Source organism: Weizmannia acidilactici (assembly GCF_008974225.1).
Lineage (GTDB): Bacteria > Bacillota > Bacilli > Bacillales > Bacillaceae_C > Weizmannia > Weizmannia acidilactici.
This window is the reverse complement of record NZ_BKZR01000001.1, coordinates 57,672-115,342: the sequence shown is the minus strand read 5'-3', so window position 1 is coordinate 115,342 and position 57,671 is coordinate 57,672. Positions and strand designations below refer to the sequence as shown.

Here is a 57,671-nt window from a genome sequence, read left to right as displayed (position 1 = left end):
TCCTCCTTTCAAATGGTTCAGCATTAGTTTGCGACCTGGCGCGGAGGCTATGCATGGAAATATCAGCCGCCCGAATTTTTATATATACCAGCCCCCGTTTACAGCAATCGTTTGCCCTGTAATGTAGGCAGCTTTATCGGAGAGAAGGAAGGAGATCGTTTGGGCGATTTCTGCCGGTTTGGCGAGGCGGCCGAGAGGAATTTCTTCCTCTACGCCGGCAATTTCTTCTTCCGAAAATAGCCTGAGCATATTCGTATCGACTGCGCCGGGTGCAACAGCATTGACGCGCACGCCGCTTCTTGCCGTTTCTTTGGCCAGCGCTTTGGCAAAAGCAATTTGCGCACCTTTCATTGCAGAATAGACGGATTCACACGCAGCCCCCGTCTGCCCCCATATCGAACTGACAAGGATGATGTGCGAAGTTTCATTCTGCATCAGTTTCGGAAGCAGCAATTTTGACAAAAGCAGCGGCGATTTCACGTGAATACGATATTGTTCATCAATTGCGTTTTCTTCCATATCCGTTAATAAACCGTATTGGGACGTGCCGCTCGCATATACAATCGCATCGAGGTGGAAAATATTATCCACTATCGTTTGCACGCCGCCGTCTACAGCAAGATCGGCGCAGATCGGAATCGCTTCAACACCCCGCGCGGCGCAAATGTCCAACAGTTCTTTTACCGCTTCCTGATTTTGATGGTAATGCAAATAAAGATTCCAGCCTTCTTCTGCAAGCATTTTTGCAACCGCTTTTCCAATTCCTCCGCTTGCACCGGTAATTAAAGCAAATTTCTTCATTCTTTATTTTCCCCCATTGAAAAACCCGGGCATTCCCCGGGTTTGTAGTTATTTCGGCAATACTTGGCAAACCGTAAACCGGTCTTCGCCAAAAAATTGTTCCGCCGTTTTCCGCAAATCGTTGAATTGGATTTGCTCAAGAACAGGAACAACATCAAATAAATTCATGCCGTTAAAAGCATATCTTGTAAATTGGTTTGCAATAAATTCAGGTGAGTTCAACTGTCGCAGAAACGCCCCGATTTTTTTCTTTTTCGTCCTTTCAAGCCCTTCTTCCGTCAGGACTTTTCCTTCTTTTGCCGCAAACATCACATCATGCAGCCGTTCCGCCAAAAGATCGGGATTTTCCGTATCTCCGCCGGCCATTGCAAATCCAAACCCCTGTTCCTGGGAATAATCAAAAGAAAAACTCGTGTCGATCAGGCCGTCGTTGTACAACCCGCTGTACGCTTCCGAACTGCGGCCAAACAGCATATCGAGCATTAAATTTACTGTAAGTTCGTTTTTTAGCATCTCAGTGCCGCTTTGGCTGGTGTGGAGCGCCTTCATCCCTACAAGGCATTTCGGGATTTGCACATTCATATGCATTTTCTGCTCTTTTTTGGCTGCTTCAATCGGCTCTTCCGGAAAACGCCTTTTAATTTCAGGCACTTTTTCATATTTTTTCTTCTCCTGGTTTTTTTTGAGAAAAGAAATCACTTCTTCAGGAGAAACATTTCCGACCGCTAACAGCAGCATATTGCTCGGGTGGTAGAATGTGCGGTAGCATTCATATAACTGTTCGGCCGTAATTTTTGCAATGGATTCGACCGTCCCCGCGATATCGATTTTCACCGGATGGTTTTTGTACAAATTTTCAATCACTCCGTAATAAAGCCGCCAATCCGGATTATCGTTGTACATCATAATTTCCTGCCCGATAATCCCTTTTTCTTTTTCAACCATCTGCTCTGTAAAATACGGGGTTTGCACCATATCAACTAAAGTTTCCAGATTTTTCATAACTTGATCGGTACTGGAAAATAAATAAGCGGTACGGTTAAAACTCGTGAATGCATTGGCTGAAGCACCCTGCCTGCTGAACTGCTGGAATACATCGCCATCTTCCTTTTCAAACATTTTATGCTCGAGAAAATGGGCAATCCCGTCCGGCACCCGCACAAACTCGTTTTTCCCCAACGGGACGAATTCGTTGTCAACAGAACCGTATTTTGTCGTAAACGTAACAAACGTTTTATTGAAACCCTGCTTAGGCAGGATATATACTTTCAAACCGTTGTCGAGCGTTTCAAAATAGAGTGTTTCATCGAGCTGGCTAAAACGTTGTGTATCCATTATTTCCCCTCCGATCCGGATAAGAAGTAAATTGTATCCAATTCGATCTTCGCCGCCACTTTTACAATTTCCCCTTTTTCAACCGCTTCAATTTCCCGGATCCAGTCATCTACGCCGATCTGTTTTTTGGCAATGACATTATGATACAAAATTTCAACGAGCCCGCGGGATGTATCTGTCGCCTCAAGCAGCTGATTACGGATGACGGCTTTAGTCTGTTCCATTTCCTGTACGCTGAAATCGCCGTTTTTCATTGCTTCCATTTGCTTTTCAATAATGGAAACCGCCTTTTCATAATTGACGGATTCAATCCCGCTCATGACCATCATTAACCCTTTATGGCTCTCGATCTGGCTGGACACATAATAACAAAGGCTAGCTTTTTCGCGGACGTTTAAGAAAAGCTTGGAATGGGAAAAACCGCCGAATATGCCGTTAAACATTTGCATCGCGAAATAATCCCTGTTGCCAAACACAATATTGGTGCGGTAGCCGATGTTCAGTTTCCCTTGGCGGATGTCCTGGGATTCTTTTATTTTCCGGACTTCAGCTACTTTTCTCAGCGTCCTTGCCGCAGCGGTTGTGGCTTCGCGGTCCGGGAAGATGAGCGCTTCGCAAAAAGCGGCTAGGCGGCCTTCATCGACATCGCCTGTTACAAATAAATCCATTTCATCTTCCTGTATCGCTCGTTGGTAATAAGCAAACAGCGACTCAGGCGTAATGGCGTCCACTTCATCAATAATGCCGTTAGCCTGCAGGGCAAACGGTTCGCCCTTGCACATTTCTTCAATGAGCCGCATGTTCGCATACCGCATTTTATCATCATAAACTGCCTGCAGCCTCTGTTTCAGCACCCGTTTCTCCTTTTCCACCACGGCCTGGTCAAACTGGCCGCCGTCCGCATTCGGATTCAGCAGCACTTCCGCCAGAAACTGGATGCCCTTTTGCAACAGCGGTTCAGCATTGTGCAGAAATTTTTCATTTGCGATTTCAACTGTGAAAGAGATAATATGATATTCGCCTTTTTTCGCCGTATCGACATAAAAACTCGCACCGTACAATTCGTCGAGATATGTTCTTAGCTTTGCTGTCGTATCATACCGCTTTGTGCTGCTCTGCAGGACATTCAGAAGCAGGGCGCGCAATGTTACCGTGTCCTTATCAAGCGGCGCTTTCATTTTCCATACAAGCGTATTCGTTTTGTATTTGTCCGTTTTAATCGTATGTAATGTGTACCCTTTCATTTTTCGAATCGTCTCTTTTGCAATGGCCATATTGATCCTCCTTCAGCAGGCAGCCTGTATTTAATCCGTGATAAAAGTATGCCCTTTTGCCAGCCATCTCTTACCCGCAAGTGGCATTAATTTTACTATACAGGTACCGTGCCCGTCCCGGCAAGCTTTTTCGCGTATAAAAAATCGGCAACCGTTACGGCAAAACTTTTGCCGCAACGGTTGCCGGTTTTGAAGCACTAACGCTCCCCCTTGATATACGGGACGCCGTCCGCTTTCGGAGCTTCGGCACGCCCGATAAATCCGGCCAACGCCAGGATTGTAAGCACATAAGGGGCAATAAGCAGGAAAACACTTGGTATTTCTTTCAAGTAAGGAATATTGGAAACGATAATGCTGAGACTCTGCGCAAAGCCGAAAAACAAAGCTGCACCCATCGCGCCAAGCGGATTCCATTTTCCAAAAATCATAGCAGCGAGCGCCATATAGCCCTGTCCGGAGATCGTGGATGAACTAAAATTTAATGTGATCGACTGCGCATATACCGCGCCGCCGATCCCGCCGAATACACCGGATAAAAAGACGGCCAGATAACGCATTTTGGTGACATTAATCCCCATCGTATCGGCGGCCATTGGATGTTCCCCGACTGAACGGAGGCGCAGGCCGAACGGCGTTTTGTAAATAATAAACCATACCGCAAAGGCGACGAGAATAGCGATATACGAAGGATAGGTGACACCTTGGAAAAACAGCTTGCCGATCAGCGGAATATGGTTCAGACCAGGAATGTCGACCTGGCGGAAATATTCTCGGATCGTATCCGTCTGACCCTTTCCGTATATTTTTTTAATCAGAAACATCGCCAGTCCGAGCGCCAAAAAATTAATGGCAACGCCGCTGACAGTCTGATCCGCACGAAAAGAAATGGATGCTACGGCATGGATAAGCGCGAATAAACCGCCGATGGCCATCGCAGCAAGCAACGCAAGCCACGGCGTCCATGCCCCGAATGTTTTTGCAAACGTCAAGTTAAACACAATCGAGATAAAGGCCCCCATAATCATTAAACCTTCCAAACCGATATTCACAACGCCGGAGCGTTCGGAAAAAACGCCCCCTAAAGCGGTGAAAATAAGTGGTGCCGCAGAGAGTAAAGATGCTGATATGATAATTTCCAATGCTGTTAAAAAATCCACTTATTTCGCCTCCTTTTTCAGCCGGGTCAGTATCCATTTGATCATATAGCCGGATGCAACAAAGAGAATGATCAGGGCAATGACAATATTAACGAGTTCATTCGGTACGCCTGCATCAATCGGCATATTCAGCGACCCCACCTTCAATGCGCCGAATAAAACGGCCGCAATCAAAACACCGAGTGCCGTATTTCCGCCGAGCAGCGCCACGGCAATTCCGTCAAAACCAATTCCTGAAAAAGATGATTGCAAAAAGGCAAAACCGTAATTGCCAAGCCCCTCCATTGCGCCTCCCAGACCGGCGAATGCTCCGGATATGACCATTGACAGGATGATGCTACGGCCGACATTCATACCGGCATATTCGGACGCGTTTGGGTTAAACCCGACAGATTTTAATTCAAAGCCAAGCGCTGTTTTCTCGATGATAAACCACATTACAACTACTGCCAGCAAAGCCAAATAGATGCCGTTATGTAGAGTGGAATAATCCGTGATTTTCTGGAAAAACGGTGATGCCAATGATGCCGAATGATGGATATGCGGCGTTGTATCCTGCTGTTTTGACAGCACATTCCGGATTAAATAATTGGAACTATACAGCGCAATATAGTTCATCATAATCGTAACGATGACTTCATGGACCCTGAGCCGCGCTTTTAAAAGCCCCGGGATGAAGCCCCATAAGGCGCCTGCGGCTGCAGCGGCAAGGATGGCAAGGGGCAGATGGATCGCTTTTGGCAGATCGAAAGCAATGCCTACCCAGACGGCGGCAATCCACCCTACAATCAGCTGGCCCTCGGCCCCGATATTAAACAGCCCGGTGCGGAAAGCAAACGCAATCGCCAAACCAGCAAAAATATACGGGGTTGCAAGCCTCAATGTTTCCCCGATGTAAAAGACCTGGCCGAAAGCGCCGTTCCAAAGCGCAATATAACCGTTCACAGGGTTATAGCCGCTGACAAGCATAATGAGAGCCCCGGCAAGAAGGCCGAGTATTACAGAAATAACAGGTATAAGAAGGTTCAGGGTTCGGTTAGACATTGGATTGTTCACCTACTTTTTCTTTTCTGTGCCCCGCCATCAGGAGCCCCAACTCCTGTTCTGTCGTTTTCTTCGGATCCACAATATCGATAAAGGCACCTTCATATATCACTGCAATCCGGTCACTAAGGTTCATGATTTCATCCAGTTCAAACGACACAAGCAATACGGCTTTTCCATGGTCCCTCTGCTCGACCAGCCGTTTATGAATAAACTCGATCGCCCCGACATCCAGCCCGCGAGTCGGCTGGGCCGCAATCAAAAGATCCGGGTCACGGTCAATTTCACGTCCGATGATAGCTTTCTGCTGGTTCCCGCCTGAAAGGGCCCGGACTTTTGTATATTCACTCGGTGTCCGTACATCAAATTCAGAAATAATGGACTTCGCTTTTTTGTAAATTTCTTTATAATTTAAAATCCCTTTATTTGATACCGGCATTTTGTAATACGTTTGCAGCACCATGTTTTCCCCGATTGTAAAGTCGAGGACAAGCCCGTATTTATGCCTGTCTTCAGGAATGTGGCCGACGCCGGCTTCTGTTACTTTCCGTGGCCGTAAATTTGTAATATCCTTGCCGTTCAGCCGGATCACGCCGCTTTCCGCTTTCTTCAGGCCTGTGATTGCTTCAATGAGCTCCGATTGCCCGTTTCCGTCGACACCCGCAATGCCGACAATTTCACCGGCTCTTACCTGCAGGTTTAAACCTTTTACAGCTTCAACGCCGCGCGAATCTTTCACATGCAAATTTTCAATCTCTAACACAGCTTGTTTCGGATGGCCTTCTGTTTTCTCTGTCGTAAAAATAACATCACGTCCGACCATTAAATGCGCCAGCTCCTGGGGATTCGTATCTTTTACATTTAATGTGGCAATTCCTTTCCCTTTGCGGATCACCGTGACGCGGTCGCATACTTCCATGATCTCTTTCAATTTATGGGTAATTAAAATAATGGATTTCCCTTCTTTGATCAACGTCTTCATGATCCCGATCAATTCACGGATTTCCTGCGGCGTCAACACGGCCGTCGGTTCATCAAAGATAATAATATCGGCGCCTCGGTACAGCGTTTTTAAAATTTCTACGCGTTGCTGCATGCCGACGGATATATCGGATATTTTTGCACGGGGATCCACTTTCAGCCCGTAACGGTCTGAAATTTCCCGCACTTGCTGTTCTGCTTTTTTGATGTCAATTACGCCTTTTTTTCTCGGTTCTTTACCGAGGATAATATTTTCGGTAACCGAAAACTTGTCAATGAGCATAAAATGCTGGTGCACCATCCCGATCCCAAGGTCATTGGCCACATTCGGGTCAGTGATTTCCACTTTTTTTCCGTTCACACGAATTTCGCCTTTTTCAGGCTGGTAAAGACCGAAAAGCACATTCATTAATGTCGACTTCCCGGCACCGTTTTCTCCAAGCAGTGCATGGATTTCTCCCTTTTTCAACTGGAGGGTGATGTCATCGTTCGCAACAATTCCGGGGAACTCTTTGCGAATATGAAGCATTTCTATTACGTAATCCACCCTTTATCACTCCTTATTTGGGTTGTACAAAGAATGGCAGCAAGGTTGCTGCGGCAAGGTAATTGTTGCGGGGGAATCAATCCTTGATATGCAGATAAAATGTGATTATTTTTAATTTTACTAAATTTTTTAATACAGGACCGGTTATTAAACCGGTCCCGTGGGCTTAGCAAAATTATTTTAATTTGGATGGAATGGTAACATCCCCATTAATGATTTTTTGTGTCCATTTTTTTACTGCGGCTTTCATTTCAGGCGTCAAATTGTCCTGTGTCGGCGCAATACCAACACCATCTTCTTTCAAACCGTAGACAATTGTTTTTCCGCCAGGGAATTTACCGTTTTTCGCCTTTGTCGATAAATCGATCACGGCTTTATCTACTCGTTTTACCATCGAGGTCAACGTTACATTGTAATCTTTGCCTTTCACTGTAACCTGGCCTTCGTCAGCCTGGTCACGGTCAACGCCGATGACCCAGACATTTTTGCTCGGATCGTCCTGCTTAATGTTTTTTGCTTCTGTGAATACGCCTTTGCCACTTCCGCCGGCTGCATGGTAAATGACATCGACGCCGGATTTATACATCGCGGAAGCAATCGATTGCCCTTTGCTGGCATCATCAAAAGAACCGACATACTGGATTTGCACGTCCGCTTTTGGATTGGCGGCTTTTACGCCGGCTTTGAAGCCCGCTGCAAACTTATTGATCAAGTCGCTGTCAGTACCGCCGATAAATCCGATCTTATTGGATTTTGTCGCCATGCCGGCCACAACCCCGACAAGGAAAGAGCCTTCTTCCTCTTTAAATGTAATGCTTGCAACATTTTTCTTGCCGGTGATAACACTGTCGATAATCGCAAAATTTGTATTTTTGCGCTGATCGGCAATTTTTTCAATCGCAGGCTGGAGTTTATAGCCAACCCCGTAAACAAGGTCAAAACCGTTACGGACCGCTGTGTTTAAGTTCGTCGTGTAATCCGCATCCGATTTGGATTGCAGATAGTCGTAACCGTTTTTCCCTTGCGTCATGTTGTTATCCTTGCCGAATTGCTGAAGGCCTTCCCATGCAGACTGGTTAAAAGAACGGTCGTCAATGCCGCCCGTGTCTGTTACCAGGGCAACGGTGAACTTGTCCTTATTTCCGCTGCCTGAATTGCCGCTGTTCGAACCGCACGCAGCGAGAAGCGTCCCTACTGCCAGTACGATAGCGAGAGCTAAACCAAATTTGCGCGTTTTCACTTGAGTCCCCCCCTGGGATAATTTTTTGCGGATAACTGCGTAAGCTTTTCTTCCCGTTATCCTACTTAACGAAATTAATATATCATTTTTTATTGGTGAAATAAACATAAATTTGTTTTTTTGTCGAAAAAAGTCACGCTGCCTTTTTATCATTCGGATAGCGTCCGGATAGGGAATAAAATGCATCACGAGCTTTGTTCTTCCGACGGTTTTGGGATTAAAACGGCACGTGGTTTGCTCCCTTCATACGGCCCGACTACACCTCTCGCTTCCATCGCATCGATCAGCCTTGCCGCCCTTGTATAGCCGATCCGGAAACGCCTTTGCAGCATAGAAACGGATGCGGTCTGCATTTCCGAGATTAAGAGGACGGCATCATCATACAGCTCATCTTCAAAATCATCCGGCTGATCCTGGTTCTCTTCCGGAATCATTTCTTCCTGGTACTGGGCTTTTTGTTGGGATATAACAAAATCAACGACCTCTTCAACTTCCTCGTCGGAAAGGAATGCGCCCTGCACGCGGATCGGCTTGGAAGCGCCCACCGGGAGGAAAAGCATATCGCCCCTTCCGAGCAGTTTTTCGGCACCGCCCATATCCAAAATCGTCCTCGAGTCAGTTGCTGATGAAACCGCAAAGGCAATCCTGGACGGAATATTGGCTTTGATGACGCCAGTAATGACGTCAACGGACGGCCGCTGGGTTGCAATAATGAGATGGATGCCGGCAGCCCGCGCCATTTGTGACAGTCTTGTGATCGAGTCTTCGACATCGCCTGATGCCACCATCATCAAGTCGGCCAGTTCGTCAATAATCACGACGATATATGGCAGAAGCGGCTGCTTGTCCCCGGTTTCGATATTGATTTTTTTCATATGGTCGTTGTACCCTTCAATATTGCGCGTTCCTGTATGCGAAAACAGCTCATACCTGCGCTCCATTTCATTGACGACTTTCTTCAGCGCCTGGGAAGCCCGTTTCGGGTTCGTGACAACAGGCGCCAGCAAATGCGGGACGCCGTTGTATACATTCAGCTCCACCATCTTCGGGTCAATCATCATCAGCTTTACTTCATGCGGTTTGGCACGCATTAAAATGCTGGTAATAATGCCGTTGATGCACACGCTTTTCCCGCTTCCTGTAGCGCCCGCAACAAGCAGGTGGGGCATTTTGTTCAATTCGGCCAAAACCGCCTGTCCCGTGATGTCGCGCCCTAAAGCAATTTGAAGTTTTAATGCCGGATTGTTTTCTTTTCCTTCTAGCACTTCCCTTAACGACACGACGGCAACTTCCCTGTTCGGCACTTCGATCCCGATCGCCGATTTCCCAGGGATCGGCGCTTCCATGCGGATATCTTTTGCAGCAAGGGCCAAAGCGATATCGTCGCTCAGGCTGACAATTTTGCTTACTTTTACACCCACATCTGGATGCACTTCGTATTTTGTAACGGCAGGACCCAAATGTACCTGTGTGACACGCGCTTTTACCCCGAAGCTTTGGAACGTTCGCTCAAGTTTTGCCGCGTTTGCATGGATGGCTTTATACTCGCTGCTTTGGTCCGCAGCCCGCGGCCTTTTTAATAACGTAATAGGCGGCAATTGGTAGTCTTCATTTTCATATTCCGTAAACTTTATAGGAGGGGAATGATCCTCATCCGTTTCTTCAATAGGCGCTTCATGAACCTGCTGATCCGGCTGCCCGGTTTCCCCTTCATATTGTTCCGTAAAACTTGAAATAATCGGCGGGGGGGTTTCTTCAATGACCGCAGCCTGCTGCCCGTTTCCTCCCTCTTGTATTTTGGAAGGGACAGAACCGCTTTGCTGCGCCTGCTCTTTCTGCCGCTTTTTCTCTTTCTTTTTCCTTTTTCCATCCTTCCAATTTGAAAATTCCTCTTTAGATTGTGCCCATTGTTTCCTGAAAAATGCATAGAGATTTTCCAGCGATTTTTCCAATAACGGGCTGAGCGGTTTGCCGGTCAAGAACATGAAGGCAATCATTACAAGCACAACACAGAGGATTTTTGTCCCGAGTGCATCGAATAAAAAATGCGATGCCGCGTATAAAACCGCGCCCGTCATGCCGCCGCCAAGCCGGGTGCCGAAGAGATTGCCGTGCACATCCCTCCCGAGCACAATTTGCCACCAAACTTGTTCATCTTTATGCCATATGCCGAGCGTATTCATGATCACACTGTTTCCGGATAATTCATGCGCATTGGCTAAAGCTTCGATGAGCCGCACGTGAAAATAAAGGAGGGTGCCGGCAAATAATAGATAAAACCCGGTTATGCGGACGCAGAAAAATTTCGGCCACTCCCTTTTAATCATCAAATAACCGGAAAGAACCATCAGGCCGCAAACGGCAATCCAGTACAGCTGGCCGAAAAAAAAGCGGAACAACAGGATGAAAGTGGTCCCTGTTTTGCCGATGTCATACAGCGTAAAAATGCCCAGCACGAAGATAATGAGACCGATTAACTCAAACTTTAAATCTATTTTTATTTGTTCAGCCGCTTTTTTCCTTCTGCGCCTCTTCTTTTTTGCCATTTCATCACCTTCAACAAGTCAAACGAAATTTTTCCGTAAAAAAATACCCGGATACCTATGGTAAGAAAGCAGCCAATGGCGGCTGCTTTTCTTGTACATATTATAGCATATCCCATATCAGTTTTGTTTTAAAACCCAGCATGCCGGACCACATTTCCAGGGGCCAATCCCGGCCGCAGGAAATCATACGGATTCGTGCTGAGGATTCTGACAATCCGGTACCCTTCATCCAGCTGCTCGGCCAAAACCGGAACGCCTTGGACATTTAACGTTTCAAAATGGCTAAAGCCCGCTTCTTCCGGAAACATGAGTTCATGTGGCATCATCGTATGGAGAATCATTGGATCAGCCCCTCTTTTTTGTTCCGCATTGTTTCAATGAGGCTGTTTAATTTTTCCAAAGCTTTGCCGATGCCGCCCACTTCATCAATCAGCCCGTACTTGACCGCCTCCTGGCCGACAATATTCGTTCCAATATCCCTTGTCAGGTTTCCTTTTGCAAACATTAAATCTTTAAAAACTTCTTCGTCCACTTTTGAATGACGCGTGACAAACTTAATGACCCTTTCCTGCATTTTATCCAAATATTCGAATGTTTGCGGAACACCGATGACAAGGCCGGTCAGCCGGATCGGGTGAATGGTCATCGTGGCGGTTTCCGCGATGAAAGAATACCGGCACGATACGGCGATCGGGACGCCGATCGAATGCCCACCGCCCAGCACGATGGATACAGTCGGTTTCGACATGGAAGCGAGCATTTCGGAAATCGCCAGCCCTGCTTCCACATCCCCACCAACTGTATTGAGGATCACCAAAAGCCCTTCAATTTTCGGGTTTTGTTCAATGGCTACAAGCTGGGGAATGATGTGTTCATATTTTGTCGTTTTATTTTGGGGCGGAAGCTGCAGATGCCCTTCAATCTGGCCGACAATGGTCAGGCAGTGGATATTAGAATCCTGCGGCAGCTGCGGAACATTTGTCTGGCCGAGCTGCTGGATTTTTTCAACAAGCGTGGAAGATTGGTTTTCTTCTTTCCGTTCTTCTTTATTCGGCAATTGCTCATCGCTCATTTTTTTAACCCCTTTAATTATTAATGTAAGGGCATAAACGCCTTTCCGCCTTATTATTTGCTTCTGAAGCATTTTCATTCAACAAAACAGCCCCGCATCGGTTTCTTGAAAGCGGGGCCGGCCCTTCAGACTTCCATAATAATCGGCAAAATCATCGGGCGCCTTTTCGTTTGTTCGTACAAAAATGAGCTGAGATGGTCGCGGATATCCTGTTTAATACTCGTCCAGTCAAACGAATCTTTGGATGTATTTTGTTCCACCACTTCTTTTACGAGGCTTGCCGAGTCGCTGATTAATTTCTCGGATTCGCGTACATATACAAACCCGCGCGAAATAATTTCAGGCCCGGCGGCAATTTTTTTATGTTTATTATCAAGTGTGACGACGACTATTAAAATGCCGTCCTGGGACAATAAGCGGCGATCGCGCAGCACAATATTGCCGACATCGCCGACGCCGATCCCGTCAATTAAAATATTGCCAGAAGCAACCCGCCCGCTGGCCGAAAATTTTCCGTGCTTATATTCCAGCACTTCACCATTGCTTGAAATCATGACTGATTCTTTCGGAATGCCGATTTGATGCGCCAGTTTTGCATGGGCGTACAAGCTTCTGTATTCCCCCTGGATCGGCACAAAAAATTTCGGCTTCATCAGATTCAGCATCAGTTTTAAATCTTCCTGGCAGCCGTGCCCTGTCACATGGATTTTCCGTTTGCTCGAGTAAACTTCGGCGCCGGCGCGGTACAGCATATCAATCGTTTTTGTCATAAATAGTTCCAATCCCGGGGAAGGTGTTGTCGCCAATAATACGGTATCCCCTTTTTGGATGTTAATCTGCTTATGGGCTTTCTTCGCCATTTTCTGCAGTACCAAAAACGGCTCGCCCTGGCTGCCCGTCGTCAATATCGCGAGCTCATCATCACGGTATTTCGAAATATCTTGCACAGGAATAATGAGGTCTTCTGTCTGCGTTTTTAAATATCCTAATTTTAAAGCAATTTTATATATTTTTTCTAAATAATTTCCTACAAAAGCGACTTTACGGCCCGTGATATGCGCCGCATCCAGGATTTGCTGAACCCTGATTAAGTTTGAAGCAAAGCTGGCTACAATGATTCTGCCTTTCGCTTCATAGAAAGCATTTGTAATTTCTTCAGCAACAGCCGACTCATGGGTGGTAAAACCTGGATGTTCCGCTTCAGTGCTGTCTGACAACAAAAGCAGCACACCCTCTTCGCCGATTTTCGCCATTTTCCCGATATCCGAACGGTAATGGCCGGTAACTTCCTGGTCAAATTTAAAATCGCCCGTGTAGACGATATTCCCTTCCGGTGTTGAAATACAAATCCCGACAGAATCCGGAATGCTGTGCGTAGTTTTGAAAAAGCGGATATCCGCCGAATCAAAATGCAAGACGCTGTCCGCATCGACTTCCGTAAATAGGATATTCTTTTTCAATCTGACTTCTTTTACTTTTTCTCTCGCAAGCGCGATGGTCAGCTTCGTTGCATAAACAGGCACATGCAGTTTCATCAGGATGTAAGGAAGGGCCCCGATGGCATCTTCGTGGCCGTGCGTCAAAAAAATGCCTTTGATGCGGTGCTTATTTTCAAGTAAATAGCTAAAATCCGGAATGACGATGTCAATGCCGAGCATTTCATCCTCCGGAAACATCAGGCCCGCATCGAGCACAAAAATATCATGGCCGATTTCCACCACATACAAATTCTTTCCGACTTCTCCAATTCCTCCTAAAGGAATAACCTTTATTGGATCATTTTTTCCTTTAAACAAATCACTATTCCTCCCATGTTGTCCAAAAAAATTGCAGAGCAGGAATCATCTTCTATTACCGATAGATTATAGGATTACCGGGCCTGTTTATTCGTCCGCGCCACTTTCGGCTCTATTTTACGGCATAAAAAAATAAGCGACTGGCTCTGCGCCATCTTCCGTTTCAAAAAAGCCCAATGGCCGTCCGTATAAAAGCTAGCACCGATTATTCAATTGTACCGTCCCAAAACCTATCCAAACGGGCGCTGTTGCCCAATCATAAAATACTGTCCGTTCCTTTCTCTTATGTATAGCTTAACCGAAAAGGGCATATTTGGTCAATGAACAGGAGAGGATATTTCAATCGACAAATTATTCACAAGCTCGACATTTGGCAGCGAAACATTTTTACATCATAGAACGATATCTAGGCATGAAATTCGCTTAGCACGATTTCCGCGGCATCCGCGAGCTCTCTCTCGTTAGTTATCCCGGCACGGGGAGGCTCGCCTGGCTTACTATTCCCGCTGGAGTCTCGCGAATGTCACGTTATCTCAATGCATAAAAAAAGGGACGCCCCCAGTCAATTACTGACTTTTGGGACAACCCTGTACTTCTACCGCCGGAGATCATCCAGCAGGCGGTGGATTTGCTCCCGCTCTTCTTTTGTCAACGGGACAAGCGGCAGGCGTACACCGCCAACATCCAGCCCTTTGATTTGCAGGGCTGTTTTTACCGGCACCGGATTCGGCGCCTTAAATAAGCCGCGCATCAGCGGAAGCAGCTTTTGATGCAATTGGGCGGCTTTTCGCACATTCCCGGCCAAAAAGGCCTGCACCATCTCCTGCATTTCCGGCCCAGCAACATGGGAAGCAACAGAAATGACCCCGGAACCGCCGATTGAAAGCACCGGAATTGTCAGGCCGTCATCCCCGCTGTACAAATCAAAATCATCCGGAGTGTGGGCAATGATTTGCGCCATCGCATCCAAATTCCCGCTCGCCTCTTTTACCGCAACGATATTTGGAATTTGGGAAAGCTCAATGATGGTTTCCGGTTCGATATTGACAACCGACCTGCCCGGGATATTGTAAATGACGACAGGAAGGCTTGTGGACTCGGCAATCGCTTTGAAATGCGCATACATACCGGCCTGATTCGGTTTATTGTAATACGGGCCCACAGCCATCACGGCGTCCACACCGCATTCTTCCGCCCTTTTTGTCAATTCGATCGAAGCATATGTGTTGTTGCTTCCTGTCCCCGCAATCACCGGTACACGGCCGCCTGCAGCTTTCACAACCTGCTTGAAAAGCGCAATTTTTTCTTCAGGGGACAATGTCGGAGATTCTCCCGTTGTCCCGGCAACGACAAGTGATTCTGTCCCGTTTTCAATCAAATAATTGACAAGCTGGGCTGCCTTCTGCAAATCCAGATTCCCCTTATGGTCAAAAGGCGTAACCATTGCGGTTGAAACTCTTCCGAAACGACTCATACTTACACTCCTTCATCCGGCTGCAATCGCCGCAGCCTTTGAAACTGTATCGGCAAGGAAACTTGCCAAAATTTTACGCTTGGATATTGTATGTTTCACTTTCCAAATTAAATGCATCATGAAGGGCGTTTACAGCAGCGACGAGATCTTTCTGCATCACGAGCACCCAAATCGTTGTATGGCTGTCGGCGGACTGCAAAATACGGATCCCTTTTTCGGACAGTGCCGAAACAATCTTATACGTTACGCCCGGCACTCCTGCGATACCTGCGCCGACAATCGACACCTTGGCACAGTTCCGCTCAATGATCGGCTTGTGCCCCAATTTTTTTAACACCGCTTCGGCACGATCTGCCACATCCTCCGAAATCGTATAAACGACGCTGTTTGGAGAAATATTGATAAAATCGACGCTGATATTTTCCGCCGCCATCGCTTTGAATACAACCGTCTGCAGGTCGTACTGGCCGTCTTTGGCAAAGACTTTCACCTGTGAGATATTTGATACGTGCGCAATCCCTGTAACCGTCCGCTCCCTTATATCAGTTCCGACTTTCTGGCGGTGGTTTAAAGATGTTACAAGCGTTCCGACATCATCAGAATAGGTGGAGCGGATGCGGATCGGTACTTTTGACTGCATCGCGATTTCAACAGCGCGCGGGTGGATCACTTTCGCCCCCTGATACGCCATATTGCAAACTTCGTTATAGGTAACAACCGGAAGTTTTCGCGCGTTTTCGGCAATGCGCGGATCGGCTGTCATAATGCCTTCCACATCGGTAAAGATATCAATCCACTCAGCATGGAGCGCCGCCCCAAGCGCAGCTGCGGATGTATCGCTGCCTCCGCGTCCGAGCGTTGTAACATCACCGTTTTTTGCCGCCCCCTGGAACCCGGCAACCACAACTACATCATGATCCTCCAATTCACGCAGCACACGGTCACACTTCATGTCAATGATCTTTGCATTTGTGTGCTCGGCGTTTGTGCGAAAGCCTGCTTGGGCACCGGTCAGGGCGCAGGCTTTTATGCCGTGCGCCTTTAACATATTGGTAAACACAAGGCTTGAGATAATTTCGCCGGTGGACAAAAGCAAATCCTGTTCGCGCCTGTTTAAAAGCGTTTCGGATGCGCCGACGAGAGACAGAAGCGTGTCTGTTGCATACGGCTCGCCTTTACGGCCCATCGCGGAAACAACAACGACCACTTTATAGCCTTCTTCAAGCGCCTTTTCCACATGGTGTTTGGCATGCATTCTTGCATCATGGTCCCGTACGGATGTACCGCCGAATTTTTGGACAATTAATTTCAATTATGAACACCTCTATCGTCAACTTAAGAATAAGAGCAACTATTCCAGCATATAGCGGGTGTGATTTACTTGGCAAATCGCCCGGTTTTATGGCCCCGTGCAGTTTACTGCTCTGCCGGCAAAGCGCAGAATCCTACCCCACACTCTTTAACAGGGAATGTCTTGCCTGCTTTTTATGGAATACCCGGCAAACTGGGCCTTATGCAAAAAACCCGGCATCATTCGGAAACTTTGCTTCCTCTTTATCTTATCACCTAAGCCGCAAAATGGTTAGCCTAACTTGCGTACAATTAAATGAGTCCAAGCTTGATGAGGCTTTCCGCAATTTGCACGGAATTCCAGGCGGCCCCTTTCAGCAGATTGTCCGAAACAACCCACATGTGGAATCCGTTGCTTTCATCCGGATCTTTGCGGATCCGCCCGACAAAAGTGTCATATTTGCCAACCGCATTGATCGCCATTGGATAAATTTGCTCTTCCGGTTTGTCTTCCAGCACAACACCCGGTGCCGGCTCCAGTACTTCCTGGATATGCTTTACCGTTACGCCTTCTTTTTCGGTTTCAAAATAAACAGATTCCGAATGGCCGGTAGCGACAGGAATGCGCACACATGTTGCGGATACTTTTAACTCCGGCATATGCATAATTTTTTTCGTTTCGTTGATCATTTTCATTTCTTCAAATGTAAAGCCGTTCTCCGTAAACACGTCAATTTGTGGAATGGCATTAAAAGCAATTTGGAAATGCTTTTTATCGCCTTTAACCGGCAGCACCTGCGGCTCATAATACCCGCCTTCGAGCAATGTTTTCGTCTGCTCATTCAGTTCCCTGACCGCGGCCGCCCCCGAGCCGGATACCGCCTGATAAGTGGAAACGATGACCCGTTTCAGGCCAAACTGTTTGCGGATCGGTTCCAGCGCCACGACCATCTGGATCGTTGAACAATTTGGGTTGGCAATGATGCCGTTATGTTTTTTAATATCTTCTTCGTTTACTTCCGGTACGACGAGTGGCACATCTTTTTCCATACGGAATGCACTCGTGTTATCTATGACAATGGCACCGCGCTTTACAGCTTCAGGCGCAAATTTTTTCGAGACGCTTCCCCCCGCGCTGAATAGGGCGATGTCCACTCCTTCAAAGCTTTCAGGCACCGCTTCCTGTACTGTAATTTCTTCACCTTTAAAGGCCATTTTTTTACCGGCGGAGCGTGAGGAAGATAAAAGCGTTAATTTTTTAATTGGAAAATTCCTGTTTTCCAATGTTTGGACCATTTGCTGGCCGACTGCACCGGTTGCACCGACAACTGCTACGTGATAACCTGCTGTATTCGCCATTCAGCATTCCCCTTCCAGATACAAAACCTAATTCATCTTTATAGCTTTTATTGTATCACATGTCTTGCTGTGCCGTGTTAATTTTTTTATTTTTCCGCTCAGTTTCCGTACATTGATCATTTCCCGTCGCGGAAGCGCTCGATAATGACGGGCTGGATTTGTTTGCCCTCAAGCGCCAGCGAAACGGTGTCAAGCAGGCTCGACATCCTCGCAACCATCGAGTTCGGCTTTTTGTCGGGGTCATCCTGGCCGTAAGGAATAAAATAGATGTTTTTCGTTGCCATCAGCCGCATCAAATTGACACCGTTTAATCCCAATGCATCATTTGTCGATATGCCGAGCACGACAGGCTTCAAATTTCTGAGCGCAGCTTTTGCGGCCATCAATACGGGCGAATCCGTCAAGGCATTGGCGAGTTTGCTCATTGTAAAACCGGTCAGCGGCGCAATGACCATACAGTCGAGCGGAATGCTTGGCCCGAGCGGCTCAGCCTCAACGATTGAATCAATTGCTTTACGGCCGGTTATCTTTTCGATTTTTTCCACCCATTCCGATCCCTTGCCGAATCTCGTGTCCGTTGTTTTGACTGTGTGCGTCACAACTGGAATGACTTCCGCCCCTGCCGCCACGAGTTTCTCTATTTCCGGGAAAACGGCCTGGTAAGTGCAGTGGGAACCGGTTAATCCAAACCCGATTCTTTTTCCTTTCAAACCCATCATAAAGACTCCTTTCTTTTTAATACATCTTCTTCAATCAGCTGCGCAAGGACATTTCCGAGAATCCGGCCGGCTGTTTTCGGCGCAACAATCCCCGGCAGGCTCGGCGCGAGCAATGCTTTAATACCGCGCTTTTCGGCATATCGGAAATCCGTGCCCCCCGGTTTTGAAGCAATATCAAGAATGAGCGTATGCGCCGGCATTTTTTGAATCACCGAAGCATTGACGATAAGGTGCGGAATCGTATTGATACAGATGTCGATATCTTTCACTTCCTGCTCCAGCTGTTTCAAATGGAACGGTTTAAGCCCCATTTCCGTAATCCTGGCCAAATTCTCGCTTTTTCTCGCACCGACTTTGACACGGGCCCCGAGGTGATGAAAAGCTCTCGCAATGCTCATGCCGACCCTTCCCAGACCAAGGACGGCGACATTGGAGCCGTGAATCGTGAATTCGGTATGCCGGATCGCCATCATGATTGTCCCTTCAACAGTAGGGATGGAGTTGTAAATCGCGACATCATCCCGCTCGAACAATTTGACGAGGCGGCGATCCGCTTTTTTGGCAAGCTGATTCAAATATTCATTGCTGATGCCGGTATATATCGTGAAATACGGTGGTGTTTCCACCAAAATATCTTCCGTCAAAACGACCTCTTCGTTCGAAAAAATTAATTCTATTTTCCCGTCGCCGGCAGTTCCAGTAATCGGTAAAATGATACAGTCCATTTCGGCAAAATTGATGTCTTTAAATTTCTCTTTTGTGACGCCGGAATATACAAAATCCAGCTGTTCAAAACCGATTAGTGAGATTCTCGCGTCCAGATCCGCCAGTTTACGGATCACTTCCAGTTGGCGCGCATCCCCGCCAATAATCGCAATTTGCAGTCCTGTCAACAACGGCTTCACCTTCTTTTGTGAATGATCATTGGGTGATTTCCCCATATCTTATGACACGGGCATGGTTTCTGTGAAAAAAGGCAAAGAAAAAAGCCGGGAAAACCCCGGCGCTTTTCTTTGCCTTTTAATAACTGTATTGGTTTTCAGGAACCTCCAAAATAATCATGTCCGCGCCGATTGTCCGGATCCGGTTCCACGGAACACGGATTTCGTACGCCTGTTTCCTAAAACGCCTTCCGACCGGAATAATCAGGGTCTCGACTTTCCCGGATTTTTCATCAATTTCCAGGTCGGTCTGCCCCAATACCCCGAGCCGCTCCGCTTTTTTAAAATCGACCATTTCCTTGCCGCTTAGTTCGCTGAGCCGCATATTTCCCCTTCTTTCTAGATGGACTGTTTCCATTTTATGTCCAACAGGGGAGGGATATGCCGGTTTTAAGAAAGGCGGCCCGGCAATTTTCCGTCCGGACTGATGAGTGACGCCGAATAGCGGTCCGAGAAAATTTGCCGCGCGCAGGCATTCACTTTTTCCACCGTCACGCGGTCAATCTGCTCAATCATTTCATCAAGCGAGCGGTGCTTTTTCAGGAGCAGTTCATTTTTCCCGTTGCGACTCATCCTGCTGTTTGTGCTTTCCAGGCTGAGCATCAGGCTCCCCTTTAACTGTTCTTTGCTGTTCTGCACTTCTTTTTCCGTTACTCCTTTTGTTTTCAGCGTCTTGAGCGTTTCCAGTACAGTGTCAAAAAGTTCGTCCAGCTGAGATGCGCCTGTTCCGCCGTAAATCGTTAAAATGCCGCTGTCTTTATAAGCAGTGTGGTAAGAGTATACGGAATATGCAAGCCCCCGCTGTTCGCGCACATTTTGGAAAAGCCTGGAGGACATGCTGCCGCCCAGAATATTATTCAATACGATCAAATCGTAAATATCTTCGCTGCCGATCGTCTTTCCTTCAAACCCTAAACATAAATGGGCCTGTTCCGTTTCCTTTTTGCGCGCAAGGTCATTCGTATGGAATACCGCCGCCTCGCCCCGGCGTTTCACATTTCCGCCCTCGTATGATCCGAAAAGCGCTTCGATGTCTTTGATAAACGACGGACCGACATTCCCGGCAACCGATATGACAACACGGTCAGGCGTGTACATATCATAAACGTATTGGTGGAGGTCATCGCTCGTAAACAATGCCAGCGTCTCTTCCGTCCCTAAAATCGGATAGCCAAGCGGGTGGTCCCCGTATACAGCCTTGCCGAGCAAATCATGGACAATATCATCCGGCGTATCTTCATACATTTTGATTTCTTCATTGACGACACTTTTTTCGCGTTCCATTTCCTTTTCCGAAAAGGTGGAGTGGAAGAACATATCCGCCAATAAATCGAGCGCAATCGGCGCATGCGTATCAAGTACTTTTGCATAATAGCAGGTATATTCTTTCGAGGTAAAAGCATTCACCTGGCCGCCGATCGAATCGAAGGCTTCTGCAATGTCCTTCGCGCTTCTTTTTTCTGTCCCTTTGAAAAACATATGCTCAAGGAAATGGGAAATCCCGTTGTTTTTTTCATTTTCATTTCTCGAGCCCGTGCCGATCCAAATGCCGATTGCAACCGAACGGACGGTTGGAATCTCTTCAAGCACAATCCTTAAGCCGTTTTTGCAAGTGTATTTCTGGATCATGTATGTGCCTCCCTGCTCATGCATTTCAGTCGCTGTCAAAATTTCCAGAACTGGAGCGGCGTTCATTTTCACCGCTTATAAATTTTCCATCTTCACTTTTAATGATTCTTTCTTCGTCAAGCACTTTTGAAACGGTGCTGATTTTTAAATTTTTCTTTTTTAACTGCAATATCATCGGTTCCAGCGCTTTTGCCGTTGAAGCGGTTGGATGCATTAAGATCAGCGAACCGCCGCGCGCTTCGGAAATAACGCGCTGGACAATCACATCGGGAGCCGGTTTTTGCCAATCGATCGTATCGACCGTCCACATGATCGTCCCCATATCCATAGACTTTGCGAGCTTCACGACTTCATCCCGGTAACTCCCGCTTGGCGGTGCAAACCATTTCACTTTTTCTCCTGTTATCGCTTCAATGACGCGGTTCGTCTGTTCCAACTGTTTTCTGACCTGGGCTGCCGATAAAGTTTTTAAATCGGGGTGGGTATAGGAATGGTTTCCGATTTCATGCCCCCCGCTTACAATCATATTGGCAAGATGCGGATTTTCTTTTGCCCATCTTCCCTCTAAGAAAAAAGTAGCATGGACATTGTACTTTTTTAAAGTTTTTAGCATATCCGGCAAATATTCGTTTCCCCAGGCAACATTGATCAAAAATGCGACCATCGGTTTGTCCGGGTTTCCCGTATAGACAGGGGCGGCGTCCAGGTCTTTTAAGTGGATGGCCGGGGGAATCTGCTTAAACACCAACTTACGTTCATCATAACGCCCGTCTTTCTTCATTTTTTCGTAAGATGCCCTTTTATCCACTTCTACTCCGTTGTAGCCGGGAATCGCCTTCCAAACCGGATCAATCCGCGCATTTTCAGGAGGGCGGGAATAACGTTTTGCGGCTTGTTCAATTTTTGCATATAACTGATTTTGCTGTGCCGTAATGGCAGGGCGTTCACGTATGTATTGGTCCGACAGCGGATTTTCCACAAGCAACAATGCTAGAATAGCAATCAAGGCAACTGCAATCAAGTGTTTTGCTTTATTCACGTTATTTTCCCCCTTCTTTTAAAAAATATGAAAAAAAAGGGAGACGTAGAACGGAGGCGCAGCACAAATAAAAAAAGCCAGGGTTCCCTGACTTTCATCGCGGTTTATGCTCTTTTTTCTCGCGCTGTTCTTTTAATACCGCTTTGCGGGATAAGTTGATGCGGCCGTGACTGTCAATTTCCGTCACTTTCACCAAAATTTCATCGCCGATTTTGACGACGTCTTCCACTCTGCGCACGCGTTCTTCCGCAAGTTCCGAAATATGGACAAGGCCGTCTTTCCCATTAAAAATTTCAACAAACGCACCAAATTTTTCGATCCGTTTCACTTTGCCAAGGTAAACCTGGCCGACAACCACTTCGCGGACGATGTCTTCGATGATTTTCTTCGCTTTGTTGTTTGCTTCTTCGTCCGTTGACGATATAAAGATCGTGCCATCCTGTTCAATATCGATTTTGACGCCTGTCTCGTCGATAATCTTATTGATTTGTTTGCCGCTCGGCCCAATGACATCCCTGATTTTATCCGGATTGATCGTCATCGTTAAAATTTTCGGTGCATAGATGGACAGATGGTCACGCGTTTCCGATATTGTCGACATCATATGATCGAGAATCTGCATCCTGCCTTTTCTGGCTTGCTGCAGCGCCTCTTCCAAAATTTTCCTTGACAATCCGTCGATTTTAATATCCATTTGTAGCGCAGTAACGCCTTTTGCGGTCCCGGCAACTTTAAAGTCCATGTCACCAAGATGGTCTTCCATACCCTGGATATCCGTTAGAATCGTATAATGCTCCCCATTTTTGACAAGCCCCATTGCAATCCCGGCAACAGGTGCTTTAATCGGAATCCCGGCATCCATCATTGCAAGGGTGGAAGCGCAGATGCTTGCCTGCGAAGTGGAACCGTTCGACTCCAAAACTTCAGAAACAAGCCGGATCGTGTACGGGAACTCTTTTTCATCCGGAATGACCGGTTCCAAGGCGCGTTCTCCCAATGCCCCGTGCCCGATTTCGCGACGTCCCGGCCCTCTCATCGGCCCGGTTTCTCCTACACTGAACGGCGGGAAATTGTAATGGTGCATAAAGCGCTTCGATTCTTCAATGCCAAGTCCATCCAAAATTTGCACATCACCTAAAGCGCCCAATGTACAAACACTTAAAGCCTGCGTCTGTCCGCGGGTAAACAGCCCCGAGCCGTGCGTGCGCGGCAAAACGCCCACTTCGGAGGAAAGCGGCCGGATTTCATCGATTTTGCGGCCGTCCGGGCGGATTTTATCGACAGTGATCAGCTTACGGACTTCCTCTTTTTCGATATCATGCAGAATCTGCTTAATCTGTTTTATCGTCTCTTCGTCGGCTTCCTCAGCCTCAAACTGCTCAAGCACCCGGTCATTGACCGCTTTGATCGCCTCTTCGCGGGCCTGCTTTTCATGCACCTGGATCGCTTTCACCATGTCTTCCCGGCACATGGAGCTGACCTTTTCCACCAGTTCCGGATCGAGTTCAAACAGTTCCACAGCCATTTTTTCTTTTCCGACTTCGGCAATAATTTTTTCTTGGAATTCAATCAGGCGTTTAATTTCTTCATGGCCGAACATGATCGCTTCCAACATCACTTCTTCCGGCACTTCCTTGGCGCCGGCTTCAACCATGTTGATGGCATCTTTTGTACCAGCAACGGTTAAATTGATGTCGCTTTTTTCCATCTGTTCAACCGTCGGATTAATGACGAACCGGCCGTCAACCCTTCCTACAATGACGCCGGCAATCGGGCCTTCAAACGGAATATCCGAGCAGCTCAGCGCAAGAGAGGAACCAAGCATAGCCGCCATTTCCGGCGTGCAATCTTGGTCGACGCTCATCACCATGCTGACGACCTGCACTTCATTACGGAAACCATCGGCGAACAGCGGGCGGATCGGCCTGTCAATCAAACGGCTTGAAAGGATCGCCTTTTCACTCGGGCGCCCTTCCCGTTTAATGAAACCGCCCGGGATTTTCCCGACAGCGTATAAGCGTTCCTCATAGTTTACCGTCAACGGAAAAAAATCTACATTTTTCGGTTCTTTTGAGGCGGTTGCCGTACTGAGGACAGCGGTTTCGCCATAGCGGACAAGTGCGGCGCCGTTCGCCTGTTTCGCGAGCTGGCCGATTTCCACAGTGAGCGGACGACCGGCCCAGTCTATCGTATATATGTGTTTGTCCTGTGCCATATAGAAAAAATTCTCCTTTCTTATTTCTTACTATTGTTTCACATTCAATCTAAAGATAAGCATGGGGTGATGATTCATATTAGAGAATCAAATCGTATTGCTATGTATGTACAGGCCGCACCAGGATGGGAAGGAGAAACCAGGCGGCGCTTCGGATACATCCGGCGGCGGAGAAAAGGGGAGATATAAACATTGCAAAAAAGCGGGAATGATCCCGCTTTTTTGCAACCTGCATTTTATTTATCGGCGCAAGCCTAACCGGTTAATCAATTCACGGTAACGCTGCACATCTTTATTGCGCAGATAAGTCAACAAATTACGCCGTCTCCCAACCATTTTCATCAAACCGCGGCGGGAATGATGGTCTTTTTTATGGACACGCAAATGATCGTTTAATTTGTTGATTTCTTCCGTCAATACAGCAATTTGCACTTCCGGAGAACCGGTATCGTTCTCGTGGATTTTAAATTGGTTGATGATTTCATTTTTACGTTCTTTTGAAATCGCCATACTGTTCACCTCCTCAACTTCAATCCCCTTGTGCCGAGCAGGCGTCGGTGGGTCGCACTGCCAAGCATAGGTTCCTGTTACTGTTACTGTAATAGAATACTACTTTTTAAACCAAAACACAAGTGGAAGTTCAATATTTTTCAAAGTAGCTTCTTGCGGCTTGCTCATCCCTTTTCATTTCCTCAATCAAATCCTCCACGCGGTCAAATTTCTTCTCTTCACGGATCCGTCGAAGCCACCTGACAATAACTTCTTCCCCGTAAATCGTCTCGGAAAAATCCAGCAAATACACTTCAGTCGTTTTTTCGTATTCGTCCGGATTTTTGAAAGTCGGGTTGTACCCGACGCTGCATAAGCCGTTATGCCAGACATCCCCGACCATCATTTGCACAATATAAACGCCGTTCGGGGGAAGCATATACGGATCGGACAATTGGATGTTTGCGGTCGGAAAGCCGAGCTGACGGCCCCTTTTTTCCCCGTGGACGACGACCCCCTTGATTTCATAATAGCGCCCAAGCAAGCGTTCCACGTCCCTGACTTTTCCTTCTCTTATTTTTGTCCGAATTAAAGTCGAGCTGACCTTTTCTTCCGAATTTTCAAGTACGACTTTCCCGACTGTTGTAATCGCGAAACGTCCGTTTGCGTATTCCGGCAGGTTTCCCATATTCCCTTTGCCAAACTTGCCGTATGTATAGTCAAAACCGGCCACAACATGTTTGGCCCCCAGCACGGCCAAATATTGATCGACAAATTGCTGCGGCAAAAGATTTGCAAAGCTGGAGGTAAACCGTACGATAAATAAATAGTCTATGCCGAGTGCCTCTATCAATTTGATTTTATCCCCGAGCGGTGTGATCAATTCGATTCCTTCTTTTTTTTTCCCAAGTACAACAGAAGGATGGGGCTCGAATGTCATTACCGCGCTTTTCCAGCCGTTCTGCTCCGCAATTTCCCTCGCTGTCCTGATCACTTTTTGGTGGCCAAGGTGGATACCGTCAAAATAGCCCAAAGCGATTGCAAGCGGGGGAAAATCGCCGGGGCGGAAGGAATGGGGATGATGAACCGTCAATACTTTCAATGTTTCTCACCTTTTCCCTTTTCAGTTTGGCTCTGTTAAATTTTTTGTACCCGCGAAATCCGGATTCACACAAGGGAATGCGGGAATATTAAAAATTTGAAAGATCATTTCTGATCACTTTTACCGGTTTGATAAAGCCGGGCCGCTTGGGATGGGGTTGATAAATTGCCATAATTTTATGGCGGTGAAATAATGCCATGATGCCGCCGCCATTTTGCCAATGTGCACCTTTTTCCAATACTGCGCCGTTTTTTACTTTCTCTGCTAATGTATCACTTATTTCCCATTTCGGCAAATGGTTCAGCCCCGCTTCCATCGGGAAAAGCAATTTTTCCGCCATACCGGCTTCTGCATACTTACCGACCTCTTCAAGTGTGAAGCACTGTTCCTTTGAAAAACTCCCCGCCATCGTTCTTGAAAGCTTCGACATATGGGCGGGATAGCCGAGCTTTTCGCCCATCATGACAGCAAGGGTACGGATATAAGTCCCTTTGCTGCAGGATGCGCGAAATCGGAAAGACACGAGCGGGCCTTCAAAGATTTCTCGCTGGTCCAATAATTCGAGGCTGTAAATTTCAACTTCCCTTGAAGGCCGCTCCACTTCGATCCCCTGCCTTGCATACTCATAAAGCCTTTTCCCGTTCACTTTTACCGCCGAAAACATTGGGGGCGTTTGCGTTATGCGGCCGGTTAGCGATGCGAAAACCGCCAAAATTTCTTCACGGGGGATCGGGCGGGTGATTTCTTTTCTTTCTACCGTCTCTCCGGATGCGTCTTCCGTCGTGGTTGAAAAACCGATTGTTGCTTCTCCTTCATACGTTTTGCCGGCATCTGTGAGAAATTCGGCAATTTTCGTTGCTCGTCCGATGCAGACCGGCAGCACCCCTTCCACATCCGGGTCGAGCGTGCCGGTGTGGCCTACTTTTTTTATTTTTAATCGTTTCCGGATTTTAAAAACGCAATCATGCGAAGTCATCCCTGCCGGTTTCCACAGCGGTAGAATCCCATCCATGATTTCACTTCCTTCCTGATACTTATCGCAGCTATGCAAGGGCTGCTTTTACCATGTGGCTCCTTAACTCCGTGATGGAAAAATATTCCCCAAACAAAGCTTAAAAAAAGGAAACCGATTGAACCCGTTTTCGGCTGCAATCAGTTTCCAACAATGGTCACTCTTCACTGTCATGAATCTTTTTAATCAATGTTTCAATGCGGTTGCCGTATTCAATGGATTCATCGATTTCAAAAAACAGTTCAGGCGTTTTGCGCAGCCGGATCCTGTTGCCCACTTCCGACCGGATAAATCCCTTTGCTTTTTCCAAGCCGGCAAGTGTTTCTTTCTTTTTCTCATCATCGCCCAAAACGGTGATGAACACTTTTGCCTGCTGCAGATCGCCTGTGACCTCCACATCGGTGACTGTCACAAAGCCGACGCGCGGGTCTTTTAATTTTCTGCCGATGATATCGCTCAGCTCTTTTTTCATTTGCTCGCCAACCCTGCTCGTACGAAGACTCATCACTCACACCTCATTTATAGCCATTCAAAATTCGTTTCAAGCCGCTCCCACTCCGGGCAAGAGTCGAGAAACTTGATCGCCCTCTGCAATTCTTTTTCTGCCTTGGCCTGGCTTGATGCGACCGTTACTACCTCAATCATGGTCCGCTGCCATACATCCTGGAAATCCATTTCACCAGCCGCGACATTGTATTTTTGCTTCAGACGTGTCAGCATCCTTTGCAAAACCGCCCGTTTTTCTTTCAGCGAATGGGCATCATGGATGTGAAATTCGCACCGGACGCTGCCAATCATGCCCTTTCTACTTCTTCCATGATAAAGGACTCGAGGACATCTCCTTCTTTGATGTCATTAAAGTTTTTAATGGTGATGCCGCATTCGTACCCCTGATTGACTTCTTTCACATCATCTTTAAACCGTTTCAGCGTATCGATTTCGCCTTCGTAAATGACGACGCCGTCGCGGATGACGCGGACGCCGCTGTCGCGGGTAATTTTCCCGTCGGTTACATAGCCGCCGGCAATTGTGCCGATTCTGGATACTTTAAACGTCTGCCGTACTTCGACCTGACCGATGATTTTTTCTTCGTATTCAGGATCGAGCATCCCTTTCATCGCCGATTCAATTTCTTCGATCGCCTTATAAATGATGCGGTGCAGGCGGATATCGACTTTTTCCGTTTCGGCCGCACGTTTTGCATTGGCATCCGGGCGGACGTTAAACCCGATAATAATCGCGTTGGACGCAGAGGCGAGCGCCACATCGGATTCAGTGATCGCACCGACCCCTGTATGGATGACTTTAATATTGACGCCCTCCACATCAATTTTTTGCAGGGCTGCGGTCAGCGCTTCAACAGAACCTTGCACATCCGCTTTTACGATGACATTTAATTCTTTCATTTCCCCTTGTTTCAATTGTTCAAACAAGGTGTCAAGGCTGATGCGGGCCGTTTCGTTGCGGTGCGCCTGGACAGCCTGCTGTTTTCTGGCTTCCCCAATTTGGCGCGCGGTTTTCTCGTCTTCGAATACGACAAAACGGTCGCCCGCTTCAGGGACATCATTCAAGCCGGTGATTTCGACCGGCGTGGACGGGCCGGCTTCTTTTACACGGCGTCCGAGGTCATTGACCATTGCGCGGACACGCCCGTAAGTATGGCCGACAACGATCGGATCGCCAACATGCAGCGTGCCATTTTGCACGAGCAATGTTGCAACAGGGCCGCGGCCTTTATCAAGGCGCGCTTCAATGACTGAGCCGAGCGCACGCCGGTTCGGGTTGGCTTTCAGTTCTTCCACTTCGCTGACAAGTAAAATCATTTCAAGCAGGTTATCGATTCCTTCCCCCGTTAAAGCGGAAATCGGGACATAAATCGTATCGCCGCCCCAATCTTCCGGAATCAGTCCGTATTCTGTCAATTCCTGCATGACCCGCTCCGGATTAGCCGTCGGTTTGTCAATTTTATTGACAGCAACAATAATTGGCACATCTGCTGCTTTTGCGTGGTTGATCGCTTCCACAGTCTGCGGCTTCACGCCGTCATCAGCCGCGACGACAAGAACCGTAATATCAGTTACCTGCGCCCCGCGCGCCCGCATCGTCGTAAATGCTTCATGACCGGGCGTATCCAAAAACGTAATTTTTTTACCATCAATTTTGACCTGGTACGCACCGATATGCTGTGTAATGCCGCCTGCTTCCCCTGCAGTGACCTTCGTGTGGCGGATGGAATCAAGTGTCGTTGTTTTCCCATGGTCGACATGGCCCATAATGGTGACAACCGGCGGGCGGACTTCAAGGTCTTCTTCACGGTCTTCCGTAAAATACGTTTCCAAATCCGTCTGGTCGATGACAACTTCTTCTTCGACTTTCACGCCGTATTCCGAGGCAATCAACTCGATTGCGTCTTTGTCGAGCTGCTGGTTGATCGTTGCCACAACGCCCAATAGGAACAATTTTTTAATAATTTCGGACGGCTCACGGTTCAGCTTTTTCGCCAGTTCCGCCACTGTCAGCGATTCGGTGAACGTAATTTTTTCAGGCAGTTCCTTTTTCTTTTGGGCAGGCTGTGGCTGTTGTTTGGCATTTTTATTTTTCTTGTTTTTCTTTTGCTTGTTGAAAGGTTTCACATTGTTTTCACGCGCTTGCTTTTTCATATTGCCGTTTCCGTGATTCCCGTTTTTCTGCCTTTGTTTTCCGCTCTTTTCATGGTGTTCGCGGCCTTCAGGCTGTGCTTTCTCGGCTTTTTCATTCCTTTCACGTTTTGCAGGCGCTTTTTGTACGTTTTGTTTTTTCCCGTCCGAATGTTGCTTCTTTCCGCTGTAGAAAGCATCCAGCTTACTTACAGTTTCCCCATCGATCATCGACATATGATTGGATACCTCTATATTCATTTGTTTTAATTTCGATATGACTTCCTTGCTTGAAGTATGATGAGCTTTCGCATACTCGTAAATACGTATTTTGCTCATGTCGTCACCCCCACCTATGATTCATCGAGCAGTTCGGCAAGTTTTTCCGCAAAACCGCGGTCGCAAACCGCCACTGTAACCCTTGCCTCTTTCCCGATGGCTTTCCCAAGTGTTTCTCTCGTTTCAACAAAATGTACAGGCACATTGTAGAAACGGCATTTATCTAAAACCTTTTTCGACGTGTTGGATGAGGCATCTTTTGACAATAATACAAGCTTTGCCCGGCCCGACCGAACCTCTTTCAGAACGAGCTCCTCTCCCGAAACGGCTTTTCCTGCCCGGTTGGCAAGGCCTAAAAAGGACATCGCCCGGTTTCCGTTCATAGTTTTTGTTTATTCTCCTTTTTTTCTTTTTGGATAAACGCCAATATTTCATCGTAAAAGGAATCTTCTATCGCAGCGCCGAGATGGCTTGCGAGAATATTTTTTTTCTTTGCCAAAAGCACGGCTTCCTCATCTTTTGAAAGATAGGCGCCTCTTCCGGATTTTTTCCCGGTCGGGTCGATTGAAATCTCCCCTTCTTTGGAACGGACAATACGGAGCATTTCCTTTTTCGGTTTCATTTCTCCCGTTGCAACGCATTTTCTCATCGGAATTTTCTTACGTGTCGCCATCGTCCTCACTCCTTATTCGATTTCATCATCTTTTTCATCAAATTCAGGCACTTTTTCCTCTTTCGCATGGAGTCCGGTTTCTTCTTCCGCAGCAAGGAATTCGGCCGTTTCTTTATTTAGAACGGGATCCAGCGTTTCTTCCGTTTCAGCCGGCATTTCTCCTTCAAAAGTTTCCGGGCGCGGATAAATGCCTGTTTCCCTTGCGTCCGTTTCGCTCTTAATATCAATTTTCCATCCTGTCAGTTTCGCCGCCAGTCTTGCATTCTGGCCGCGTTTCCCGATTGCAAGCGATAACTGGTAATCCGGGACGATGACAGTCGTCGCTTTATTTTTTTCATCCACAATGACATCAAGCACTTTTGAAGGGCTTAATGCATTTGCGACAAACTCAACCGGATCGTCCGACCATTTTACGATATCGATTTTTTCGCCATGAAGTTCGTTAACGATCGCTTGCACGCGCGCCCCTTTAGGACCGACGCATGCCCCGACGGGATCGACATCCGGACGGTCAGTATAAACGGAAATTTTCGAGCGGTCTCCTGCTTCGCGGGCCACGGAGCGGATTTCAACTGTCCCGTCGTATATTTCCGGGACTTCCAATTCAAACAACCGTTTTAATAGACCCGGGTGCGTCCGTGAAACGAAAATCTGCGGACCTTTCGTGGTTTTTTCGACTTTTGTGATATACACTTTGATCCTGTCGTGCGGATTGTACGCTTCATTCGGCGACTGTTCGCCCGGCGGCAGCAATGCTTCGGCTTTTCCAAGGCTGACATACGTAAAACGCGCGTCTTTCCGCTGTACAATCCCTGTCATAATATCGTCTTCGCGGTCGATGAACTCGTTGTAAATGATTCCCCGTTCCGCTTCCCTGACACGCTGCGTCACAACCTGTTTCGCGGTTTGTGCCGCAATCCGGCCGAAATCTTTCGGTGTCACTTCGATTTCGACAACATCCCCGATTTCATACGATGGATTAATTTTTTTGGCGTCTTCAAGCGATATTTCAAGCCTTGAATCGAAAACTTCTTCTACAACATCTTTACGGGCAAAAACGCGGATTGTGCCGTTTGCAAGGTTCAAATCCGTCCTTACATTCTGCGCCTGGTTAAAGTTGCGGCGGTATGCCGAGACAAGGGCGGCTTCAATCGCTTCGACAAGCAATTCCCGCGAAATCCCTTTTTCTTTTTCAAGCATTGTAAGAGCATCTACCAATTCTGAGCTCATGGAAATTTGGTCCCCCTTCATTTTTTGGAGCTTTTACTGCTGATGAACCGCTTCTTTCATTTACGCTTTAAAATTCAACGGCCAGTCGCGCCTGGGCCACTTTTTCAAACGGGATTTCCTTTTCGACTTTTCTTGTTTTCACCTTACATTCTAATGTTAATAAATCAGGCTGAAAAGCGATCAGTTTTCCCTGGAATATTTTCTCCCCGTCAATCGGCTCATAAGTTTTGACGAGAACGCTCCGGCCGACAGCGCGTTCAAAATCCCGCTGTTTTTTTAATGGGCGTTCGGCACCCGGTGATGAAACCTCAAGAAAATAATTGTGGGGAATCGGGTCAACTTCATCCAGCTTTTCGCTGAGGCGTTCGCTTACAAGCCCGCACTCCTCGATATCCACACCTTCTTCTTTATCAATATAGACACGAAGGAACCAGCTTTTTCCTTCTTTTACATATTCGATATCAACCAGTTCAAGGCCGAGTTCTTCCGCAATCGGGGATGCAAGTTCTTCCACCACTTCAACGACTTTACTCATGCTGACCTCCTGAAAAGTTCCGATTTAAAACACGAAAGAGCGGGGTTACGCCCCACTCTTTTACACGAGAGTTTATCAGTAGTATTTCCATAAAAGACTATACCATAACATACTTGAAAATGCAAATTTGAAAAAGATTATACTTTTTTCGAATAAAGTCTATTAAAACAGGGATAATTGGTTTTGCTCCGGAAGCGATTCTAGGCAGCCGTGCTGGTCAAGGTATTCCATAATCGTTTTCGATACTTTCCCGCGCCTTTGCAAATCTTCTTTTGACAGGAATTCGCCTTCTTCACGCGCTTTTACAATATTGACAGCCGCGTTTGTGCCTAGGCCCGGAATGGCGTTGAAAGGCGGAATAAGCGAGTCGCCGTCGATGACAAACTTGTCCGCTTCCGAACGGTACAAATCAATCGGCTGGAAGCGGAAGCCGCGCTCGCACATTTCAAGCGCCAGTTCCAATACCGTCAGCAGGCTTTTCTCTTTTGCCGACGCATCCATCCCTTTTGCGTTGATCTCGTTAATTTTCGCCCGGATCGAGTTTGAACCGTGGATCATCGCGTCCAAATCAAAATCTTCCGCCCGAACCGTAAAGTAAGTTGCATAGTATAAAAGCGGATAGTACACCTTAAAATAAGCAATCCGGACCGCCATCAGGACGTATGCGGTGGCGTGGGCTTTCGGAAACATATATTTGATCTTTTTGCACGATTCAATATACCATTTCGGCACATTCTGCTTGATCATCTCTTCTTCCATCTCCGGCTGCAGCCCTTTCCCTTTCCGCACCGATTCCATTATTTTAAAGGCAAGGGAAGACTCAAGGCCCTGATAAATCAAGTACACCATAATATCGTCCCGGCAGCCGATCACTTCCGGAAGGGTGCATGTCCCGTTTTGGATCAGTTCCTGCGCATTGCCGAGCCATACATCCGTGCCGTGCGAAAGCCCCGAAATCTGGACGAGTTCGGAAAACGTCGTCGGCTTTGTATCTTCGAGCATCTGCCGCACAAACTTTGTTCCAAATTCCGGAATGCCGAGTGTGCCGGTTTTACACATGATTTGCTCCTCCGTCACCCCGAGCGATTCCGTTCCGCTGAAAATTTTCATGACTTCCGGATCATCGGTCGGAATTGTTTTCGGGTCGATACCGCTTAAATCCTGTAGCATGCGGATGACGGTCGGATCATCGTGCCCGAGTATATCGAGCTTTAAAATGTTATCGTGGATCGAGTGGAAGTCAAAATGCGTCGTCCGCCAATCAGAGCTGCTGTCATCGGCCGGATACTGGATCGGCGTGAAATCATAAATGTCCATATAATCAGGAACAACGATGATGCCGCCCGGGTGCTGGCCGGTTGTCCGTTTGACGCCGGTGCAGCCTTGGACAAGCCGGTCGACTTCAGCACCCCTGAAGGTGATATTATGGTCCTGTGCGTACCCTTTTACATAACCGTATGCCGTTTTTTCGGCAACGGTGCCGATCGTCCCCGCCCGGTATACGAAGTCTTCGCCGAACAAAACTTTTGTGTAAGCATGGGCGCGCGGCTGGTAATCGCCGGAAAAGTTCAGATCAATATCCGGGACTTTATCCCCTTTAAAGCCGAGGAACGTTTCAAACGGGATATCATGGCCGTCTTTTTTGTATTTTGCCCCGCAGTTCGGGCAGTTTTTATCCGGCAGGTCAAAGCCGGAACCGATGGAACCGTCATCGAAAAACTCGGAATGCTTGCAGTTCGGGCAGACATAATGTGGCGGGAGCGGATTGACCTCGGTAATTTCCGTCATGGTTGCGACCAATGAGGAACCGACCGACCCCCGCGAACCGACAAGGTATCCGTCGTCCAAAGATTTTTTTACAAGCTTATGGGCAATCAGATAAATGACCGCAAACCCGTGGCCGATAATGCTTTTCAGCTCTTTTTCAAGTCTGTCCTCGACAATCTCCGGCAGCGGATCACCGTATATGCTTTTTGCTCGCTTATAACTCTGCTCGCGGATTTCTTCTTCCGCCCCTTCAATTTTCGGCGTGTACAAATCATCTTTAATCGGTTTGACATCCCCGATTAAATCCGCGATTTTCTGCGTATTATAAACGACGATTTCCTTCGCTTTTTCTTCGCCGAGAAAAGCAAAGCATTCCAGCATTTCATCCGTTGTACGGAAATGGACATCCGGCAGCTCATACCGGTTGAGCGGATTCGCGCCGCCCTGGGAGCTGATCAGGATTTTCCGGTAGATTTTATCTTCCGGATTCAAATAATGGACATTGCCAGTCGCAACGACAGGCAAATTTAATTTTTCGCCAAGTTTCACGATCTTTGCAATGATTTCTTCGAGCGCTTTTTCATCGCGGACAAGTTCCTGTTCAATAAGGGGCGCATACACTTCTTTCGGATGCACTTCCAGAAAGTCATAAAAGCGTGCCAGTTCCTCAACTTCTGCCGGATCTTTCTGCATCATCCCTTCGAAAACTTCGCCTTTGTCGCAGCCGGACCCGACAAGAATTCCGTCGCGGTACTTTTGCAGCTGTGAACGCGGAATCCGCGGCACGCGGTAAAAGTAATCGATATGCGATAACGAAATCAGTTTAAATAAGTTTTTCAGGCCTTCCTGCGTCTGCACAAGCAGGGTGCAGTGGGACGGGCGCGCCCGTTTAAATGCGCCGCCTTCGCCCATATACTGGTTAAACTGGTCATGGTATTCGATATTCCTTTCGCGTGCGTCTTTCAGCATCTTCAGGAAAATCTGCCCGGTTGCTTCCGTATCGTAAATCGCGCGGTGATGCTGGGTCAGTTCGACATTGAATTTTTTCGCGAGCGTATTCAGCCGGTAGTTTTTAAAATCCGGGTATAAAAACCGGCCAAGTTCGAGCGTATCAATAACCGGGTTGTTCGATTTCGGCAAACCGATTTTCTGCAGGCCCACATTTAAAAAGCCGACATCAAACGAAGCGTTATGGGCAACCAAAATGGCATCGCCGATCCACTCGTGATATTCTTTCAGCACTACCGAAATATCCGGCGCATCTTTTAACATCTCATCGGTAATGTTCGTCAGCTCAATGATCGTATTTGAGAGCGGGTGCCCAGGGTTGGCAAACCGTTCAAAACGGTCAATCACTTCCCCGTTTTTAATTTTAATGGCTGCCACTTCAATAATGGTGTCGTAGACGGCGGAAAGCCCTGTCGTTTCGACGTCAAACACAACATATGTCGCCTCATCAAGATTCACATGGGCATCGTTATAAGCGATCGGCACCCCGTCGTCAACGAGGTTGGCTTCAAGGCCGAAAATCACTTTAATACCGTTCTTTTTGCCGGCGCTGTAAGCTTCCGGGAAACTTTGCGCTACGGCATGGTCCGTGACCGCTATGGCCGGATGCCCCCATTTTTTCGCCTGAGCCACAAGGTCGCTGACAGAAGTAACGGCGTCCATCTGGCTCATCGGCGTATGGAGATGGAGTTCGACGCGCTTTTCATTTTCCGAGGCTGTATCTTTGCGTACATGCGGGGCAATTTCACAAATGTCATTCGCAATCATGACCAAATCGCGCACAAATGTATCGTTTTGGATGCTGCCGCGCGCCCTGAGCCACATGCCTTTTTTCAGGCGGGCAAACTGGGCGGCATCTTCTTTATCGCGCGAGAACATTTTCACAAGGATAGAGCTCGTATAGTCTGTCATTTTCAGCTGCAAAAGCGTCCGGCCGCTGCGCAGTTCTTTTGTTTCAACGTCAAAAACATATCCTTCCACCGTAATGCGCCTTTCTTCATCCACAATTTCCGAAATGCTGCGGATTTCGTCATCATCCGGGATTTTCAGCCCGATCATCAGCGGGCCTTCATCTTCAGGCGCATCCTGCTTACGGTCTTCGGACATGCTTTTCTGCATTTCCAGAACCGCCTGCCTCGCCCGTTCCTCATCTTCTTTTTTCTTTTCTTCCATAAATTTTGCATATTCTTCGGAAGACTGCGGTACAGGTGCGGTTTCCACATCAAACATTAACTTCGGGAAGCCTGCCCGTTCGTAAAAACCGGTAATCAGCCCCCCGTATTTTTGTTTTAATGTCCTCGCTTCCGGATCATTCCGGCCGGTTAAGGTAAATTTATTGCCAGTTACTTTCGGCACCTGCTCCGACAATAAAGACAAGAGCATCGGCGACATGCCTTCAAACTCCCGAAGGCAGGCGTTCCAATAGTCTGCTACAAGCCCAGGCTTGAAAGATGCATCTTTCGTCCGGATAGAAAAACTGACCTTTGCAATATGCTGAAAAGCTTGGCACAGCCGGGTTGAAAACTGTAAATACGCTTCAATAGGAAGGATTTTTTCCAATAAAAAATAAAAGTGCCATCGTTTCGACTGGCGTTCCACGACAAGCTTTTCAATTTCCCCGTTTTGAAAATGGCTGTAAAGCCCGTCGTCCGTCAGTTTCAACTGCTGCAGCAAAATTTGAAACCTTTCTTTCTTTTCGGCGGGATTTTCAATCATGTTTTCCTCTCCCATCCATTAAAGTTAGCCTCGTAAACATCTTAAAAAAACTATAACGATAATTCAACGATTCTAGCATGTATAAATCTTGCCAGCCGCGAATATAAACAGAGAAGCACCGGCCGGAAAGCCGATGCCCCAGATCAATTCCATTACGCAAGTTTTGCAAGAATATTGGCAATGGTGCCGGACAAATCTTCCTGTTTTACTTCCAGCACTTCGCCGGTTTTTCTAACCTTGATTTCTACAATCCCTTCCGATGCTTTTTTCCCGACCGTTACACGGGTCGGCAGCCCGATCAAATCGGAATCTGCAAATTTAACACCCGGTCGTTCATTTCTGTCATCCATTAAAACCGTAAACTGCTTTTGCAATTCCGTATAGAGCTTTTCAGTAAGCCCGGCTTGTTTTTCATCTTTCATATTGACCGGCACTAGATGGACTTCAAACGGTGCAAGATTGACAGGCCATACCAAACCTTTATCATCGTTATGCTGTTCGCAGACTGCCATTAATGTGCGGGAAACGCCGATCCCGTAACAGCCCATCAGTATCACCTGTTCCCTGCCATTTTCGTCCAAAAAGGCGGCGTGCATCGCTTCGCTGTATTTTGTGCCGAGTTTGAAAATATGACCGACTTCAATGCCGCGGGCAAAACGGATCGTTCCTTTTCCGTCCGGCGACGGATCCCCTTCCTGGATATTGCGGAGGTCGCCGTACAAATCAACACGGTAATCGCGCCCCGGGTTGGCATTGATGTAATGGTAGTCGTTTTCGTTGGCGCCGCAAATCCCGTTTACAACATACTGGACGGCATTGTCCGCAAGAATACGGATGTTTTCCGGGGCGCCGACTGGGCCGAGTGAACCAATATCCGCCCCCATCAACGTTTTGATGATTTCCGGATCGGCCATCTCAATTGTTTCGGCTCCGAGGAGGTTTTTCACTTTGATTTCATTCACTTCATGGTCGCCGCGCACAAGCACGATGACATATTCGTCATCCGCTTTCAGCACTAACGTTTTCAGGCATTGTACAGGATCTGCTTTCAGGAAATCCACGATCTGGGCGATTGTCTTTTGCCCGGGTGTCGGGATTTTTTCAAGCGGCTTTTCCGGTTTGTCCGGCTTCGTATAAACCGTTTTTACTTCCGCCATTTCGATATTGGCCGCATAATCGGATGCATCGGAATACGCAATTGTGTCTTCCCCGATTTCAGAAAGCACCATAAACTCCTGCGTATCTTTCCCACCGATTGCCCCCGAGTCGGCCAATACGGCGCGGAAATCGAGTTTACACCTAGAGAAAATATTCGAATAGGCACGGTACATATCGTTATACGTTTCATCTAGGCTTTCTTGATCGGCATGAAAAGAATACGCATCTTTCATGACGAATTCGCGGCCCCGCAATAAACCGAAACGCGGCCTTTTTTCATCGCGGAATTTCGTTTGGATCTGGTATAAAGAAAGCGGCAGCCGTTTGTACGATTTGATTTCGCCGCGAATGAGACTTGTAATGACTTCTTCATGCGTCGGACCGAGCGCAAAGTCACGTTCGTGGCGATCCTTCAGCCGCATCAGTTCAGGGCCGTACGAATACCAACGCCCCGATTCCTGCCATAATTCCGCAGGCTGCAGCGCCGGCATGAGCAGTTCCATCGAGCCAATTGCTTCCATTTCTTCGCGGATAATTGTTTCAATTTTATGTAATACATTTCTAGCCAGCGGCAAATACGTATAAACGCCGCTTGCAACCTGCCGTATGTATCCGGCACGAAGAAGCAGCTGGTGGCTTTTAATTTCGGCATCAGCAGGCACATCCCGCAGTGTCGGAATAAACATCTTACTTTGTCTCATACAATCGCACTCCTATATTCAGTTTTCAATAAGATTCAGGCAATCAACTATAGGCGATTGCCCGATTGGAAAATTTTATCATTTTTACGGATGACAATGGCAGTCATGTTTTATCCGCGGCATTCGCGATGATCCATGGAATAGCGTAAGCCGTGCACCAGGAAAGTGAAACGAAAACGGCGATGGCCATCAACAGCCCGCATAAGATTCTAGAGGAAAAACCTTTGGATATCGTTCCAGGTGACGATAATCATCAACAGCATTAAAAGCGCAAAGCCGATAAAATGGACAATCCCTTCTTTTTGCCGGTCAATCGGTTTGCCCCTTAAAGCTTCAATCCCGAAAAACAGTAGCCTTCCGCCGTCCAAAGCCGGCAGCGGGAGCAGGTTCATGATCCCGATATTGATGCTTAAAAGCCCGGCCCATTTAAAGAGATAAATCAAGCCAGATTTGGCAACTGTCTCCGTAGATTTGTAAATGCCGACCGGCCCTGACAACGCGTCAATCGAAAATCCGCCTGTAATCAGGTGGCCGAGCAATTTAAAAATTTCCACCGTCCATACATACGTCTGCGTAATGCCGTAAGTGGCGACTTTCAACGGAGAATGGTCAACCGGGCTGTTTACCCCGATCCTGCCGATCAATTTGCCATCCACCGTCACACTTTTCGGCGTTACCGGAATATCCATCGTTTTACCGCCGCGTTCAATTGTAAAGGTGATTTCTTCATCCGGATGCTTCTGGATCACTTCTACAATATCATTCCAAGTGGAAATTTCCGCTCCGTCAATGCTAATCACCGTATCCCCTTTGTGGAGGCCGGCCTGAGCGGCTGCACTATTCTTTACTACAGTCCCAAGTACCGGATCGGAAACCGGAACGCCCTGAACAATCGCCATCATCGTAAACACAATCGCCGCCAACACAAAATTCATAAACGGCCCTGCAAAAATCGTCAGTGCCCGTTTTCCCAAAGATTTGGATGCAAACTGGCGGTCCCACGGCGCAATCTGCATTTCCGTACGGTCTTCCACAAACACGGCATCCCTTTTTATTTTAAACGTTTGAAGGTTCTCGTCGTCCCCTTCTTCATAGCCTTTTATCACAAGTGCATGCTCCAAATCAGCCGATTCCGTCTCGATCATGCGCAGCCCGGTATACCGGTCTTTCCCGTTTACCACGATTTTTTCGACCGTTTCATTATCATCGAGCAAAAGCCCGATCCGCTGCCCGGGTTTCAATTCCGGTATGTCAGGATCTTCCCCTGCCATCCTGACATATCCGCCGATCGGGAGCAGACGGATCGTATACTGCGTTTCGTTTTTCTTAAAGGAAAGGATCTTCGGGCCAAAGCCGATGGCAAATTCGCGACACAAAATTCCGGCTCTTTTTGCTACGAAGAAATGCCCGGCTTCATGGAAAATGACAAGCGAACTAAAAATCAAAATAAAGGCTATTACTGTTGTCAAATGAATACCACCTTACTTTAAAAATAATTTCTGCCTCTGGCCGGAAGATCAACATGCATAACAATCCGCAGTTTAAATAAGCGAACTTACATAGGCGCGCGTTTCAGCATCAACCGCACGGATCGTTTCCAAATCAGGGTGTTTAATTACATTATGCCTTGCAAGTGCCTTTTCAATCAACTGATCAATCTGTAAAAACGGAATTTTTTCTTGCAAAAAGGCATTTACAGCCGTTTCATTGGCCGCATTCAGCACAGCCGGCATTGATCCGCCTATCCTGCCGGCTTCATAAGCCAGCTTCAGGCAGTAAAAACGATCCTCGTCCATTTTTTCAAAATGAAGCCGGCCGATTTCCGCCAAATCAAGGCGCTTTGCATCCGGAAGCTCCATCCTGTTCGGGTAACTGAGGGCGTATTGGATCGGAATCCGCATATCGGGCGTGCCGAGCTGCGCCTTCACGCTAAAATCCTGGAATTCCACCAAAGAATGCACAATGCTTTCGCGGTGGAGCACCGTGTCAATTTTTTCATAAGGAAGGCCGAACAGCCAATGCGCCTCAATGACTTCAAGGCCCTTATTCATCATTGTTGCCGAATCGATCGTAATTTTTGCACCCATTGACCAATTTGGGTGGTTCAGCGCATCCTTGACGGTCACATGCATCAGCTGTTCCCTTGTATAGTCTCGGAAACTGCCGCCGGACGCCGTGATAATGAGACGCTCGATTTCATTTCTATTTTCCCCTTGCAAACATTGGAATATAGCCGAATGTTCGCTGTCGATCGGAAGAATTTCCGTCTTGGCCTTTTCGGCTGCTTCCAACACAAGGTGGCCGGCTGTCACAAGCGTTTCTTTGTTGGCGATAGCAACCGTTTTCCCTGCTTCGATCGCTTTAAGCGTCGGTAAAAGGCCGACACTCCCGAGAACCGCATTTACAAGCAGATCGGCTCCCTTATAAACAGCCGCTTCGATTAGCCCTTCTTCCCCGTATGAAAAAGCGGCAGCATCCCCAAATTCATTTTTCAACCGTACGCAGTCTTCTCTTCCAGCAACTGAGACGAATTCAGGCTGAAATTCCAAAATGATTTTCCTTGTTAAATTTATATTGCTTCCTGCCGAAAAAGAAACCAGTTTAAATTCATTTGGGTGATTCCGGATGACATCCAGCGTTTGCGTGCCGATGGAGCCGGTTGCCCCTAAAAGACTAATCCGTTTCATATTTATACGCCCCCTCGTATATCACCTTGCTGCAATCATTTTTAAAAAATGGATGAGCGGCAACACAAATAATAAGCTGTCAAAACGATCCAGAATACCACCGTGCCCCGGAAGAATATTCCCGGCATCCTTTACGCCATAATGCCGCTTATAAGCGGATTCCACCAAATCGCCAATCTGGCCGAAAATAGACAGCACGACCGTAGAGGCGACCATCCGCCCGAGGCTGATACCGATATCGGTAAAAAAGAAAAACAGGACTGAGACAATAACAGCGCACAGCACACCGCCAAACGCGCCTTCGACCGTTTTATTCGGGCTGATTTCCGGCCACAGCTTATGCCTGCCGAAAGCCCGTCCGATAAAATAAGCGCCCGAATCCGTCGCCCAAATTAAGAAAAGGGCGTATAAAATATATGTGATGCCTAAATCCGCCGTATTTCTAGTTTCAATAAAATAGTAAAAGCCGATGCCCACGTAAATGGCGGAAAGAATATGGAAACCCGCTTTTTCAAACGTAAGCCGGTTTTTCGTCAGCACTGTATATGCCAAAAAAAGCAGCACAATCATGTAAGTATATTCGAGTTTTGCAAACCCGAACCGTTCAATGAAATGCACGTATTTGGAAGGGAACAATATGATCCACAACAGCAGTACGGAAAGGAGCCCTTCAAAAGAAAAAAATCTCTGCTTCCCCATCCTCAGCAGTTCATACAAAGCAATGGTCGCCATTGCATAGACAAGCAAAATAAACGGCAATTTCCCGTAAATCACAAAAGGAATAAAAAAGGCTGCTGCTACGACAGCGGTTATGATTCTCTGTTTCATCTAGTCTGCTCCTCACTTTTTAAACCACCAAACCGTCTGGAACGTTTCTGGTACTCCTCGATGGCGTCCAGAAAATGTTCCTCATTAAAATCCGGCCATAATACATCCGTAAAGACAAATTCCGTGTAAGCAAGCTGCCACAACATGAAATTGCTGAGGCGGATTTCCCCGCTCGTCCGGATTAATAGGTCGGGATCCTGTAGGCCGTTCGTCATTAAATAACGGTGGAAAACTTCTTCGGTCAGCTCATTTTCATCCATTATACCATTTTTGACATCATTTAAAATATTTTTCACGGCACGCATAATTTCGTCCCGGCTGCCGTAATTCAGCGCAAAATTCAAGATAAGGCCGTTATTTCCTTCCGTTTCCCGAATCGCTTTATTAATCGCCCTTTGTGTGTGCAGCGGAATTTGTTCCTTGTGGCCCATCATCTGGACCTTTACATTTTGTTCTTTCAACTCTGGAAGATATGTGGATAAAAATTCTTCCGGCAATTTCATTAAGTAATCGACTTCCGCTTTCGGCCTTTTCCAATTTTCAGTTGAAAATGCATACAGTGTCAGCACTTTGATCCCAAGCTCATTGGCGACTCGGGTAATTTTGCGGATGGTTTTCATTCCTTCATGGTGTCCGGCAACCCTCGGCAAATGGCGCTTTTTCGCCCACCTGCCGTTTCCGTCCATAATGATTGCAACATGCCGGGGGACTTCGTCTGCTTTGACCTTTTCCCCGCGTGTGCTGTACCCGGGCACCCTTTCTTTATTGAAAGATTTCCATCTTTTTATATTCATAAGCACATTTGCCCTCCAAATGGAATCCGCCTGCATATTGCACGGCGCATCAGCCATACGGGTATTGCGGTTTACGATTTGGCAAAATTTGTATGGCTATCATATTTTAAATTTGCCATTCTCTATTATAGAGAAAATAGATGCGTTTGTGTAGTCGTGATTGTTGTTAAACATGTTTCAAAAGCTGAAAAATCCTAATGGAAAAGAACCCTTCTGTTGCTTATTCGTATAGCAGCTTAATACAGTGGGGAGGATCGGGTGCCATGAAATTCTTCTCATTTTCCGGCCTTTGCATTTTTGGAGGGCATGGGCAGGTGGGGACCGGCAAAGGGCAAATGATTTTTTTAGAAACAAAAGAGCAACGGGAAAGCCGCACGAAAATTTCATTGTACAGTGGACTTGCGGCCATCATCTGTTTTGCTGCTACCGGCGTGCTTTTGGCAGTGGTATGAACAAAAAACTTCCACCGGCGAAGCGCCAATGGAAGTTTTTGCCTGATTTCAGACTTCCATGATTTCCTGTTCTTTTGTTTTTGTGATTTTATCAATTTTTTTGATATGTTGGTCCGTAATTTTTTGCACATCATCCGCAAATCCGCGGTGTTCATCTTCCGTAATTTCACCGTTTTTCTCGAGTTTTTTCAGCTCATCGTTTGCATCACGGCGGATATTGCGGACCGCGACTTTCGCTTCTTCCGCTTCTTTTTTAACCAATTTGACCAGTTCTTTTCTTCTCTCTTCCGTCAGTGGAGGGATCGTAAGCCGGATGACAGATCCGTCATTGTTCGGTGTCAGGCCGAGGTCCGATTTTAAGATTGCTTTTTCGATTTCGCCGAGTACAGTCTTATCGTACGGCTGCACCACCATAAGGCGTGCTTCCGGAACGGAAATGGACGCAAGCTGGTTAACAGGCGTCTGGGCTCCGTAGTAAGCTATCGTGATTTTATCGAGCAGCGATGCGTTTGCCCGGCCAGCACGGATTGAACTGAGTTCGCGATGAAAAGCTTGAATTGCTTTTGTCATTTTATCATTTGCCGTATCAATGACCTGCTTTGTCATTATGCTTTCCCCCTAACGATTGTCCCGATGGTTTCACCCATGACGGCGCGTTTTATATTTCCTTCTTCCATAATTGAGAATACTATAAGTGGGATGTCATTGTCCATACATAGAGATGAAGCAGTTGAATCCATAACGGCCAGCCCTTCTTTGATGACGTCCAGGTAGGATAGCTCATCATATTTTACGGCATTTTTATCCAATTTCGGATCGGCAGAATATACCCCATCCACATTATTTTTTGCCATTAATATGACGTCGGCTTCAATTTCGGCTGCCCGCAGTGCAGCGGTCGTATCCGTCGAAAAATAAGGGTTGCCCGTACCTGCAGCAAAAATGACAACGCGCCCTTTTTCCAAATGCCGGATTGCCCGCCTTCTGATATAAGGCTCGGCCACCTGGCGCATATCAATGGAAGTTTGCACACGCGTTTCAACGCCGCTTTGTTCGAGACTGTCCTGCAGTGCCAACGCGTTCATGACAGTTGCCAGCATGCCCATATAATCAGCAGTCGCCCTGTCCATGCCCATTTGACTGCCGATCTTGCCGCGCCAAATATTGCCGCCACCGACAACGACCGCCACTTCAACGCCTAGTTCTACGATTTCCTTTACCTGCTGCGCAACAGATTGGATGACAGTCGGATGTATTCCAAACCCCTGCTCTCCGGCCAAAGCCTCACCACTTAATTTTAAAACAACACGTTTGTATTTAGGGGTAAGCATTTTAAACCTCCAGTTCATTTTGTATGTATAATGCATGTATTTCCCATGTTGCCCGCTTTTCCCACATAAGTGAGGAAAACTTTCGCAAGCACAAACAGTTAAATTTTTTAAAAAGAGGAACACTGTGTGTCCCCCTTTTTCCATTGTTTTAGTTTTTCTTAATTTGGTTCATGACTTCTTCGGCAAAGTTTTCCTGGCGTTTTTCAATGCCTTCGCCCACTTCATAGCGCACAAATTCCGCGATTTTTGCATTGTGGGAAGCAACATATTGGCCTACAGTTTGATCCGGATTTTTAACAAATGCCTGGTCGACAACACAAATTTCTTCGAAGTATTTTTTCAGGCGGCCTTCCACCATCTTTTCGACAATTTTTTCCGGCTTGCCTTCATTTAATGCCTGCTGCTTCAATACTTCCCGTTCATGAGCAACTTCCTCTTCCGAAACCTGGTTGCGGGAAACATATTTCGGGTTCATCGCGGCAACGTGAAGGGCAACGTCTTTTGCGACTCCGGCATCTGTAGTGCCTTCAAGAACAACAAGCACGCCGATTCGGCCACCCATATGGAGGTATTCACCAAATGCGCCGTTATCCGATTTTGCTTTAAAGGCAAAGCGGCGAAGGGAGATTTTTTCGCCAATTTTGGAAATCGCCTGTGTTATGAATTCGTTGACAGTAGAACCGTTAGCCATTTTGGAATTCAAAGCCGCATCCAAATCGGCCGGTTTGGTTGCCAGCAAATGCGCAGCGATTTCTTTTACAAGGTTTTGGAATTCTGCGTTTTTCGCCACAAAGTCCGTTTCTGCGTTCACTTCCAAAATAACGGCATCATTGCCTTGGCTCAATACATATGTGGTTCCTTCTGCAGCGATACGATCCGCTTTTTTCGCAGCTTTTGCGATCCCTTTCTCACGGAGATAGTCGATGGCTTTTTCCATATCGCCGTTTGTTTCTGTCAGCGCTTTTTTGCAGTCCATCATGCCGGCGCCGGTTTTTTCACGAAGTTCTTTAACCATTTGAGCAGTAATTGCCATGGGATTTCCTCCTTAAATATTATGTAATTCGTTCCCTTAAAAAAAGGTGATAAGCACGAAACCTCCTTATCACCTTTCTTTAGGATGTTATAGATAAGATGCGGCTTTATAATGGCCCGCGATCGGGATACTAATTTTAGGCTTCAACAGTCGATTCTTCAGTTTCTGCCGTTTCGGCCGACTCTGCTGTTTCAACCGGAACTTCACCGGCATCTTCTTCACCCTGCCTTGCTTCAACGATGGCATCTGCCATTTTGCTTGTCAGCAGTTTCACCGCACGGATCGCATCATCGTTTGCCGGAATGACATAATCAATTTCATCAGGGTCGCAGTTTGTGTCAACAATCCCGATAATCGGAATGTTTAATTTTCTTGCTTCCGCAACCGCGATGCGTTCTTTGCGCGGATCGATCACGAACAAAGCATCCGGCAGGTTCTTCATATCTTTAATGCCGCCGAGGAATTTTACCAAACGGTCATGTTCTTTTTTCAGCTGGACAACTTCTTTTTTCGGAAGGACATCAAAAGTGCCGTCTTCTTCCATTTTTTCGATTTGTTTTAAACGGTCAATGCGTTTTTGGATCGTTTCGAAGTTTGTCAACGTTCCGCCTAACCAGCGGTGGTTTACATAGTACATACCGGAACGTTCCGCTTCATCCTTCACGGATTCCTGGGCTTGTTTTTTTGTCCCGACGAAAAGAATGGTTCCACCATTTTCGGCAAGTTCTTTTACAAAGTTGTAGGCCTCTTCAACTTTCTTTACCGTTTTTTGAAGGTCGATAATGTAGATGCCGTTGCGCTCAGTGAAAATATACTTCTTCATTTTCGGGTTCCAACGGCGCGTTTGGTGACCAAAGTGTACACCAGCTTCAAGTAATTGTTTCATTGAAATGACTGACATTTGTTTTCCTCCTATGGTTTTATTTTCCTCCGCCTCAATCCTTTTCAAAAGGAGACTGCAAATGCAGCACCGTCCTTCAAATCATGAAGCGTGTGTGATAACACCGACAATTACTATAACATAAATAAAAATGCCTATCAAGCTTTATTCCAGGCCGGAGTGAAATTTTAACAGCAATTCAATTTCCGTCCTGCCTATATTTAATTTTTGGGCAATTTCTTCTACGTTATACCCGATCTTTTGCAATTCATTCACTTTCTGGAAAAGGCTTGTTTCTTCTTCAGGGCTTTCAGGAAACAGGTAGTCATCCTGCCCTTCCTGCTCCATATTTTCCGAAAGCGGCGGTTCTGCCGCTTTACGGTATGCGCGGCCCGCAACAGCACGCACAAAAGCTTCTGATTTCACTTCGGCGATTTTCCCGTCCGCGCCCGGCGGCTCATTTTGTTTTACGCTTCCTTCCGCCCGTGGAGATCCGGTGTCTGCAGTTCGGGCAGCCTTTACTTTCCGGATAAAGGCATCATTTTCTTCTTTCATTTCCAAGAGATACGCTGCAAAAATTTCTTCAATTTCCTTCACCATTTTATTATAGTTTTCTTCAGCCTGTACTGTGCGGTTTTGCCGCAAATACAGCAAAATAATAGCAAAAATGGAGAGTACATTCAGAAGGAAAGATAATGCCAGTAAAAAAGCAACCAAGTTTCTTCACCCCCTCCATTGCGGCCGACCGGCGGTATATTTCCATTATGGAAGCAGCTTTTTTCCCAAAGTATTCCTCAATTTATAAATGGCCTTCGAGTGGATTTGGGAAATTCGGGAAGTTGACAGACCCAGGATTTCGCCGATTTCCGTAAGCGTGCATTCTTCGTGGTAAAAGAGGCTTAACACGAGCTGCTCTTTTTCCGACAGTGTCCGGATCACTTCTGCCAATTCCTTCACTGTCTCTTTTTTTACCAATTCGGCTTCCGGCTGGTTGGCATTTTGGTCCTTTAAGCCGAATGGGGATGCGGTTTCGCCTTCTTCGTAATCGGTTCCGATTTCTTCAATGGACAGCACATTGGCAAAAAATTGTTCATTCATTGTTGTATATACCTCTTCCTCTTTCATCCCCAATTCGGAAGCAATTTCTTTTGGGGAAACCGGGCGCATATATTTTTGCTCAAGCTTTTCGATCGTACTTTCAATTTTTTTTGCTTTTTCCCTCGTTCCTCTTGACAGCCAATCTTCTTTTCTTAAACCATCCAAAATAGCACCGCGGATGCGGAAAGAAGCATATGTATCAAATTTCAGCTCACGTGAAGGATCAAATTTGTTCAAAGAATCCAAGAGTCCGAACATTCCAAGGCTTTTCAAATCATCTTTCGATACATTGCGGGGAAGTCCGGCAGCAATCCTTTGGACATGGTAAGAAACGAGCGGCATATATTTTTTCACGAGGGCATCCCCGGCTTTCGGGTCCCGGCAGCGCACCCACAAATCCCAATACTTCTGTTCTTCTTGCTGTACTGGTTCTGCCATGCGGCCATCCCTCCTTGTTGCCTTTATTGGTGAATCGCAAAGCCAAAAATAGGGCCATCAAAAACGTAAACGTCCGTTCCTTCTTTATATATCTATGACCCCATGATTGACAGTTTTGACGGTCAACACCGCCGTTTCAGGATTGAATTCGATCGTGCGCCCGCTTTTTCCGCCTGTATCTTCTGCCACAAGCTTGATGTGGTTTTCCTTCAGCTCTTTTTTTACAGCTTCCACATTACGGGGACCGATCCGCATGGCTTCATTCATGGAAGAAAAGGAAAACATCTCGGCCCCGCCCGCAATCTTTGCAAGCAGCCGATGTGCGCTGCAGCCGGCGCGCAGGAGCCTGCCAATCAACTCTTCGATGGCGGTATCCGCAAACTTTGCCTTATTAATATGCTCAGAATTCCTTGCAATTAACGAAGACGGCAGCATGATATGCGCAAGCCCGGCAGTTTTAGCAGGCAGATCATATAAAATAACGCCTACACACGAACCAAGCCCGGTCGTCCTGATAAGGCCAGGCGCCGTTACAATCTTCATTTCGGCAATGCCCACTTTTATGATTTCCGGCCGGCTATCCATCGAGTTCAACTCTTAAGGAACGGAGAAGGATTTCATAAGATCCCGGATCCGGGAAAAGGAAAAAGTGGCCTTTCACATCAGAACTGGACGCTTGTTCGTCGCTTAATACCGTATCAATCACGATCGCATAGTCGCTGACCTGGGAAAGCTCGATCAGCCCATAGCTGATAATGGATCCGAACATATCGATGCTGAGGGCCGGGACAGACGGAAACATATCGAGATGCGTAAAATCGGAAAGTGCAGTCAAATAAGACCCCGACAAAATATTCCCCAATTCCAGCATGGCTGACAACCCTAATTCGGGGTACGGCGGTTTGTCGAACGAAAACGCAGGATCCCCGATCATTTCTTTAATAAATCTTTCCCCCTGGGCAACCGGCACAATGAAAAAGATATTGCCAGGCGCATCGCCTTCAATCCGCAAAAATACGCTCACCACAACGATTTCCGCCCCGCCGATCAGCTCCATAATTTCTTCAAAAGAGGCGATATGGACGTCTGGCACTTTCATATCAATTTTTTTATGCAGCAGTCTGGAGAGGGATGTTGCCGCATGCCCTGCCCCAATGTTCCCAATCTCTTTTAAAACATCCAAGTGGAGTGATGTGATTTTATTTTTGATATCCATATAGAAATACCTCTATTATATTGGCATTAAAATTTTTTCTAAATCAAGCAGCATCAAGAGCCTCTGATCCAAATTCGCCACACCGGAAATAAATTCTTCTTTGCTGCTGTTGACCACTTCGGGCTCTGGTTCGACCGTATCCTCATTTAAATCAAGGACATCAGTTGCCTCATCAACGAGAAGGCCCACTTCAATATCCGAAATCCGGACAATAATCAATTTGCTGTCCCGGATGCTTCCGGCTTCATCGTCTTCTTCCATTCCGAACCGTTTTTTCAAATCAATTACCGGAACGATCACGCCCCGCAGATTCATCACACCGAGCACAAAAGGCGCGGTCAGCGGCACCCTCGTAATATGCTGCAGTTTTTCGATGGACAGCACCTGCTTCACCGGCAGGGCATATTCTTTATCGTTTAATTGGAATACGATCACTTTCTCCAATACTATCAACCTCTTTCTTTTAGGGGATAGAATTTGCTTAGCCTTCTTCGGACCCTTTCGTTGAAGATTTATTGCATTCTGCGGCAAGAGGGCATCGGATCGTTCGCACCGTTTCTTCCTTATCTCAACCGATAGCCTTTTACGACGAATGATGGAAACCTCTCATTTTTATTTAATTAGTACGTTGCAGTCAATAATCAGTGCAACCTGGCCATCTCCGAGTATCGTTGCCCCTGAAATAGCAAACACATTCGTTAAGTAATTTCCCAAGGATTTTAAAACAATTTCTTGCTGGCCGATAAATGAATCAACAACAAAGGCGGCCATTTTCTCCCCTTTGCGGACGATCAGGACGGAAACCAATTCATCACTTGTCTTCGAATCCGTTACTTCAAATACTTCATTCAAAAATACAAGCGGCACAACTTTGCCCCGGAAATCGATCACTTTTTGGTGGTGCGCATTTAAAATCTGGTCCTTTTTGATAATTGCCGTTTCTACAATAGAAGTAAGCGGCACTGCATATTTTTCGGATCCAATTTCAACCAGCATGACGGAAATGATAGACAATGTCAGCGGAAGCTGGATCGTAAAAATGGAACCACGCCCTTCCTCAGAATGGACGGAAATCGATCCCCCCAAAGATTGAATGGTTGATTTAACAACATCCAGACCGACACCGCGCCCTGAAATATCCGAAATTTTATCGGCTGTGGAAAAACCGGATTCAAAAATCAGGTTAAAAATCTGGCTGTCCGTCAAAGCGTTCGCTTCTTCTTCTTTCACAATGCCTTTTTGAATCGCTTTTTCCAATACCTTTTCGCGGTTAATGCCGGCCCCATCATCTTCAATTTCGATGAAAACATGGTTGCCGCTGTGGTAGGCTTTTAATGTAATAGTTCCCGTCTCAGGCTTTCCAGCTTTTAATCTTTGTTCCGGCAGTTCAATACCGTGGTCGCATGAATTGCGGATTAAATGGACGAGCGGATCGCCGATTTCATCAATCACGGTGCGGTCCAGTTCCGTTTCGGCACCGATTATTTCAAGATTCATTTTTTTATGCAGGTCCCTTGCCAATTGGCGGACCAGCCTCGGGAACCGGTTAAACACTGTTTCGACCGGCACCATCCGCATATTAAGAATAATGGTTTGCAGATCACTAGAAATGCGCGACATCCTTTCAACCGTTTCATTTAATTCCGAATGGTTGACTTCCTTTGCAATTTGTTCAAGCCGCCCGCGGTCAATGACAAGTTCCTCGAATAAATTCAGCAGGTTGTCCAGCCTTTCGATATTCACACGGATCGTCTTTGATGTATTTTTATGTTTTTTGGCGGGCGCTCCTTTTATATTAGGCACCGGCCCTTTGTTTTCCTTCTTCTTTAGAGCGGTAGCCTTTTCTTTGCTAAGAGGGGGGGACGGTTCCGCCTTATTGTCCCGGCTTTGTTGTTCTGATTCTATCACAATTGTTTTTGCATTGACTTGTTCGATCTCTGAAACTTTTAAAATTTTTTGCCTGATCTCTTCCCGATCTTCTTTTGATATCAATGTCACCGTAAATTCTTTGTCAAACTGTTCTTCTTCAAGCTGGTCTACCGGCGGATTGGACTGGATGATTTCCCCGCATTTTTCGAGAATATCGAACACCATAAAAACACGTGCCGCTTTTAACAGACAGTCGTTGCGCAACCGGACCGTAAACTGGTAGCAATTGTACCCTTGTTCTCTGGATTGAACAATGACCGTCTGCTTATACTCATCATATACGATTTCGTTGGATTCCGGTTTTTCCGCCACGGGAACGGATACTTCTTTTTCATCCTCCCCAATTGCGTTATCCCCGTTTTCTACCGCATGCAATCGGGCAATGGTTTCACTCACATCCAATTTTCCGTCCCCGCCATTCGCAACGGAATCCACCATCGCTTCCAGATGGTCAACCGCAGTAAATATGACATCAATAGTGGAAGGTGTAACGGTCAGCTTTCCATTCCGGATCGCATCGAGTACGTTTTCCATTTTATGTGTCAAATTGGCCAAATTTTCGAAGCCCATTGTAGCCGACATGCCTTTTAACGTATGCGCAGACCGGAAAATTTCATTGACAATCGCCAAGTCTTGCGGATTCTTTTCCAAATTCAGCAAATTTTCATTTAAAGACTGGATATGTTCTTTGCTTTCTTCAATAAAAACTTCTAAGTATTGGCTCATTTCCATCTATACCACACCTTACTCACATATAAATTTCACGATCGCATCCGCAATATGGTTAAGATGTACAATCTCATCAATTAGATTCGTTGCGATCGCGCTTCTTGGCATACCGTAAACAATGCAGCTTTCCTCTGATTCGGCAATGGCCCTGACATTGCCGCGTTTTTTTAATTCTATCAGCCCCTTTGTCCCGTCCGAACCCATTCCGGTCATGATCACAGCAATTTTTTCATAATGTTTCAAATGGCTGGCCGACTCAAATGTTTTATCGACCGCCGGCCTGTGCCCGTTTACAGGCGGTGATTTATCGAGACGGATCATAATCCGGCCGCCTTGTTCTTCAATCATCATATGAAAATCCCCCGGCGCAATGTAGGCAACCCCCTTTTTCAGCATTTCGCCGTCTTCTGCCTCTTTTACTGTCATGCTGCATATGGTATTCAGACGGTTGGCAAGCGATTTCGTGAATCCGCTAGGCATATGCTGGACAATCAAGACAGGCGCCTCCAAATTTTCCGGAAGAGAAGAAAGCACGGTTTGCAGCGCACGCGGCCCCCCGGTCGATGTTCCGATACAGACAATTTTTTTGTTGTTCATCCGCTCTTTTTGCGGGGATTCCTTCGCAAAATGTACAGGCATTTGATGATGGATCCGTTCTGCCGGTTCTTTACCATTTGTTTTCTGTGTATTCACAAAAACTGCCCCCTACTTTTCAACAACTGTCATTTTATGAATACTTCCGTCTCCCGGCCGGTAATGTTTTTTACACATCGGGCCGGGCACATTCAGTTTTTCAGCCAAAGCCCTTTCAGTTTTCGCACAAAAACGGACGCTCGCGTTGTGGGCCTTTCGAAATTGCCGTTTAAATAACTTTCAAGCAAAGCATCAATTTTTTTAGCGGCAGATGAATGCGGAAAAGCATCGTAAAACGGCAGCTGCCTTGAAACGGCTTTTTTGACGTTCGAATCTTCCGGCACAACCCCGAGAATTTCCACTTCTTTTTGCAAAAACTTCTTTACCGTATATTGAAGGCGGTTTAATGTCAAAATCCCGTCTTTTTCCTTTTCGGCGCGATTGCAAATTAAATAAAGGGCCGAGTCGAACCGCTGCATGCAAATATATTTAATCATGGAATAAGCATCAGTAATGGCGGTTGGCTCCGGCGTTGTCACGATAAAAATATCATCCGCCGACAGCAAAATCTCCAGGCTTGCCGGCGCGGCACCGGCCCCCATATCGAAAATAATGTAATCAAAATCATATTGTAGCAATTCAAGTTCATTGACGAGTTTTTCAATCTCGGCTTCTTCCATTTGGATAATTTCTGCGAACCCGTTGCCCGCCGAAATATAGGAAATGCCGTTTGGCCCTTTGCACATAATTTCCGAAAGCGACATTTCACGGTTGATAAAATCCGAAATGGTATACGGGGCATCAAGCCCGAGCAGCACATGGATATTGCCCATGCCAATGTCAAGATCAAATAAAAGCACTTTCTTCCCCTGTTTGGCAAGCGCCATCGCCATATTGACCGAAATATTCGATTTTCCGACACCGCCCTTGCCGCTTGCAACCGCAAACGTTTTCGCCGGCTGCCCATACTGCATTTTTAGTTTTGCACGAAGCTGTTCTGCCTGGTCCCTCATTTGCCTTTCTCTCCAAATAAGTATTCGACAAAAATTTCCGGTGATGCCTCAAGCATATCGTCCGGGACATCCTGGCCGTTCGTCAAATAGGCACAGCCTATTTCATACTGCTCCATTAAATTAACAGCTGCCCCGTATGTCGTCGTTTCATCCAGTTTCGTGAAGATGAACCGGTCAATCCGGATGCTTTGAAAACTTTCCACAATATCTTGCATGTCTTTCTCCTTCATCGTCAGCGATAAAGTCAGGAATGTTTCCATTTCCGCATTGAAATCGATCAAATTTTCCAACTCGCGGACATATTGCAATTCCCTGTAATTCCGTCCCGCCGTATCAATAAAAATACGGTCAAAATCGGCAAATTTTTCAATTGCTTTTTGGAAATCGGACAGTTTGTATATGACTTCGAGTGGGACGTTCAGCAGATTTGCATATGTTTTCAGCTGTTCGATCGCCGCAATCCTGTATGTATCCGTCGTTACAAAAGCAATTTTTTCTTTTTTGTCCAAAACGGCCTGTGCCGCCATTTTTGCCAATGTAGTCGTCTTGCCGACACCCGTGGGGCCGATAAGATTCACGTATTTTTGCCGGCTCCGCCCGTATGAAAAACGGGACAGCCTTTTTCGGATCAGCGCTTTTCCCCACCGCAAAATCTCTTCTTCAGACGCTTCACCATTTGCTTCATCCCACTTTTTCAGCAACGAATCGCCGACCGGCAAAAGAAAAGAATCATCCAAGCCCTGGGATGAGCACCAGTTTAAAAATGTTTGGATGGGCAGCGGGTATTTTTGGAAAGTGGCATTGGCAAATTTGGAAATTTCATGCACAACCTTTTTCAATTCGGCAATTTCTTTATACAGGCTTTCTTTTTCGGCGTAAGGCGCCGTTTGCTCCATAACGGTCGGAATGAGAGGCCGCTGCAGCTGCTCCGGCTTGGTTTTGGCAGGCTGCGCCGCTTTTTCATGTTTATTTTTTCCCGCTTCCGGATCAACAGCAGCAATGACTTCAATATTCCTCTTTTTCATGAAGCCTAGAAATCCTTTCCGGTGAACGACTTTCGAATTCAGGATCACCGCCTGGTCCCCCAGTTCAAGGCGGATTTGTTTCATTGCTTCAGCCATACTCGGCGCCAAAAATTTTTTTATCTTCATTCAATGTTCACCAACCCTACGCTTTGTACTTCAACATTTGCTTCGAGTTCATTATAGGAAAGTACCGGAACCTGCGGAAAATATCTTTCTATCATTTGCCGCAAATACATGCGGACTGCAGGCGAACAAAGAATAACCGGCGCGCTTCCTGTGAGGGATACCCGCTCCACCTGCTGTGTAACTGACTGAACAATTTTTTGCGAGACAGCCGGGTCTATGGAAAGATAATTGCCGTGTTCCGTATGCTGGACGCCGTCCGCAATGAGCTTTTCCACTTTTCCCGATACAGTGATCACTTTTAAATTCTGCCCGCCCGCTGCATACTGCTCCGTAATTTGCCTTGCCAAGCTTTGGCGGGCATATTCCGTCAGCAGATCAGTATCTGTTGTTAATTTACCATAGTCGGCCAGCGTTTCAAAGATCACCGGCAGTTTGCGGATGGAAACATTCTCTTTTAACAGCTTTGCCAAAACTTTTTGGATATCGCCGATCGACAGCGGATTAGGCGTGACTTCCTCCACTAACACCGGATAGGATTTTTTCAAATGTTCCACAAGGGCTTTTGTTTCCTGCCTTCCAAGCAGTTCGTGGGCGTTCTGCCGGATCGTCTCGGTAATATGGGTGGATACAACGCTCGGCGGATCTACCACGGTGTAGCCCATCATCTCCGCCTGTTCTTTTTGGTCTTCCGTAATCCATTTTGCTGGCATTCCGAATGCCGGTTCCACCGTATCAATCCCTTCAATGGCGCCGTCATCCTCGCCGGGTGCCATCGCCAAATAATGGTCAAGCAATATTTCTCCTTTTGCAAGTACATTCCCGTTTATTTTCAAGTGGTATTCATTCGGTTGAAGCTGGATATTGTCGCGGATCCGCACAACCGGGATGACAATCCCGAGCTCAATGGCAAGCTGACGGCGGATCATGACAATCCTGTCAAGCAGATCCCCTCCCTGGTTGACGTCCACAAGCGGGATGAGCCCGTAGCCAAACTCGAATTCAATCGGGTCAATATCAAGCAAACTCATGACACTCTCAGGACTTTTCAATTCTTCTGTTTGCAGCTCTTCCGCCCCTTCAACGCTTTCTTGTCCCGCTTTATCCGGTATTTTTTGGAGCCGGTATCCTCCGAAAGCAAGGGCGGCTGCGACAGGAATGGTTAAAAAATCGTTAATCGGCGTAAAAAGCCCGAGCAGAAAAATGGTTCCCCCCGCAACATACAGCATCTTCGGGTAGGCCAGCATCTGCGCCATGACATCCTGGCCAAGATTGCCTTCTGAAGCCGCCCTTGTCACCACAATGCCGGTTGCTGTCGAGATTAGTAGTGCCGGAATTTGGCTTACAATTCCGTCGCCAACCGTCATCAGCGAAAACTGGCTGGCGGCATCGCTGATGGAAAGGCCGAGCTGTGTCATCCCGATAATAATCCCGAAAATTAAATTGATTAAAACGATGATGATGCTGGCGATCGCATCACCTTTTACAAATTTGCTGGCACCGTCCATTGCTCCGTAAAAATCCGCTTCCCTGCTGACCTTTTCCCTGCGGGCGCGCGCTTCCTGGTCCGAGATCATGCCTGCATTCAGGTCTGCATCAATGCTCATTTGTTTACCCGGCATCGCATCAAGCGTAAAACGCGCCGCCACTTCGGCGACCCGCTCGGCGCCTCTTGTGATGACGATAAATTGGATAATGATCAAAATTAAAAAGACGACAAGCCCGACAACGATATTTCCGCCTACAACAAATGACCCAAATGTTTCAATGACCCCGCCGGCATTCCCCTTTGACAGGATCGAACGGGTTGTTGAAATGTTCAACCCAAGCCGGAATAGCGTCAAAATCAAAAGTAATGACGGAAAGACAGAAAACTGGAGCGCCTCTTTCATATTCATTGAGATTAAGAGGACCAATAATGCAAGAGAAATATTGCATATGATTAAAAAGCTTAATGCCCATGTCGGAAACGGAATGATCAGCATCGTGACAATTAAAATAACGCCGGCGACCACGGGTAGGTCTCTTGCACCCATCATTTTTTCTCTCCTAACTAGCATGCAAAAACTTAAATTTTATGCTTGATTTTATAAACATAAGCCAAAATTTCGGCGACAGCCTTGAAAAACTGTTCCGGGATCGCATCGCCCACTTCAACCTCCGCATACAATGCCCTCGCCAGCGGGCGGTTCTCCATCATGACAATGTCATGTTCCTTTGCAATCGACTTGATTTTTTGCGCCAGGAAATCCGCCCCTTTTGCAATCACAACGGGCGCATCGCTTTTCGTTTCATCGTATTGCAAGCAGACGGCAAAATGGGTCGGGTTCGTGATCACGACATCGGCATTCGGCACTTCCTGCATCATCCTTCTCATCGCCATTTCCCTTTGCCTTTGCCGGATTTTTGATTTGATGAGCGGATCCCCTTCCGTCGTTTTAAATTCTTCCTTTATTTCCTGCTTTGACATCCGGATATTTTTTTCAAAATCAAAGCGCTGGTACAAATAATCAAGAATGGCAAGCGCAAATAAAGCGATGGATGCGATGATGCCGATGGAAAGCGTCAAATGCCCAACGGACTGCAAGGCTGCACCCGCGCTCTTGAACGGCAGCCCGGAAACTTCCGAGATGTTCATCCACAGCACGGCAAAGACGACAATCCCAATTACAGTCATTTTTAAAATCGACTTTAATA

At 46.9% G+C, this 57,671-nt stretch carries 52 protein-coding genes (1 of these 52 only partly in view); 1 reads left to right on the top strand and 51 read right to left on the bottom strand.

Annotation, left to right across the window (positions count from 1 at the left end; translation table 11 throughout):
- Positions 1-78 precede the first annotated feature (78 nt).
- From ymfI to uppS, 36 genes are all read right to left on the bottom strand, one after another.
- On the bottom strand, positions 79-801 hold the full coding sequence (ymfI, locus tag GBH70_RS00570) for an elongation factor P 5-aminopentanone reductase (RefSeq protein ID WP_151679195.1): 723 nt from the start codon (positions 799-801) through the stop codon (positions 79-81).
- A gap of 48 nt (positions 802-849) precedes the next feature.
- A complete protein-coding gene (gene yfmH / locus GBH70_RS00565) occupies positions 850-2,136 on the bottom strand; it encodes an EF-P 5-aminopentanol modification-associated protein YfmH (RefSeq protein WP_151679194.1) in 1,287 nt (428 codons plus the stop codon).
- On the bottom strand, positions 2,136-3,410 hold the full coding sequence (gene yfmF, locus GBH70_RS00560; RefSeq protein ID WP_151679193.1) for an EF-P 5-aminopentanol modification-associated protein YfmF: 1,275 nt from the start codon (positions 3,408-3,410) through the stop codon (positions 2,136-2,138). Before yfmF ends, yfmH begins: the two co-directional genes overlap by 1 nt.
- Positions 3,411-3,607: 197 nt before the next feature.
- Positions 3,608-4,567 carry an ABC transporter permease gene (locus GBH70_RS00555; protein WP_151679192.1) on the bottom strand — a complete coding sequence of 320 codons (960 nt, stop codon included), beginning with the start codon at positions 4,565-4,567 and terminating at the stop codon, positions 3,608-3,610.
- Positions 4,568-5,611, bottom strand: a complete 1,044-nt coding sequence (locus tag GBH70_RS00550) for an ABC transporter permease (protein WP_151679191.1) — start codon at positions 5,609-5,611, stop codon at positions 4,568-4,570.
- Complete coding sequence (locus GBH70_RS00545; RefSeq protein WP_151679190.1) at positions 5,604-7,139, bottom strand: ABC transporter ATP-binding protein; 1,536 nt, start codon at positions 7,137-7,139, stop codon at positions 5,604-5,606. The genes GBH70_RS00550 and GBH70_RS00545 overlap by 8 nt, the downstream gene beginning before the upstream one ends.
- Positions 7,140-7,314: 175 nt before the next feature.
- Positions 7,315-8,379 (bottom strand): BMP family lipoprotein, encoded by a 1,065-nt coding sequence (locus GBH70_RS00540; RefSeq protein ID WP_151679189.1) that lies wholly within the window; start codon positions 8,377-8,379, stop codon positions 7,315-7,317.
- Between the two features lie 185 nt (positions 8,380-8,564).
- Positions 8,565-10,925, bottom strand: a complete 2,361-nt coding sequence (locus GBH70_RS00535; protein ID WP_151679188.1) for a DNA translocase FtsK — start codon at positions 10,923-10,925, stop codon at positions 8,565-8,567.
- A 128-nt stretch (positions 10,926-11,053) separates the two neighbouring features.
- Complete coding sequence (locus GBH70_RS00530) at positions 11,054-11,266, bottom strand: YlzJ-like family protein (RefSeq protein WP_151679187.1); 213 nt, start codon at positions 11,264-11,266, stop codon at positions 11,054-11,056.
- Positions 11,263-11,997 carry a ClpP family protease gene (locus tag GBH70_RS00525; RefSeq protein WP_151679186.1) on the bottom strand — a complete coding sequence of 245 codons (735 nt, stop codon included), beginning with the start codon at positions 11,995-11,997 and terminating at the stop codon, positions 11,263-11,265. The genes GBH70_RS00530 and GBH70_RS00525 overlap by 4 nt, the downstream gene beginning before the upstream one ends.
- A 125-nt stretch (positions 11,998-12,122) precedes the next feature.
- Positions 12,123-13,793 (bottom strand): ribonuclease J, encoded by a 1,671-nt coding sequence (locus GBH70_RS00520; RefSeq protein WP_151679185.1) that lies wholly within the window; start codon positions 13,791-13,793, stop codon positions 12,123-12,125.
- Positions 13,794-14,388: 595 nt separating this feature from the next.
- Positions 14,389-15,267 carry a 4-hydroxy-tetrahydrodipicolinate synthase gene (gene dapA / locus GBH70_RS00515; protein WP_151679184.1) on the bottom strand — a complete coding sequence of 293 codons (879 nt, stop codon included), beginning with the start codon at positions 15,265-15,267 and terminating at the stop codon, positions 14,389-14,391.
- Between the two features lie 73 nt (positions 15,268-15,340).
- Positions 15,341-16,579, bottom strand: coding sequence for an aspartate kinase (dapG, locus tag GBH70_RS00510; RefSeq protein WP_151679183.1), 1,239 nt, complete (start codon positions 16,577-16,579; stop codon positions 15,341-15,343).
- A gap of 290 nt (positions 16,580-16,869) precedes the next feature.
- On the bottom strand, positions 16,870-17,916 hold the full coding sequence (gene asd / locus GBH70_RS00505) for an aspartate-semialdehyde dehydrogenase (protein WP_151679182.1): 1,047 nt from the start codon (positions 17,914-17,916) through the stop codon (positions 16,870-16,872).
- A gap of 116 nt (positions 17,917-18,032) precedes the next feature.
- Positions 18,033-18,632 (bottom strand): dipicolinate synthase subunit B, encoded by a 600-nt coding sequence (locus GBH70_RS00500; protein ID WP_151679181.1) that lies wholly within the window; start codon positions 18,630-18,632, stop codon positions 18,033-18,035.
- Positions 18,632-19,531: a dipicolinic acid synthetase subunit A gene (gene dpaA, locus GBH70_RS00495; RefSeq protein WP_151679180.1), complete on the bottom strand. Its 900-nt coding sequence runs from the start codon at positions 19,529-19,531 to the stop codon at positions 18,632-18,634. Before dpaA ends, GBH70_RS00500 begins: the two co-directional genes overlap by 1 nt.
- 124 nt (positions 19,532-19,655) lie before the next feature.
- A complete protein-coding gene (locus GBH70_RS00490; protein WP_151679179.1) occupies positions 19,656-19,901 on the bottom strand; it encodes a YlmC/YmxH family sporulation protein in 246 nt (81 codons plus the stop codon).
- 65 nt (positions 19,902-19,966) lie between these two features.
- Entirely contained in the window at positions 19,967-21,205 is a 1,239-nt protein-coding gene (locus GBH70_RS00485) for a M16 family metallopeptidase (RefSeq protein WP_151679178.1), read from the bottom strand.
- A 25-nt stretch (positions 21,206-21,230) separates the two neighbouring features.
- A complete protein-coding gene (locus GBH70_RS00480; protein WP_151679177.1) occupies positions 21,231-22,244 on the bottom strand; it encodes a polysaccharide deacetylase family protein in 1,014 nt (337 codons plus the stop codon).
- A 94-nt stretch (positions 22,245-22,338) separates the two neighbouring features.
- Entirely contained in the window at positions 22,339-24,459 is a 2,121-nt protein-coding gene (pnp, locus tag GBH70_RS00475) for a polyribonucleotide nucleotidyltransferase (RefSeq protein ID WP_151679176.1), read from the bottom strand.
- Positions 24,460-24,699: 240 nt separating this feature from the next.
- Positions 24,700-24,969 (bottom strand): 30S ribosomal protein S15, encoded by a 270-nt coding sequence (gene rpsO / locus GBH70_RS00470; RefSeq protein WP_151679175.1) that lies wholly within the window; start codon positions 24,967-24,969, stop codon positions 24,700-24,702.
- A 130-nt stretch (positions 24,970-25,099) separates the two neighbouring features.
- Entirely contained in the window at positions 25,100-26,050 is a 951-nt protein-coding gene (gene ribF / locus GBH70_RS00465) for a riboflavin biosynthesis protein RibF (RefSeq protein ID WP_151679174.1), read from the bottom strand.
- A gap of 88 nt (positions 26,051-26,138) precedes the next feature.
- On the bottom strand, positions 26,139-27,062 hold the full coding sequence (gene truB / locus GBH70_RS00460; protein ID WP_151679173.1) for a tRNA pseudouridine(55) synthase TruB: 924 nt from the start codon (positions 27,060-27,062) through the stop codon (positions 26,139-26,141).
- 157 nt (positions 27,063-27,219) lie between these two features.
- Positions 27,220-27,567 carry a 30S ribosome-binding factor RbfA gene (rbfA, locus tag GBH70_RS00455; protein WP_151679172.1) on the bottom strand — a complete coding sequence of 116 codons (348 nt, stop codon included), beginning with the start codon at positions 27,565-27,567 and terminating at the stop codon, positions 27,220-27,222.
- 14 nt (positions 27,568-27,581) lie between these two features.
- Positions 27,582-27,860, bottom strand: coding sequence for a DUF503 domain-containing protein (locus tag GBH70_RS00450; protein WP_151679171.1), 279 nt, complete (start codon positions 27,858-27,860; stop codon positions 27,582-27,584).
- Positions 27,857-30,037 (bottom strand): translation initiation factor IF-2, encoded by a 2,181-nt coding sequence (infB, locus tag GBH70_RS00445; protein ID WP_151679170.1) that lies wholly within the window; start codon positions 30,035-30,037, stop codon positions 27,857-27,859. The genes GBH70_RS00450 and infB overlap by 4 nt, the downstream gene beginning before the upstream one ends.
- A gap of 14 nt (positions 30,038-30,051) precedes the next feature.
- Positions 30,052-30,360: a YlxQ family RNA-binding protein gene (locus GBH70_RS00440; RefSeq protein WP_151679169.1), complete on the bottom strand. Its 309-nt coding sequence runs from the start codon at positions 30,358-30,360 to the stop codon at positions 30,052-30,054.
- Positions 30,357-30,650 (bottom strand): RNase P modulator RnpM, encoded by a 294-nt coding sequence (gene rnpM / locus GBH70_RS00435; protein ID WP_151679168.1) that lies wholly within the window; start codon positions 30,648-30,650, stop codon positions 30,357-30,359. Before rnpM ends, GBH70_RS00440 begins: the two co-directional genes overlap by 4 nt.
- Before the next feature lie 12 nt (positions 30,651-30,662).
- A complete protein-coding gene (gene nusA / locus GBH70_RS00430) occupies positions 30,663-31,880 on the bottom strand; it encodes a transcription termination factor NusA (RefSeq protein WP_151679167.1) in 1,218 nt (405 codons plus the stop codon).
- A 67-nt stretch (positions 31,881-31,947) separates the two neighbouring features.
- Positions 31,948-32,415, bottom strand: coding sequence for a ribosome maturation factor RimP (gene rimP / locus GBH70_RS00425; protein WP_151679166.1), 468 nt, complete (start codon positions 32,413-32,415; stop codon positions 31,948-31,950).
- 162 nt (positions 32,416-32,577) lie between these two features.
- Complete coding sequence (locus GBH70_RS00420; protein WP_151679165.1) at positions 32,578-36,906, bottom strand: PolC-type DNA polymerase III; 4,329 nt, start codon at positions 36,904-36,906, stop codon at positions 32,578-32,580.
- Between the two features lie 152 nt (positions 36,907-37,058).
- On the bottom strand, positions 37,059-38,765 hold the full coding sequence (locus tag GBH70_RS00415) for a proline--tRNA ligase (RefSeq protein ID WP_151679164.1): 1,707 nt from the start codon (positions 38,763-38,765) through the stop codon (positions 37,059-37,061).
- 209 nt (positions 38,766-38,974) lie between these two features.
- Positions 38,975-40,234: an RIP metalloprotease RseP gene (gene rseP / locus GBH70_RS00410; protein ID WP_151679163.1), complete on the bottom strand. Its 1,260-nt coding sequence runs from the start codon at positions 40,232-40,234 to the stop codon at positions 38,975-38,977.
- 72 nt (positions 40,235-40,306) lie between these two features.
- Complete coding sequence (gene dxr, locus GBH70_RS00405) at positions 40,307-41,452, bottom strand: 1-deoxy-D-xylulose-5-phosphate reductoisomerase (RefSeq protein ID WP_151679162.1); 1,146 nt, start codon at positions 41,450-41,452, stop codon at positions 40,307-40,309.
- 21 nt (positions 41,453-41,473) lie between these two features.
- Positions 41,474-42,280 (bottom strand): phosphatidate cytidylyltransferase, encoded by an 807-nt coding sequence (locus GBH70_RS00400; RefSeq protein ID WP_151679161.1) that lies wholly within the window; start codon positions 42,278-42,280, stop codon positions 41,474-41,476.
- On the bottom strand, positions 42,277-43,080 hold the full coding sequence (gene uppS, locus GBH70_RS00395) for an undecaprenyl pyrophosphate synthase (protein WP_371862220.1): 804 nt from the start codon (positions 43,078-43,080) through the stop codon (positions 42,277-42,279). Before uppS ends, GBH70_RS00400 begins: the two co-directional genes overlap by 4 nt.
- Positions 43,081-43,388: 308 nt before the next feature.
- Between uppS and GBH70_RS16565 the strand changes: the two genes are divergently transcribed.
- Positions 43,389-43,526 (top strand): hypothetical protein, encoded by a 138-nt coding sequence (locus GBH70_RS16565; RefSeq protein ID WP_172967426.1) that lies wholly within the window; start codon positions 43,389-43,391, stop codon positions 43,524-43,526.
- Positions 43,527-43,574: 48 nt separating this feature from the next.
- Here the strand turns inward: GBH70_RS16565 and frr are convergent, their stop codons facing one another.
- The 15 genes from frr to flhB form a co-directional block, all read right to left on the bottom strand.
- Positions 43,575-44,132 carry a ribosome recycling factor gene (gene frr / locus GBH70_RS00390; protein ID WP_151679160.1) on the bottom strand — a complete coding sequence of 186 codons (558 nt, stop codon included), beginning with the start codon at positions 44,130-44,132 and terminating at the stop codon, positions 43,575-43,577.
- On the bottom strand, positions 44,132-44,857 hold the full coding sequence (pyrH, locus tag GBH70_RS00385; RefSeq protein WP_151679159.1) for a UMP kinase: 726 nt from the start codon (positions 44,855-44,857) through the stop codon (positions 44,132-44,134). Before pyrH ends, frr begins: the two co-directional genes overlap by 1 nt.
- A 148-nt stretch (positions 44,858-45,005) precedes the next feature.
- Positions 45,006-45,890 (bottom strand): translation elongation factor Ts, encoded by an 885-nt coding sequence (gene tsf / locus GBH70_RS00380; RefSeq protein ID WP_151679158.1) that lies wholly within the window; start codon positions 45,888-45,890, stop codon positions 45,006-45,008.
- A gap of 136 nt (positions 45,891-46,026) precedes the next feature.
- Positions 46,027-46,791: a 30S ribosomal protein S2 gene (gene rpsB / locus GBH70_RS00375; RefSeq protein WP_151679157.1), complete on the bottom strand. Its 765-nt coding sequence runs from the start codon at positions 46,789-46,791 to the stop codon at positions 46,027-46,029.
- A 144-nt stretch (positions 46,792-46,935) separates the two neighbouring features.
- Positions 46,936-47,487, bottom strand: a complete 552-nt coding sequence (locus GBH70_RS00370) for a hypothetical protein (RefSeq protein ID WP_151679156.1) — start codon at positions 47,485-47,487, stop codon at positions 46,936-46,938.
- Between the two features lie 45 nt (positions 47,488-47,532).
- Positions 47,533-48,306: a FliA/WhiG family RNA polymerase sigma factor gene (locus tag GBH70_RS00365; protein WP_151679155.1), complete on the bottom strand. Its 774-nt coding sequence runs from the start codon at positions 48,304-48,306 to the stop codon at positions 47,533-47,535.
- Positions 48,307-48,390: 84 nt separating this feature from the next.
- Positions 48,391-48,891: a chemotaxis protein CheD gene (locus tag GBH70_RS00360; protein WP_151679154.1), complete on the bottom strand. Its 501-nt coding sequence runs from the start codon at positions 48,889-48,891 to the stop codon at positions 48,391-48,393.
- Positions 48,884-49,522 (bottom strand): chemotaxis protein CheC, encoded by a 639-nt coding sequence (locus GBH70_RS00355; protein WP_151679153.1) that lies wholly within the window; start codon positions 49,520-49,522, stop codon positions 48,884-48,886. The genes GBH70_RS00360 and GBH70_RS00355 overlap by 8 nt, the downstream gene beginning before the upstream one ends.
- 15 nt (positions 49,523-49,537) lie before the next feature.
- Positions 49,538-49,966, bottom strand: coding sequence for a chemotaxis protein CheW (locus GBH70_RS00350; protein WP_151679152.1), 429 nt, complete (start codon positions 49,964-49,966; stop codon positions 49,538-49,540).
- Between the two features lie 168 nt (positions 49,967-50,134).
- A complete protein-coding gene (locus GBH70_RS00345) occupies positions 50,135-52,183 on the bottom strand; it encodes a chemotaxis protein CheA (protein ID WP_151679151.1) in 2,049 nt (682 codons plus the stop codon).
- Positions 52,184-52,195: 12 nt separating this feature from the next.
- Positions 52,196-52,873, bottom strand: a complete 678-nt coding sequence (locus GBH70_RS00340; protein ID WP_308689559.1) for a CheB methylesterase domain-containing protein — start codon at positions 52,871-52,873, stop codon at positions 52,196-52,198.
- Positions 52,874-52,965: 92 nt separating this feature from the next.
- Positions 52,966-53,826 carry a MinD/ParA family protein gene (locus tag GBH70_RS00335; protein ID WP_151679150.1) on the bottom strand — a complete coding sequence of 287 codons (861 nt, stop codon included), beginning with the start codon at positions 53,824-53,826 and terminating at the stop codon, positions 52,966-52,968.
- Positions 53,823-54,977, bottom strand: a complete 1,155-nt coding sequence (flhF, locus tag GBH70_RS00330) for a flagellar biosynthesis GTPase FlhF (protein WP_151679149.1) — start codon at positions 54,975-54,977, stop codon at positions 53,823-53,825. The genes GBH70_RS00335 and flhF overlap by 4 nt, the downstream gene beginning before the upstream one ends.
- Complete coding sequence (flhA, locus tag GBH70_RS00325) at positions 54,974-57,010, bottom strand: flagellar biosynthesis protein FlhA (protein ID WP_151679238.1); 2,037 nt, start codon at positions 57,008-57,010, stop codon at positions 54,974-54,976. Before flhA ends, flhF begins: the two co-directional genes overlap by 4 nt.
- Positions 57,011-57,042: 32 nt before the next feature.
- Positions 57,043-57,671, bottom strand: partial view of a flagellar biosynthesis protein FlhB gene (gene flhB / locus GBH70_RS00320; RefSeq protein WP_151679148.1) — the 3' portion only. 454 nt of this gene lie beyond the right edge of the window; the window shows 629 of its 1,083 coding nt (coding positions 455-1,083); the start codon falls outside the window, past its right edge — the gene reads right to left on this strand; the stop codon is at positions 57,043-57,045.

Excerpts from the sequence above, each read along its gene's own strand:
- GBH70_RS00400 (WP_151679161.1), bottom strand. The coding sequence starts at position 42,280 with ATGAAACAGAGAATCATAACCGCTGTCGTAGCAGCAGCCTTTTTTATT.
- GBH70_RS00335 (WP_151679150.1), bottom strand. The coding sequence starts at position 53,826 with ATGAGGGACCAGGCAGAACAGCTTCGTGCAAAACTAAAAATGCAGTAT.
- GBH70_RS00530 (WP_151679187.1), bottom strand. The coding sequence starts at position 11,266 with ATGATTCTCCATACGATGATGCCACATGAACTCATGTTTCCGGAAGAA.
- tsf (WP_151679158.1), bottom strand. The coding sequence starts at position 45,890 with ATGGCAATTACTGCTCAAATGGTTAAAGAACTTCGTGAAAAAACCGGC.
- nusA (WP_151679167.1), bottom strand. The coding sequence starts at position 31,880 with ATGAGCTCAGAATTGGTAGATGCTCTTACAATGCTTGAAAAAGAAAAA.
- infB (WP_151679170.1), bottom strand. The coding sequence starts at position 30,037 with ATGAGCAAAATACGTATTTACGAGTATGCGAAAGCTCATCATACTTCA.
- rimP (WP_151679166.1), bottom strand. The coding sequence starts at position 32,415 with ATGAGTAAAGTCGTTGAAGTGGTGGAAGAACTTGCATCCCCGATTGCG.
- GBH70_RS00415 (WP_151679164.1), bottom strand. The coding sequence starts at position 38,765 with ATGAGACAAAGTAAGATGTTTATTCCGACACTGCGGGATGTGCCTGCT.
- pnp (WP_151679176.1), bottom strand. The coding sequence starts at position 24,459 with ATGGCACAGGACAAACACATATATACGATAGACTGGGCCGGTCGTCCG.
- flhA (WP_151679238.1), bottom strand. The coding sequence starts at position 57,010 with ATGGGTGCAAGAGACCTACCCGTGGTCGCCGGCGTTATTTTAATTGTC.
- asd (WP_151679182.1), bottom strand. The coding sequence starts at position 17,916 with ATGGCGAATACAGCAGGTTATCACGTAGCAGTTGTCGGTGCAACCGGT.
- GBH70_RS00550 (WP_151679191.1), bottom strand. The coding sequence starts at position 5,611 with ATGTCTAACCGAACCCTGAACCTTCTTATACCTGTTATTTCTGTAATA.
- frr (WP_151679160.1), bottom strand. The coding sequence starts at position 44,132 with ATGACAAAGCAGGTCATTGATACGGCAAATGATAAAATGACAAAAGCA.
- yfmH (WP_151679194.1), bottom strand. The coding sequence starts at position 2,136 with ATGGATACACAACGTTTTAGCCAGCTCGATGAAACACTCTATTTTGAA.
- truB (WP_151679173.1), bottom strand. The coding sequence starts at position 27,062 with ATGGATGGGATTCTACCGCTGTGGAAACCGGCAGGGATGACTTCGCAT.
- flhF (WP_151679149.1), bottom strand. The coding sequence starts at position 54,977 with ATGAAGATAAAAAAATTTTTGGCGCCGAGTATGGCTGAAGCAATGAAA.
- rpsB (WP_151679157.1), bottom strand. The coding sequence starts at position 46,791 with ATGTCAGTCATTTCAATGAAACAATTACTTGAAGCTGGTGTACACTTT.
- GBH70_RS00485 (WP_151679178.1), bottom strand. The coding sequence starts at position 21,205 with ATGATCCAGAAATACACTTGCAAAAACGGCTTAAGGATTGTGCTTGAA.
- GBH70_RS00420 (WP_151679165.1), bottom strand. The coding sequence starts at position 36,906 with ATGATTGAAAATCCCGCCGAAAAGAAAGAAAGGTTTCAAATTTTGCTG.
- pyrH (WP_151679159.1), bottom strand. The coding sequence starts at position 44,857 with ATGCTTACCCCTAAATACAAACGTGTTGTTTTAAAATTAAGTGGTGAG.
- yfmF (WP_151679193.1), bottom strand. The coding sequence starts at position 3,410 with ATGGCCATTGCAAAAGAGACGATTCGAAAAATGAAAGGGTACACATTA.
- dxr (WP_151679162.1), bottom strand. The coding sequence starts at position 41,452 with ATGAAACGGATTAGTCTTTTAGGGGCAACCGGCTCCATCGGCACGCAA.
- GBH70_RS00365 (WP_151679155.1), bottom strand. The coding sequence starts at position 48,306 with ATGGCAGAACCAGTACAGCAAGAAGAACAGAAGTATTGGGATTTGTGG.
- dapA (WP_151679184.1), bottom strand. The coding sequence starts at position 15,267 with ATGAGTCGTTTCGGAAGAGTTTCAACCGCAATGGTTACGCCTTTTGAC.
- ymfI (WP_151679195.1), bottom strand. The coding sequence starts at position 801 with ATGAAGAAATTTGCTTTAATTACCGGTGCAAGCGGAGGAATTGGAAAA.
- GBH70_RS00500 (WP_151679181.1), bottom strand. The coding sequence starts at position 18,632 with ATGGGTTTGAAAGGAAAAAGAATCGGGTTTGGATTAACCGGTTCCCAC.
- rbfA (WP_151679172.1), bottom strand. The coding sequence starts at position 27,567 with ATGAGTCTTCGTACGAGCAGGGTTGGCGAGCAAATGAAAAAAGAGCTG.
- GBH70_RS00355 (WP_151679153.1), bottom strand. The coding sequence starts at position 49,522 with ATGGATATCAAAAATAAAATCACATCACTCCACTTGGATGTTTTAAAA.
- rnpM (WP_151679168.1), bottom strand. The coding sequence starts at position 30,650 with ATGGCGACACGTAAGAAAATTCCGATGAGAAAATGCGTTGCAACGGGA.
- GBH70_RS00535 (WP_151679188.1), bottom strand. The coding sequence starts at position 10,925 with ATGGCAAAAAAGAAGAGGCGCAGAAGGAAAAAAGCGGCTGAACAAATA.
- rpsO (WP_151679175.1), bottom strand. The coding sequence starts at position 24,969 with ATGGCGATTTCAAAAGAACGTAAAAATGAAATCATCAACCAATTTAAA.
- GBH70_RS00490 (WP_151679179.1), bottom strand. The coding sequence starts at position 19,901 with ATGCGGCTCAGCGAACTAAGCGGCAAGGAAATGGTCGATTTTAAAAAA.
- GBH70_RS00360 (WP_151679154.1), bottom strand. The coding sequence starts at position 48,891 with ATGGATAGCCGGCCGGAAATCATAAAAGTGGGCATTGCCGAAATGAAG.
- GBH70_RS00440 (WP_151679169.1), bottom strand. The coding sequence starts at position 30,360 with ATGAACGGAAACCGGGCGATGTCCTTTTTAGGCCTTGCCAACCGGGCA.
- GBH70_RS00450 (WP_151679171.1), bottom strand. The coding sequence starts at position 27,860 with ATGATTGGCAGCGTCCGGTGCGAATTTCACATCCATGATGCCCATTCG.
- GBH70_RS00525 (WP_151679186.1), bottom strand. The coding sequence starts at position 11,997 with ATGAGCGATGAGCAATTGCCGAATAAAGAAGAACGGAAAGAAGAAAAC.
- GBH70_RS00345 (WP_151679151.1), bottom strand. The coding sequence starts at position 52,183 with ATGGAAATGAGCCAATACTTAGAAGTTTTTATTGAAGAAAGCAAAGAA.